Annotated in this window: 56 protein-coding genes (1 of these 56 running past the window's edge); 9 read left to right on the plus strand and 47 right to left on the minus strand. The window is 39.7% G+C overall.

All coding sequences use genetic code 11. The features are described from left to right. The 19 genes from CS562_RS06955 to CS562_RS07050 form a co-directional block, all read right to left on the minus strand. On the minus strand, positions 1-4,144 hold a 4,144-nt coding region (locus tag CS562_RS06955; protein WP_099854650.1), incomplete at its 3' end, for a phage tail tape measure protein. A gap of 66 nt (positions 4,145-4,210) precedes the next feature. Next, on the minus strand, positions 4,211-4,666 hold the full coding sequence (locus CS562_RS06960) for a hypothetical protein (RefSeq protein WP_099854652.1): 456 nt from the start codon (positions 4,664-4,666) through the stop codon (positions 4,211-4,213). Positions 4,667-4,771: 105 nt separating this feature from the next. Further along, positions 4,772-5,032, minus strand: coding sequence for a hypothetical protein (locus CS562_RS06965; protein ID WP_099854654.1), 261 nt, complete (start codon positions 5,030-5,032; stop codon positions 4,772-4,774). A gap of 79 nt (positions 5,033-5,111) precedes the next feature. After that, positions 5,112-5,864: a hypothetical protein gene (locus CS562_RS06970; RefSeq protein ID WP_099854656.1), complete on the minus strand. Its 753-nt coding sequence runs from the start codon at positions 5,862-5,864 to the stop codon at positions 5,112-5,114. 51 nt (positions 5,865-5,915) lie between these two features. Further along, the gene (locus CS562_RS06975) at positions 5,916-6,626 is read right to left on the minus strand and encodes a hypothetical protein (protein ID WP_099854658.1); all 711 of its coding nucleotides are present in this window, start codon (positions 6,624-6,626) and stop codon (positions 5,916-5,918) included. 10 nt (positions 6,627-6,636) lie between these two features. Further along, positions 6,637-7,107, minus strand: coding sequence for a hypothetical protein (locus CS562_RS06980; protein WP_099854660.1), 471 nt, complete (start codon positions 7,105-7,107; stop codon positions 6,637-6,639). Between the two features lie 2 nt (positions 7,108-7,109). Then, positions 7,110-7,619: a hypothetical protein gene (locus tag CS562_RS06985; RefSeq protein ID WP_099854662.1), complete on the minus strand. Its 510-nt coding sequence runs from the start codon at positions 7,617-7,619 to the stop codon at positions 7,110-7,112. Between the two features lie 14 nt (positions 7,620-7,633). Continuing rightward, the gene (locus CS562_RS06990; RefSeq protein WP_099854664.1) at positions 7,634-8,839 is read right to left on the minus strand and encodes an Ig-like domain-containing protein; all 1,206 of its coding nucleotides are present in this window, start codon (positions 8,837-8,839) and stop codon (positions 7,634-7,636) included. A gap of 428 nt (positions 8,840-9,267) precedes the next feature. Then, positions 9,268-9,732 (minus strand): hypothetical protein, encoded by a 465-nt coding sequence (locus tag CS562_RS07000; RefSeq protein WP_099854668.1) that lies wholly within the window; start codon positions 9,730-9,732, stop codon positions 9,268-9,270. 55 nt (positions 9,733-9,787) lie between these two features. Next, positions 9,788-10,774 carry a hypothetical protein gene (locus tag CS562_RS07005; RefSeq protein WP_099854670.1) on the minus strand — a complete coding sequence of 329 codons (987 nt, stop codon included), beginning with the start codon at positions 10,772-10,774 and terminating at the stop codon, positions 9,788-9,790. 31 nt (positions 10,775-10,805) lie between these two features. Continuing rightward, positions 10,806-11,279, minus strand: coding sequence for a hypothetical protein (locus tag CS562_RS07010; RefSeq protein WP_099854672.1), 474 nt, complete (start codon positions 11,277-11,279; stop codon positions 10,806-10,808). Between the two features lie 22 nt (positions 11,280-11,301). Then, positions 11,302-12,699 carry a hypothetical protein gene (locus tag CS562_RS07015; RefSeq protein ID WP_180287061.1) on the minus strand — a complete coding sequence of 466 codons (1,398 nt, stop codon included), beginning with the start codon at positions 12,697-12,699 and terminating at the stop codon, positions 11,302-11,304. Between the two features lie 5 nt (positions 12,700-12,704). Then, a complete protein-coding gene (locus CS562_RS07020; RefSeq protein ID WP_099854676.1) occupies positions 12,705-14,165 on the minus strand; it encodes a hypothetical protein in 1,461 nt (486 codons plus the stop codon). Then, positions 14,162-15,823: a terminase large subunit gene (locus CS562_RS07025; protein ID WP_099854678.1), complete on the minus strand. Its 1,662-nt coding sequence runs from the start codon at positions 15,821-15,823 to the stop codon at positions 14,162-14,164. Before CS562_RS07025 ends, CS562_RS07020 begins: the two co-directional genes overlap by 4 nt. Continuing rightward, positions 15,820-16,713: a hypothetical protein gene (locus CS562_RS07030; RefSeq protein ID WP_099854680.1), complete on the minus strand. Its 894-nt coding sequence runs from the start codon at positions 16,711-16,713 to the stop codon at positions 15,820-15,822. The genes CS562_RS07025 and CS562_RS07030 overlap by 4 nt, the downstream gene beginning before the upstream one ends. A gap of 402 nt (positions 16,714-17,115) precedes the next feature. Further along, a complete protein-coding gene (locus tag CS562_RS07035) occupies positions 17,116-19,680 on the minus strand; it encodes an RNA dependent RNA polymerase (RefSeq protein ID WP_257219415.1) in 2,565 nt (854 codons plus the stop codon). 179 nt (positions 19,681-19,859) lie between these two features. Next, on the minus strand, positions 19,860-20,153 hold the full coding sequence (locus tag CS562_RS07040) for a hypothetical protein (protein ID WP_099854683.1): 294 nt from the start codon (positions 20,151-20,153) through the stop codon (positions 19,860-19,862). A 489-nt stretch (positions 20,154-20,642) separates the two neighbouring features. Continuing rightward, positions 20,643-22,151, minus strand: coding sequence for a DEAD/DEAH box helicase (locus tag CS562_RS07045; protein WP_125477257.1), 1,509 nt, complete (start codon positions 22,149-22,151; stop codon positions 20,643-20,645). An 823-nt stretch (positions 22,152-22,974) separates the two neighbouring features. Further along, a complete protein-coding gene (locus CS562_RS07050) occupies positions 22,975-23,286 on the minus strand; it encodes a hypothetical protein (protein ID WP_099854687.1) in 312 nt (103 codons plus the stop codon). A gap of 437 nt (positions 23,287-23,723) precedes the next feature. Between CS562_RS07050 and CS562_RS32850 the strand changes: the two genes are divergently transcribed. Continuing rightward, a complete protein-coding gene (locus CS562_RS32850; RefSeq protein ID WP_180287062.1) occupies positions 23,724-23,873 on the plus strand; it encodes a hypothetical protein in 150 nt (49 codons plus the stop codon). A 103-nt stretch (positions 23,874-23,976) separates the two neighbouring features. After that, the gene (locus tag CS562_RS07055; RefSeq protein WP_099854688.1) at positions 23,977-24,834 is read left to right on the plus strand and encodes a hypothetical protein; all 858 of its coding nucleotides are present in this window, start codon (positions 23,977-23,979) and stop codon (positions 24,832-24,834) included. A 13-nt stretch (positions 24,835-24,847) separates the two neighbouring features. Here the strand turns inward: CS562_RS07055 and CS562_RS07060 are convergent, their stop codons facing one another. The 6 genes from CS562_RS07060 to CS562_RS07090 all read right to left on the minus strand — a co-directional run bounded on the left by CS562_RS07060 (position 24,848) and on the right by CS562_RS07090 (position 28,274). After that, positions 24,848-25,087, minus strand: coding sequence for a hypothetical protein (locus CS562_RS07060; RefSeq protein ID WP_099854690.1), 240 nt, complete (start codon positions 25,085-25,087; stop codon positions 24,848-24,850). 476 nt (positions 25,088-25,563) lie between these two features. After that, on the minus strand, positions 25,564-25,938 hold the full coding sequence (locus tag CS562_RS07070; RefSeq protein WP_099854694.1) for a hypothetical protein: 375 nt from the start codon (positions 25,936-25,938) through the stop codon (positions 25,564-25,566). A 40-nt stretch (positions 25,939-25,978) separates the two neighbouring features. Further along, positions 25,979-26,260, minus strand: coding sequence for a hypothetical protein (locus tag CS562_RS07075; protein ID WP_099854696.1), 282 nt, complete (start codon positions 26,258-26,260; stop codon positions 25,979-25,981). Further along, positions 26,238-26,444 carry a hypothetical protein gene (locus CS562_RS07080; protein ID WP_099854698.1) on the minus strand — a complete coding sequence of 69 codons (207 nt, stop codon included), beginning with the start codon at positions 26,442-26,444 and terminating at the stop codon, positions 26,238-26,240. Before CS562_RS07080 ends, CS562_RS07075 begins: the two co-directional genes overlap by 23 nt. Before the next feature lie 149 nt (positions 26,445-26,593). Further along, positions 26,594-27,529: a hypothetical protein gene (locus CS562_RS07085; RefSeq protein WP_099854700.1), complete on the minus strand. Its 936-nt coding sequence runs from the start codon at positions 27,527-27,529 to the stop codon at positions 26,594-26,596. 268 nt (positions 27,530-27,797) lie between these two features. Further along, a complete protein-coding gene (locus CS562_RS07090) occupies positions 27,798-28,274 on the minus strand; it encodes a hypothetical protein (protein ID WP_099854702.1) in 477 nt (158 codons plus the stop codon). Between the two features lie 181 nt (positions 28,275-28,455). On the opposite strand from CS562_RS07090, the gene CS562_RS07095 reads away from it, so the two are divergent. From CS562_RS07095 to CS562_RS32855, 4 genes are all read left to right on the plus strand, one after another. Further along, entirely contained in the window at positions 28,456-28,716 is a 261-nt protein-coding gene (locus tag CS562_RS07095) for a helix-turn-helix domain-containing protein (protein ID WP_257219416.1), read from the plus strand. Positions 28,717-28,856: 140 nt separating this feature from the next. Next, positions 28,857-29,399: a helix-turn-helix domain-containing protein gene (locus tag CS562_RS07100; protein WP_180287063.1), complete on the plus strand. Its 543-nt coding sequence runs from the start codon at positions 28,857-28,859 to the stop codon at positions 29,397-29,399. Positions 29,400-29,663: 264 nt separating this feature from the next. Beyond that, the gene (locus CS562_RS07105; protein ID WP_180287064.1) at positions 29,664-30,446 is read left to right on the plus strand and encodes a helix-turn-helix domain-containing protein; all 783 of its coding nucleotides are present in this window, start codon (positions 29,664-29,666) and stop codon (positions 30,444-30,446) included. A 293-nt stretch (positions 30,447-30,739) separates the two neighbouring features. After that, positions 30,740-30,901 carry a hypothetical protein gene (locus CS562_RS32855; RefSeq protein WP_180287065.1) on the plus strand — a complete coding sequence of 54 codons (162 nt, stop codon included), beginning with the start codon at positions 30,740-30,742 and terminating at the stop codon, positions 30,899-30,901. A gap of 66 nt (positions 30,902-30,967) precedes the next feature. Here CS562_RS32855 and CS562_RS07110 read toward each other — a convergent pair whose 3' ends face one another. Both CS562_RS07110 and nrdR read right to left on the minus strand, forming a co-directional pair. Then, positions 30,968-31,231: a hypothetical protein gene (locus CS562_RS07110; RefSeq protein WP_099854708.1), complete on the minus strand. Its 264-nt coding sequence runs from the start codon at positions 31,229-31,231 to the stop codon at positions 30,968-30,970. Positions 31,232-32,055: 824 nt separating this feature from the next. Then, positions 32,056-32,523 carry a transcriptional regulator NrdR gene (nrdR, locus tag CS562_RS07120; protein WP_099854712.1) on the minus strand — a complete coding sequence of 156 codons (468 nt, stop codon included), beginning with the start codon at positions 32,521-32,523 and terminating at the stop codon, positions 32,056-32,058. 115 nt (positions 32,524-32,638) lie between these two features. Here nrdR and CS562_RS07125 point away from each other — a divergent pair, with 115 nt between their 5' ends. After that, positions 32,639-32,860, plus strand: coding sequence for an alpha/beta-type small acid-soluble spore protein (locus CS562_RS07125; protein ID WP_053783555.1), 222 nt, complete (start codon positions 32,639-32,641; stop codon positions 32,858-32,860). Between the two features lie 107 nt (positions 32,861-32,967). Here the strand turns inward: CS562_RS07125 and CS562_RS07130 are convergent, their stop codons facing one another. From CS562_RS07130 to CS562_RS07185, 12 genes are all read right to left on the minus strand, one after another. Next, complete coding sequence (locus tag CS562_RS07130) at positions 32,968-33,531, minus strand: lytic transglycosylase domain-containing protein (RefSeq protein WP_063568107.1); 564 nt, start codon at positions 33,529-33,531, stop codon at positions 32,968-32,970. After that, on the minus strand, positions 33,528-34,124 hold the full coding sequence (coaE, locus tag CS562_RS07135) for a dephospho-CoA kinase (RefSeq protein WP_099854714.1): 597 nt from the start codon (positions 34,122-34,124) through the stop codon (positions 33,528-33,530). The genes CS562_RS07130 and coaE overlap by 4 nt, the downstream gene beginning before the upstream one ends. Positions 34,125-34,133: 9 nt before the next feature. Then, on the minus strand, positions 34,134-34,907 hold the full coding sequence (locus tag CS562_RS07140; protein WP_099854716.1) for a manganese efflux pump: 774 nt from the start codon (positions 34,905-34,907) through the stop codon (positions 34,134-34,136). Between the two features lie 154 nt (positions 34,908-35,061). Beyond that, the gene (mutM, locus tag CS562_RS07145) at positions 35,062-35,892 is read right to left on the minus strand and encodes a DNA-formamidopyrimidine glycosylase (protein WP_099854718.1); all 831 of its coding nucleotides are present in this window, start codon (positions 35,890-35,892) and stop codon (positions 35,062-35,064) included. 116 nt (positions 35,893-36,008) lie between these two features. After that, positions 36,009-38,663 (minus strand): DNA polymerase I, encoded by a 2,655-nt coding sequence (polA, locus tag CS562_RS07150; protein ID WP_099854720.1) that lies wholly within the window; start codon positions 38,661-38,663, stop codon positions 36,009-36,011. 220 nt (positions 38,664-38,883) lie between these two features. Further along, positions 38,884-39,543 carry a phosphate signaling complex protein PhoU gene (phoU, locus tag CS562_RS07155; protein ID WP_076289778.1) on the minus strand — a complete coding sequence of 220 codons (660 nt, stop codon included), beginning with the start codon at positions 39,541-39,543 and terminating at the stop codon, positions 38,884-38,886. A gap of 63 nt (positions 39,544-39,606) precedes the next feature. Continuing rightward, a complete protein-coding gene (gene pstB, locus CS562_RS07160; RefSeq protein WP_063568101.1) occupies positions 39,607-40,362 on the minus strand; it encodes a phosphate ABC transporter ATP-binding protein PstB in 756 nt (251 codons plus the stop codon). A 218-nt stretch (positions 40,363-40,580) separates the two neighbouring features. Next, a complete protein-coding gene (locus CS562_RS07165) occupies positions 40,581-41,774 on the minus strand; it encodes a methyl-accepting chemotaxis protein (RefSeq protein ID WP_099854722.1) in 1,194 nt (397 codons plus the stop codon). A gap of 152 nt (positions 41,775-41,926) precedes the next feature. Then, a complete protein-coding gene (locus CS562_RS07170) occupies positions 41,927-42,655 on the minus strand; it encodes a response regulator transcription factor (protein ID WP_053783546.1) in 729 nt (242 codons plus the stop codon). 115 nt (positions 42,656-42,770) lie between these two features. Continuing rightward, positions 42,771-44,600 (minus strand): two-component system histidine kinase PnpS, encoded by a 1,830-nt coding sequence (gene pnpS / locus CS562_RS07175; protein ID WP_076289780.1) that lies wholly within the window; start codon positions 44,598-44,600, stop codon positions 42,771-42,773. Between the two features lie 30 nt (positions 44,601-44,630). After that, positions 44,631-44,975, minus strand: coding sequence for a cupin domain-containing protein (locus CS562_RS07180; protein WP_076289781.1), 345 nt, complete (start codon positions 44,973-44,975; stop codon positions 44,631-44,633). A 275-nt stretch (positions 44,976-45,250) separates the two neighbouring features. Beyond that, complete coding sequence (locus CS562_RS07185; protein ID WP_076289782.1) at positions 45,251-46,120, minus strand: SDR family oxidoreductase; 870 nt, start codon at positions 46,118-46,120, stop codon at positions 45,251-45,253. Positions 46,121-46,553: 433 nt separating this feature from the next. On the opposite strand from CS562_RS07185, the gene CS562_RS07190 reads away from it, so the two are divergent. Beyond that, the gene (locus CS562_RS07190) at positions 46,554-48,113 is read left to right on the plus strand and encodes a histidine kinase N-terminal 7TM domain-containing diguanylate cyclase (RefSeq protein ID WP_099854724.1); all 1,560 of its coding nucleotides are present in this window, start codon (positions 46,554-46,556) and stop codon (positions 48,111-48,113) included. Positions 48,114-48,339: 226 nt separating this feature from the next. On the opposite strand, the gene CS562_RS07195 is transcribed toward CS562_RS07190, so the two are convergent. From CS562_RS07195 to citZ, 4 genes are all read right to left on the minus strand, one after another. Then, entirely contained in the window at positions 48,340-48,765 is a 426-nt protein-coding gene (locus CS562_RS07195; RefSeq protein ID WP_099854726.1) for a hypothetical protein, read from the minus strand. Positions 48,766-48,903: 138 nt separating this feature from the next. Next, positions 48,904-49,845 (minus strand): malate dehydrogenase, encoded by a 942-nt coding sequence (gene mdh / locus CS562_RS07200; RefSeq protein WP_076289784.1) that lies wholly within the window; start codon positions 49,843-49,845, stop codon positions 48,904-48,906. Between the two features lie 15 nt (positions 49,846-49,860). Next, complete coding sequence (gene icd / locus CS562_RS07205; protein WP_062329572.1) at positions 49,861-51,153, minus strand: NADP-dependent isocitrate dehydrogenase; 1,293 nt, start codon at positions 51,151-51,153, stop codon at positions 49,861-49,863. A 144-nt stretch (positions 51,154-51,297) separates the two neighbouring features. Then, the gene (gene citZ / locus CS562_RS07210; protein WP_076289785.1) at positions 51,298-52,410 is read right to left on the minus strand and encodes a citrate synthase; all 1,113 of its coding nucleotides are present in this window, start codon (positions 52,408-52,410) and stop codon (positions 51,298-51,300) included. 478 nt (positions 52,411-52,888) lie between these two features. On the opposite strand from citZ, the gene ytvI reads away from it, so the two are divergent. Continuing rightward, the gene (gene ytvI / locus CS562_RS07215; protein ID WP_076289786.1) at positions 52,889-54,007 is read left to right on the plus strand and encodes a sporulation integral membrane protein YtvI; all 1,119 of its coding nucleotides are present in this window, start codon (positions 52,889-52,891) and stop codon (positions 54,005-54,007) included. Positions 54,008-54,118: 111 nt separating this feature from the next. Here the strand turns inward: ytvI and CS562_RS07220 are convergent, their stop codons facing one another. From CS562_RS07220 to CS562_RS07235, 4 genes are all read right to left on the minus strand, one after another. After that, positions 54,119-54,520 (minus strand): FxsA family protein, encoded by a 402-nt coding sequence (locus tag CS562_RS07220; protein WP_076289787.1) that lies wholly within the window; start codon positions 54,518-54,520, stop codon positions 54,119-54,121. Positions 54,521-54,526: 6 nt separating this feature from the next. After that, on the minus strand, positions 54,527-55,033 hold the full coding sequence (locus CS562_RS07225; RefSeq protein WP_076289788.1) for an acyl-CoA thioesterase: 507 nt from the start codon (positions 55,031-55,033) through the stop codon (positions 54,527-54,529). A 130-nt stretch (positions 55,034-55,163) separates the two neighbouring features. Further along, positions 55,164-56,591 carry a pyruvate kinase gene (gene pyk / locus CS562_RS07230; RefSeq protein ID WP_063568089.1) on the minus strand — a complete coding sequence of 476 codons (1,428 nt, stop codon included), beginning with the start codon at positions 56,589-56,591 and terminating at the stop codon, positions 55,164-55,166. 105 nt (positions 56,592-56,696) lie between these two features. Next, on the minus strand, positions 56,697-57,671 hold the 3' portion of the coding sequence (locus tag CS562_RS07235) for an acetyl-CoA carboxylase carboxyltransferase subunit alpha (protein WP_099854728.1). The gene runs 57 nt beyond the window's last position; 975 of the gene's 1,032 nt are visible here — the last part of the coding sequence; its start codon lies beyond the right edge, outside the window; it ends in the stop codon at positions 56,697-56,699.

Raw genomic sequence — 57,671 nt, forward strand, 5'->3', positions numbered from 1 at the left:
GAGAAGCATATTTATTGATTATATCTGCATATTTACCAGAGTAACTGCCACTAGATGTTGTTGTAGAAGAAGAGGATGTTGATACTGAAGAGGTTGGTGCTGGTTCACCAGATGCTGTTTTCGTGGTTGTTTTAACCTTAGTCGAAACTAGTTCAGATGGAGTTTGGAGAGCTTTCTTTTGAGTGGAAATAGATTCCTCAAGTAGTTTTTTCTCTTCCTTTAAGCTTGCAATGTACTCTTTTGAACCTTTAACCATTGTGCCACGTTCATTTTGAACTTTCTTGATAGCATCAGCCAGATTGATAAGTTTCTTCTGAGTTTCGGTCAGAATCTCATTGGTATCTGTATATGTATTGTTTAATTTTTCTGTGGTCTTCTTATCTTTATCTTTAGCAGATCCAACATTATCAAGTGAACTGAGCATCGTTTTAAACGAAGTATTCACATCATAGATTCGATCTAGAAGTTCTTTGTATGGTCCAGCAGCAGCTTGTTGAGCCTTTTTAGCTTGATTTATTACTGCTTGGTTCTCAATACCTTTACCTGTTAAATCTTCAACTACGACTTCAGCAGCAATATTCATATCTACTTGAGCTTTTGCAGCGTTCAACTCAGCTAAAGTAGACAGGGCTTCGATCTCAATTCCCCAAATTTTCATCTTCTCTACAAGTGCCTGTTTGTTGCCAATAACCTCTTTTTGCCCAAGAGTGTCAAGAGTTTTAAAGTAGTCAATTTTAGTTTTCTTCAATGCTTCTAGCGCTGACTTTTCAATTGTATATCCGTTTTTTAACTCTTTAACATTCTTGGCTAACACTGGATACTTCGTAGTCAACTTAGTCATCTCATTAGCAGAGAGTACCGTACCTTTAGATAAGTTGTACATAGTGTCGTTTAACTCGCCAATATCATCAATAGTATCACTTACAGCTTCTGCATATTTTTTAGTGTCCTCAGTTGCTTCACTTGCAGATCCACCGAACATATACATTCCATCAGCGGCTTTAGTGGCATTACTAAATATGTCATAAAGGCTTTGAACAACTTCGTTATTCCCATCTAAACTTGAAAACATTGCAATGGAATTTACAGTCTTTTCAAGATTTGATCCATCGAAGTTCTTAATTTCTTTTGATGCTTCTGCAATTACATTTTTGAATTGTTCAGTGGGTAGCTTTGACAGAGATTTGCTTACTGTATTGAACAGTTCTTTTTGTGTATCATTGTAATTCTGTTGAGCCGAAGTATTAGCTTCAATCTCTTTTTTCTTGTCTGCTTCTAATTGATTAATAGTTTCCATCGAAGGCTGAAGATCTTCAATCGTCTTATTGATTGATTCCAATGCTATTTGGAGAGATTCTGCATCTTTAGGTGCTTTAGATAAGCCAGCGAAGGTTATCTTATCAAAATCACTTTTCATAAGATTATCGCGCATATTCAGCAACTCTTGATAATATTGTTCTAGACTCAAGTCTTTGGTTTTTCTTTGACTGAAATCTTCATCAACCTTATAGTTCTTACTAAAAACACCTCCAGAAAGAACGGGAGAAGCGTATTTACGTTCTTGGATGGAATTAACAAGTATTTGATCTTCAGCTATCTTATTTTTTAGTTGAGTTTGAGTTAATTTCTCAAGGATTGCAATTTGCTCTTCGTAGCTACCATTGACTAGATTGATTCCGCTTGCTTCAGACCCGTATGTATCAATTAATCTATTTTGAAGTTCGAACAATTTATTTTTAACATCGGCATTATTTGAGATTTCATTGTAATTCTCTTTGTAATATGATGTTGAATCTTTTAATTCATTTGAAAGTTCTTCATGTTTGCGATTTGTTTTCTCAATTGTATCATTCATTCTTTCAGTCTCATTATTCACCTGAGACATAACAGATACAAGAATTGATGCAGCACTAACAACTAAACCGATTGCTCCCAAAGACCGCTGAAATATAGTCATTTTTGTTGCCGCCTGAGATGCAGAATTGCCAGCACCATCAATAGCAGTCTTAGTTGCAAATAATCCTGTAACAAATTTATATAGGCTTACTGTTGTTTCCACAATTGCCTTTGACCTGAAAGCAACAAACAAACCTCCTGCGATTGCTAGAGTTCTTCCTGCATTACCAAGAGTCTTTACAAGAGTTGTTCCAGCGTCAATCATGGAATTTAAGAAATCTCTGCTTGAACTATTTCCCCAATAATCCGAAACGGCATTCTTAAACTTTGCAATGTGTCCCTGCATCGACTCCAAGAAGGCAGCATTTTCCTTGGCAGCAGATCCAAAACTATTCAACCCTGCTTGCAAAGCTCCTTCAGCATCATTCCAGTTCTCAATCATGGAAGATGCAATATTGCCTTGCATTTTTCCTGCTACAAGTTCCAAAACGTCCGCTCGTTGAATATCACTCAATCTATCCCATACACTGTGCAAATCACTAAAAATTTCATAAGTGTTTTTGAATGTCTTTTCGTCTTTCTTGAGAGTAAGTCCGATTGATTGGAATTTTTCTTCTAATGATGGAAGCAAACCATCAACAGCAGCACCATCCTCGTCAACACCACGTAAACGCATTGATAAAGTTTTTAGTGCGTTACCTACTTTTGCTGGATCTTGAACGGTTGTATTTGCAGCAGTAATTAATGCTACAGATTCTTCAATAGTGTTACCCGCAGTGTACAACGATGATGCTGAGCGTTGTACTGCTTGACCGATGCCATCAGTTGAAATGGCAAACTTGTTACCAACTTCATTATAGATATCTACAACTTTGGCAACATTCTTAGCTTCTCTGTCTACTTCAATATCGAAACCTTTAATAGATGAAATCAATTGTTTAGATGCATCTTCTGGTGTTTTAATGTCACCAACGTTTTGATAGACTAATGTTTGCTTTGCCATATTCTGCGCTGTCTGAATATCATAGCCCAATCTCGACCATTCCGATCCAGACTTAACAACGTTCAAAGTTGTATTACCTATAGAGTCAGCTAACGTTGATGAGGTTTTAACGAATTTTTGATAAGTAGAGTCTGTCTCATCTGTGACTTTCATTAAATCGGTCATTGCTTTATCCATATTATAGATATCTTCAAGCCCACTTCTTAACATACGAATTGGAGCAAAGACTCCCGTAGTTGCGCCCAACCAAAGGGCTACCTTTTGAGTCGCGCTTGTGAATTGATTACCGAGACTGTTTATTGATTGTCCACTAACCTTTGCATTAGTAGTAATCTTATTAAATTCACTGTTAAGTTGCTGAAGCATGGCCTTGTAACCAGCTACACCTTTTGTATCAGTAAATTGGTTTAGCCTATTCTGAAGCTCTCTAACTCCGTCTGCGGCTTCTTTGTTACCCTTACGCTCATAGTTACTCATGCTGATAGCTAGTTTGTTGCTCATATTCTCAAGAGATGTCTTATAGCTATCGTTAACTTTCTTGTTTATATCTTGTGCTTGCTTATGGAGTTTATCCATTGAGATTTGATCATTAATAGCCTTTTGTTCTTGAGCCGCGATTGCTTTTCTTATCTTACTTTCTTCATTTGCTACACGAGTCATTTCCTGTTGTTGCTTTATGTAATCTGTTAATTGACTGTAATTCTTAACATTGCCGTCAAGATCGGTATTAACCGTAACTTTTTGTCCAGCAGTGTTCTGATATGTGTTCTTATACCCTGTGATTTCTCCGGCCTTGTTATTGTTTACTTTCGTGCTTGTTCTTCCGTAACCCTGTAATTCTTTTTCTAGTTGCTTGAGTGTTTTTGCCTGATCATTAAACGCTTTAGTTTCGTCTTGAACACGTTTAATATTTTCGTCAATTTTCTTGTTTGTCTTAGTGATTACTTCGCCATTCGCCAAATGTCGTTCAGTAACCTTTTCAATGCTACCGTCCAGATGTTTAATAGTTTTTGTAGTTTCATTAACAACTTGTTGTTGTTGTACAAGTGCCTTATTTAATTGCTGTGTGGCTTTAATGAAGCCATCTATGGATTTCACAAAACTAGGATCTATATTAACTTTTAAGCTCAATGTTTGAAGTGATTTCGAATTGGAGATGGCTTTAATTCCATCATTAATATTCTTTATTGAATTACTCTCACTTATTCCCGCATCAATGAGAATTCGAAGATCGCTGTTAGACATATATACACTTCCTTATAATTTGAGATAAAAAAAATAGGGATGACTATTGTCACCCCCAGAAATTATTTATTTATTTGTCAACACAAGTGCCAATTGACCAGCAGCATTCATTACTTGCTGATTAACATCCTTGTTGTTTTCAATCTTTCTTAATTCTTTTTTGGGAAGCTCTTTATGTACTGCTTCCAAAATTCCACCATCACTAAGTTTAATAACGATCCCAACTAATTCGATGAAAGATAGTTTCTCTGGGATGGGAACGTCCGTAAACTCTCGGATTGTCAATAAAGGCAACAACTTTAAAATTTGCATTGCCTCTTTCTCAGAGATATCTGTTTGCTGATGAATTTCTGCAATAATTTCCAGTATCTCTTTGTGTATTTTTTCAATCTTAGATGTAACAAACACATTATCAATTTCAACTTCATATTCTTTATCAAAGACATCTTTAATGGTGACTAACTTCCGTTCAACTTGATGTTGGTATTGTTCAATTGTTTCCAGTGTAATTTTATTTGCCATTTATATTCACTCCCGTTTAAGTTATCTTCGAATCGTTGCTCCTGATTAAACACAAAAAAGAAGCACCCATTACAAGGTAACTTCTGTCTGAATCAAATTTAGATTTTATCTAGACTTTACATCGTATAGACGATACATCAATTCCGTAAACGATTGATTCGTTTCTCTTGCATATTCAATCAATGCCTTGAGACATTTGTCATATAGACTGTTGCTGGTGTAACCTTGCTCGAAACCTTCTATCTCTTTCACTGTAAGTGAAGACAGCCTGCTAACATCAATAATGGTTGCCCCAAGTTCATTTCTAATCCAAGTTGTAAGCATTCCTTGGTTTTCATAGAAGTGATCCATATTAACATATCTCATATTGTGTAGTCGCTCCTAAAAAGATAGGACAGAGACTAGCCCTGTCCATCATTTAATCTAAATTAAATCTTATGTATTATTAGTCTTGGTCATCGTAAACGATCAAGTCAATCAAAGTATCTACGCCCTCTACTTTTGCAGGGAAGAGGTCAAATACAAGAGTGAGTGTACTTGGATCTCCTTCAGCACTATTAGAGATAGTAAAGTTTGGTTGAATTTTGGCTTTATAGAACACCATTTGTGATCCAACTTCCTCTGTGCTGGTTTCATCGATCCAAATAGTGTCGCCAACCAATTTCACGTATTTAGGGAACCCTTTAGCGGTGAAGGATAGTTTGCTTGCCTGCGCAACTTCAGTTTGATAGTAAACCTCAACTTCATCACCCGGCTGTACTGTTGCACCAGCTCCAATTGTGATTGTTTTATCGGAAACAGTATGAGTCTGATTTTCTTTTACAGAAAGACCGTTCACGAATGGGAAGACTACTACATCGCCAACTGGAACCTTCTTCAGTGTTACAGTGTTACCCACGCCTACTTGCAAGATTTCTGTCTTGTAGACATTTTGTTTGCCACGTTTAATTTCTTCGCCAGCCAAGATTGCCAAATGCTCCAGCGAGAAGATTTGTGTTTCAACTGTCAGAGTGGCTGTTTTTTCACCATCCCATGCAATACGCCGAGTACCTGCACCCATTGCATAAACACGACTTGATGCCATTTCAAGAGACGAAGTATTAGCATAGTCCATTTTCATCAATGGGGTGCTACTTACGAAGTCAATAATCTGCAAATCTAGAATGTCACGATTACCGTAACGACCATCTGTAAACATTAATAAATTCCTCCTAATATAAATAATCTCCGACCCTTAGTAGAGTGGAGATTAAAGTTTTGTTCTTTTTATCCATTCAGGTAGCTTGTTACTTTCCCCTAAATGTCCATTTGCCCAAACAGGCAGCAACCTACTAAAGCTTTCTTTGACGTTCAATCTTTCAAATTCCTCATACATCTGATAAATGCTAAGTGTGCCAACATTAAATATATTGATTCCATTTATACCTGCATTACACAGTATAGAGAGGATATCTTTAATTTCAAGCACGTCTTCTTTTTTTTGTGCTTTCTTTTTGAAGAAGTTGATACGATCCTGAAATGACTTTGCTTTAGCTGTCTTTCTTCGACCATTGTCTGAGTTAGACTCAACTACGTTTAACTGCTTAATAATATCCACATATGCTAAGTAGGTGTTTTCGTTGATGAACTCAATTCCATTTATCAAAAATGAACCTGTATCAGAATCAAAAGAAACTTTACTCTTTGTGAAAAATTCAATTGAATCGATGATATGTTCTCTTAGTTGAGGATGGTCAGTTAAAATATGATAGTCAGGAGAAGATTCAATTGAGTCATACTCGTTCTCATCCATTCCAAACATATCAAGAAGGATTTTTTCTTTATCAAATAAAGAGAAATTAAGTTTAATCATATATTCCATGTATCCCATAATTGCAATTTCATCTAAGTTGGGTGAGTGAATATATGATTCATTGAACTTAGTTGGATGGCCTAAGAAAGCTTGCATTCTATCAATCATAGACATCACCTCAATTGAAATCGCATAGTTTATATGTAATATACATCCCATGATAGTCAGTGTTTAAACTGATCTCATCAGAGTTGCTGAACTCAACCTTGCCAATTCCCATTCCTCTAGTCTGATTGATCAATTCATCAATCTTTTGAATGATAAAGTCAACCCTCATACATCCATAATCGGTTCGATACAAGTCTTGATGAGTGATCACATTAAACGTAACAAATCCACTTTTGAATGCTGTTCCTACAGGACGAAACTTACCGAATGATATGGTTATATAAGTTTTCTTCTCATCTGCCGTTTTGGGAATGAAACGATGAGGATAGATATGTTTATACACTACATCGTCTACATTCGGAATTTCCTTATCCAAAAAACTTGTATCGTTATGTACAACAGCCTTTAGGATATTCGTGTCAGAAAGTAACCTATCTAATACCTCAAGCCGATCTTTAGATAATCCTGAGAATCTAGACATGGCTACTCCACAATATAGTCATGAACAATTTGATAACTCAAAAATCCGCTTGTTCCAACATCCCTTGTGTCATCAAAAGTTGAAATAACTTTATCAACCTTATCGAGCGTCATCGGTGTTGTACGATGGATTTCCTCACCAAGACTATTGCGAACAATAACCTTGTAGTAGTTACCGTTAGGCTTAAGATTGCCTAAAGCATATGTAATAGCTACACATTTCAACGCTTCAACTACACTTGACTTGTCGGTGTGTTTAGACTTATCAAATGAAAGTTTTAGCTTATTATCAGTTGAAATTGAATAAACGTAATCATATTGTGAATCAATGGTCACATCCAAATCAGCATCTACAATCTCTTTGGTGTTCAATCCATTAATGATAACCAGATCATCGATACCGGAAGAATGTTGTTTTGCATATGGGAGTGGACTATAAACAATCCAGTTGTTATTTACTCCTTGAATAAATTGTTCGGCCTTCATTTCACCGAATCGCAAAATAGTGTTCAAATGACATCTCCTTTCTAGATTAGTGATTTAACTTTTATGTCTTTTTTACCTGTCGATAGTCCATTTGAATTCTCAACATGTAAAGTAAAGCTTCCAAGTTTACGATTGTTATTACTCTTAACTACACAAGTCCTATTGGAAGGATTTTGACTTTCAATTATGGCTAAATCAGTAGTAGATATACCATCTAAAGCAGTAATCCAAAACCTAGAAGTGTCTGCTATTTCAGATCCATTGTTTCTAAATATGGCTGTATAAGTAGAGGTTCTATTGAGGTAAATACTGTCTTCTCCAATAATTTCAGCGGTGTAATTCGGGGTCAATTCTTCAATGATATTCAATTCAATACTTGTTGAAACACCCTTGCCTGAAGCTTGGATGCTACAACTGCCTTTTTGAATACCAGAAACAAGCCCTGTATCAGATACAGAAGCTACGGAATCATCTGAAGAAGTGAATAAAAGAGGTATTTCAACCGGAGTTCCATTTTTCGTAGTTTTAACATTGAGCTGTAATGTGTCACCTACCTTAATAGCAAGCATCTCGCCATTCGAAATTGAAATTTCATACTTGGCTAATTTATTGTAATTAGCAATTTCAAGCTCAAGATTGTCTGTAGCTGTATTAAATTGATCTTCTTTGAGGACAATGTAGATTAGATTAGAATTCAATCTATCAATATAGTGGATATCCCAAGATCTCCTATCAAAGATAAACCTTTGACCCTTGTCGAACTTGTTAGTGTAATCATTGTTTTGGATAATCAACCTTCTTGTTTCATCTGGAAGGGAAAATATGTTTCCCTCTTTTATGCCCAGACTCCCCATATCATTAGAGTAATATGTGAACCAAGTATTCTGAATTGCTCCTTCATCATCAATCCACTTTAATTGATGCAAACACTGATACATTCGACCACGTTTGTAAACATCGCCCATGTTCTTGTCAAAATGAACTACAATCCAATATTCATCATTCCAACTAATCGTTTCTCCCAATGAAATAAGAGAATCAATGCTCGTGGTTAATGATTTTTGGTCTTTCAGATCAGATGAATCGTTAATCTGCATTTCATAAAATAAATCATTATTGGCAGATTTAACTTTAAAATATGAAGGAGTATCCTTGTAATGAGTTTTAAACAACCTTTTAGTATCAGAAACTCTTAATTCTCTCAAACTGCTAGGTTTGTTACGAGTATATTTATCTAAGTAGCTCATCGTAATTTACTCAATTTCATATTGTTATATGTATATCGAATAACTAAATTTTCCACTTCACTATTGGTTTCACGCTTGATATCCATAAGTTGTTTGAGGTGAGCTGCTTGGGAGGTCATTGAGAAGTCTCTTGTGCTCATCATTTGCTCAAGATTCTTGTATGAAATGATCTTAGGTGACAGATATTCAATAACCATAAACTTTCCTAGGATCATGATTTCTTGGTCGGAAAGTTCTGAAAGGAATTCTATTGAGTTGCGCTCTTTTAGATTCGACTTACATTTATCGAACTTAGTAATACTATTCAACAAATAACGAAACTTGAGTTGATTGTCCATATCAGATTCAATAAATTCAAAATCATTTATTTGACTCAGAAACACATCGTAGATTTCTTCAAACTGTGTATTTATAACTAGCCCTCCCTTTTAAGAGTTCGGGTCTAGTTGTTTTCCCAAACCTTTTTCAATAGCTTTAATCACGAAATGATCACGTAGACGACCATTCACATATTCATTCTGTGCATATCTGAAAGCGTTCTGTCTAGATTGATCGTTTTCAAGTTTGCTCAAAATTTCTTCAATAAGCTCTGGACCCTCTTTGAACAGCTCTACGCAATCTTCTTTAGTAATGATTTTCTTAGCGTGCTTCTCAAGTTTAAGATGCTGGACAACTTCATCATCCTCAACTTTCAGCCAACCATCTTTGAAAAATCTTTGATGTTGTGCTGACATAGTTCTCAACTGGGCAACGGTCATACTATCTGAAGTACCAAATTCATTAAACAGAAACCTTTCACTCGTCTTTGGACATTTATAAACCAAAACTCCATCGTATTCACTTACAACTCTAACAGCCGTGCTATCTTCAATCGTTTTTTTTCTTGTAGCCATCTTAACCTCCTAAAAGTTTAGGGGAACAACGAGAGTTCCCCATGGAATAATCTAATTATGATAGTTTATAAACTCCAAACTTAGCTGAAGTAAGAACGCCCACTCCAAACTTCTTGCCAGCGAAGTATTCTTTTGACATATCAGCATTCAAACTGCCATCATTATCTTCAATGATTGTTTCTCCTTCAAAGATCAGTTTGATAATTTTCTCTTCACCATTAGGAATAATCAACAAGAAATCGTCATCATACATTAGTTCTGTACTTCCAGCTTTGTGTCTTTGAGGTAAGATAGCGAAGCTAACTCCATCAATTGTATCGAAATACCCCGCTTGGTTACGATTATTCATCATTTCATTTGAAACATAGGATGGAATAGCTTTACGTACTGCTTTTCGAGTTCCCAATACCAACTGTGATAGTCCCGTAGCAGCTTCCAGATGTGTGATGATATCATTGAATTCCTCAATATCCCAAGTTCCAGCATAACTGTATGGAGCAGAAACACTATCGTATGCTTCATTCAGTGCAGAGAAGATTTTCTCTTTTACCTTGTTCCCAAATGACCGCTCAATTAGACTAATTAGTTTCATCCAATCAATGTATCCAGCCAGAAACCGTTCAAGCTCTTCATAAATTTTCACACCCTCCCAGCCAGTTTTGACTTGGTAAGGTCTGCCCGGAGTAAGTCGTTGTCTACTCAGATTATTTGTACCACCTGCTATTTCTGAAACATGAAAAAGTTCATCTGATTCCGGCAGGAAGGATAGCTTGTCACCGAATTTTACAGATCGAACATCTACAAAACGGTCAAGCTCATCTTTAATCCCTTCCTCCACTCTAGCATCAATCACTTCTTCAATAATCTCAAAGATTTCAATCTTATTTTTACGGAATTTCTTTGGATCAAATTCGCCATTTTCAGAACCCGTCAATTTATTTAATGCTTCACGATATTTCTGGTTAGATTCCTCAACGGAATATTTTCCAACCTCTCCATTTGCCAATGCTACGCCTACGCTAATAATATCTGTTGTACTCATTTATTTTCCCCAATCAATTTGTATTTTTTAATTAGTGTTTTTCTACTTTATATCGAGTTGCAGGCTCTCCATAGATACGTACTTTTTCGAGTACTTTTGCAGCGAATCGTGTGTTATCAGAAAGATCGGCAACAGCCTTCAATTTGCTAGATCCATTAACTGGAATCAAATACTGTCCTTTTACCGATGTTCCATCAATTAGATTGTCTGTTACGGTCACTGTGTTTCCAACTGCATGGTGATAAAGTCGAATCTTCTCACCCTTTTTATTCACAAAGTCTAGAATGTTATGCTTCTCTTTTTCATAGACAATTTCTGGTGAAGCAGCCAAAAGAATTTTATCAAGGGTAACATCAGTTGGTGTAGCAGCGATGACCGCTTCACGATGTCCATCAACTAGACCACCAATAGTTAATACCTCTCCGTTCTCCACGTCAAAGTTTGCGATTCCAATTTCAATATTTCCACTGTATGATGCTTGCATTTTATCCAAACGTACTGCCATTTTTATTCCTCCGATATTTTAGTTAAATTTGACCATTCATGAGTTTATCAATCGGGTCTTCTTTTTTATTGGTGTTGCTATTTGTATTGACTGAAATAAATTTTGGTTTATTGGTCTCAAAGCTAAATTTAGCTTTCTTCTTACCAACCAACGTATACAATTTACTTTCAATATCATCGAGCGACAGGTTTGCTTTGTCGTCTTTTACTGCCTTCATCTCATCTTCTGTAAGTTCGGATGAAAAATGTTCAAACAATTCAACTTCAGCTTGTTCACGTTCAGCAACAAGTTTCTCAGAATACTTTGAATTCACATCATCATATTCTTGTTGAAGTAGTTCAAATTTGTTTTCGATTTCTACAACTTTACTTTCATAATCAGATTTCACTCTGCTTTCTGTGTTTTCTTTGACTTGTTTTGCAAAGTCAGAGAATTCAGTCAAAGAGAAATTACTTTCAACATCAATATCCATTGGTGTGTAATCTACTTTGAATCTCTTAATGGATTCGGCATCAATGGTAAATTTATCACCATCAATACTAAAGGTTGCCCCAACAAGTTGATGTTTCTGATTATCAAAGGCAATCACATTAGAATTGGTAGAATCAATATCAACCAAGTAATATTTTTGAATTTCCATTTCCCAATATGGATCAGTATATGTACCCAAACCTTTAATTTCTTTTTCAGCTTCTGCAAACATTTGAGTTGCAGTTAGTGCAAATTTATTCTTCAAATTACCTTCTCCTTTCAACGAATATTTAATTTCCTGAACCATATTCTTAAATTCTTTTTTAAACTCTGTATCAATCAAGGAGTACCCCACAATTGAAGCACTCTCGAAACAAGGTTCGACATGTCCATATGGATCAGTCTCCTTATTGATGCCAAGAATACAGAAGCCTAAGAACATAAATTTCTTAACTTCATATACCTTTTTGCCATCGATCATTGAGAAGTTACCTTCAATGTTTTTAATCTCCATAGATTGATTGAATTCATTTTTTAGTAGTTCAGCAGCTTCCTGAAATCTATCAGTCCACAAATACGCACCATCAATGACAAAGTACTTATTCACTTTACCGTCATCTTCAGTTACTTCTTCCCAATATAGTTCTGCCGTTTCGGGCACAAACCCATAGGGAATGGTTGTTTCAATGTACTCTGGCTTTTCGCCTGTTACATCAATCTTCCCACCATGACCTTCAAAATTCTCAGAGCGTGAATCGTACTCACCAACAATAGGCATATTGAAAGCACTTGAAGCAGCTTCGTTAACTACTTTTTCAGAAATGTATGTATTGTTTCTGTTCAATCCAGCATACAGAACACGAATTTTACACTTTGAAAATCTTGAATCTACTTGTTCAACATTTTCCATTTGAACATTAAATCTAATCACCTTACTTATTTTTTTCACCTCCTTTACACTTCTTCGTTGGACTCATTTTCTCTAGTTTTCACACCGCTTTCAGAAAGTTTTTCAACTGGCTTTTCAGGTTGCCCTTTACTGGAATCAGAACTAGATGTATGAGCTGAAGATAAAGGAATAAGTTTATCTGGAAGATTTAAGATTTCATTTTCGAGGAAGGAATTCATTGTTGCAGCATTTGGAGAGTAACCACGTAGAGCCATAATTTCATTCTTTGTGGAGAATCCACTATTGGCAGCTTTCAAAGCAGACTCTAGAAGTTCATTGCGATTATGTTTTGTTGCGGGGAGAATATCTAATTTGAATGGATACTTAGTTTTGAGAGTTGAAATCAAGTAAGCATTACACCAAACTTCGATGCTCTTAATCAATCTAAAGGCTGAAGCTTCGTCTGTTGTTAAAGAGTACTTTAAAGCAGTTGTAGTATTGCTACTGGTATTAAAGAGTAAACCTGAAACCCCAGACTCTTCCCATAGTTGTTCGGTTGCTTGACCAACTTTGTTTTTATCAAATGAATCTTTCTCAAACTTTATAGCTGTGATATCCATTGGGCCAGTTACAGAGCTTACTTGATCTGGGGTATTTTCTCTTAGAGCTTCATCCATTTCAAATACTGTATCAGCATTTAACATATACTTGTCTGCTTCATCCGACTTCATTGGGATCTTCTGAAGAAGTAGCATAAAGTTATCTATCTCTTCTTTAGTTTTTGCTAGACTCTTAAAATCAGCAATGTCTAAGATGCCTTCAAACACACTTGCAAACGCTGGTGTAGGATTATAATCAATAGATGTCTTAATGCAGAGTGCAAATGGTGAATCAATAACTTCCCATTTATCCGTTCTCTGCTTATTACTTGAAACTCTTGTCTGTATTGTTTTGAATTCATCAGGAAAGGAACTAATTTGAGATGGATTTATATCGAAGTAAGAAAAATCGAAGGAATACACTAACAAACCATTGTTTGAGTTGATACCGCTTATTTTACAGTAATCAGGATCAAGTTTTTGAATGTAAAAACCATCCTTACTTACTCTAGTGTATCCATAAAAGACACCCTCCATATATGCAGTCATTCTGGCTTCAGAAAATGAGTTTGCTATATCCATTTGCTCAATCGCTCTACAATATTCCTCATATTCTTTCCTATACTTTTTTACGTTGACACTATTAATGTCCACGGAAAGAGGTTCAACAATATGATCCATTGTATGTAAAGTTGAAAAGTAATTAATTAAACTCTTATAATGACCAGATGCTTCATATAGGTTTTTACTGATAATTCGTAATTTTTGCTGACTTTTTCTATTTTCCCTTGTTTTTAATAAATCTTTAACCTCAACTTTGGTATACGTATTAACAACAGATGTTCTTCTATTATTGTTATCGATACCAATGAGTTTCATTTGCTTGAAAATTTCTAAATATTTCGAAGCGGGAATTTCTTCACTCAAAATCTTCCCTCCTTACCATATAGATTAGCTTTCTTAAACAAGAACATTCTCTTTGGATCAACTTTAACTTGTTCAACTGTTTTGTTTAGAAATGTATCAATATACCAAAGACCCATCATTAAAGATGAGTATCTATCCTTATTTATCTTCCTTACTACTTGCTCCACAGATAATTTATTGTTTTGTACCTCTTTAAACTTTAAATTTGAAACTTCTTCAATCAATCGATCTGTTTGAATGAATGGATATTCCTTTGCAGCATAATCAGCATCATCAAGCTTATTTTTCGTATCTTTTTCTAAAAGCTCAAGCTTCTTGGACTCAACCATATCCATGAAAGTTACTATGCCGTTACTATTAGAAGTTTGTCCCATAAAATTGTATATGTATTTTGGTGATCCGCTTATTTCTGGTTCTCTGTTGTCGTTTATAGTATCCCAACATTCTAAAGTTTCATTTGTTTCAGGATCAATAACTTCTCTCATCAATTCATCTATTAGACCAGTACCTAGTCCATTACCATCTATTACAACTACACTAGCATTATATTTCTTTCTTAATCGCTTTACTTGAATACCCTGCTCTTTAAAATTTAAACCATTCTTGAAGTTGATCAGATTAACCAATGGAATCTTTTTTAGTTTTCCATTACTATTTCTAATCAACTTTAAAACAGATATTGAAGTTTCATTATTATTGTTTTGAATGGATCTCGCCACGTCCACAGAAAGAATATATTCATGTTTGCCGTCCGATGCTAACTCAGCAGTGCTTAATGTTCTAAGTTCCAACAGTTTGCGTATGTCTACTAAAGCACCAGTTCCGCTTCCAACCCACTTGCTTTCATAGTTTTGTGCGAAAAATGTAGGATTACTACTTTCTTTTTTATTTAAAATTGTTGATCTTGGTTCACCACGACCATAATTGACTGCCAATTTCCAATCAGATCCCAAAACGATTTTGCCTTTGAGCTCAACCATTTCTTTGACCATGCTAACATTTCTTTCAAACTCGTCCGTTCCTCTAAATCCAGCAGTCGTATAAAAATTGATTTGACCATGCATTTCGATTGGGCTTATTAGGGATTTTTTTCCTATAGTTCTTCTTGGTACGTTAGGAATAGGCTCCAAGACATCTTCATATAGTTTATTATTCAATAAAGCAGATTCTTCAATACTTAATCTTCTTCGACGTTTACCTTTACTTGACTGTGCATTGGCTAAAACATCAATTCTTCCACCCGATTTAAACAATATTTCAGCGCTATCTTTTACGAAGGACGGCGTTTTTGTTATTTCGTTTTTTAGTAAAGGATAGAACTCAACAAGTTCGTTCCATTTGTCCTTCAATAAATCACTCGCGTTACTTTGAGTCTGTGCAGTCATTGAAATTTTTGTATCTGGATAGAAAATAGCACAGTGAATCATACCCATTACTTCTATGACGGTTTTACCGTATCCACGAGGAAACACTCCATAAGTACTAACAAATCTTGTGATACATCTAAGGAATACTCGTTGATCCAAATCAAGCCTAATGGCTCCCGTATCTGGTGTAATTAAGTCGTACCACAAATCAGGATTCCATCTACACCAACTTATAAAGTCGGTGTAATTATCAATATTCTCTTCTATGTTATTTCTATATTCTACATTCAAATAGCATCACCAAATTCATCTGTCTCTAACTTTTCATTGTAGGCATTTTTTCTTTCTTCAATAAAATTATAAATATCACTGTGCTTAACTAATGGCAAGCCTTGTAGTTCTCTCTCATAATTCACATAGCACCAAATAGTAAAATCAACTTTATCATTAGGACGTTCAATAAATCTTGGAAGAATATCAACGACATCAACGGCTTTTTCAACAGCTCTACTAACCTCACCAAAGCTATCTATACCATCTGTTAAATCTGCCTTTGTAAATTGTTTTGGATTAATTTTTGCATCATCAGCAGCTTTAGTTGCTAACTTAGACCACATCTCTACTTCTTTAAATTCATTATTTGCTAGAGCAAATTCTTCTTTTACTGCATAGCGACAGTATTTCTTTAAAGCTTCGATGTGCATAGTATTCTTTAGAGGATAGTCTTTCTTTAGAAATTCAAATTTTCTCTCAAAAGCTTCGTATTCTGATAAAGAATATCCATTCCCCCATTTATCAATAAGATCACCGTTCGTTACTGATGTGTTTTGGGTTTCGTTTTTTTCTTCATTCTCACTGAATTCACTATCTAAAAAAGTTTTAGAACCATTAAGGGATGCAATATGCTTTATATATTTACCCCAATCTTTTTCAAAGAAGGCCCACATATCTGCAATCCAAGGTCGATTTAATTGTTGTAAAATTGTTTTAACTCGTTCTTGCTTTGAATCCTCATCACCATTTAAAAAATTATTGATACACTTCTTGCAGAGTGGATAATATTTAGTTCCAACCATTGGATTATTGTGCTCATAATACGTTTTTGTGCTTACTGTCCATGGCTTCCTGCAACTGATGCATGTCATTTTTATAGGATTTAATTTATCTTCTTGTTCGCTCATTTTAGAATCACCTTTCTAATGTAATGATTCTATTGTTAGTTCAGTATTCAAATCAAAAATATTCAACTAACAATAGAAAATAGGATGAGCCAACTATTCTTGGAGGAGAGATAGTTGGCTCGATGTTTGAGTAAATCTAAAGCAATTATTAATTCATGTCTAAAATTAATAAAAGATCCGCTATGCTAGGCGGGATACTGCTAATTGCAAATTTGATCAATGAAAAAGGTAGGGAGAAATACTCATGCTTTGTTTGTTTGTAAAGTAGCCTTTCTTCCTCCTTAAAACACCATTAAGGAAAACAAAGAAAACCCTTGATACATAAGGGTTTTGTATTATTTTTGCGTAATAAACCTCTAAAAATGAGCCACAAACCTTTATGTATCAGGCGTTACAGAGTTTTTAAGAAGCGTTCATATTTTTATTCTCAAATCGTTCTTTTCTTGCTTTGGCCTTTTCTTTCTTCACGATATCTGCACAATCTACACAATATAGATTCTTTTTACCTCTTGGTTCTGTTCGCTCACCACAGCGCTCACACTGTACTGAACTGTCCTTAATGTTGTTTTTGATGTTCTCTAAAATCTCAGCGCCGAAACATGACCACAATGTTGTTTTAAAATCACTTTTCTTATACTCATACAAATACTCAACTAAAATATCTACTATGTATTCTAAATCTAGGCCAATATCAATAATCTCATTTCTGATAATTTGGTAAATAGGAAGGTTGTCACCAGTCCATTCGCCTTTTACTTGCTTACTCTCAATTTTATATTTTTGCAAGTCTCTAGAAGTATATGCTTCAATGATAGTACCTTTTAAACTATTATCTTTATGTTTCTTTCCGCTCATTAACACTTTATAATTTAAGTTTCCCAAATCCGTAGCATTAAAATTTAGCCGCGTTGTTGGTATAACATGATCTAACATATTAACAACACTATCATTCTTCGGCTGAACCTTATCCAGTTCCAAGTCTTTAGCATATTTAAAAAAGTAAGGAAGTTTAAGATTTGCTATTTTTTTTATCCTTGTGTCTATATGCTCTGGTCGGATCGGCCTGTAAAGTGTCTTAGCGTAGTCAATGACAAAATTGTTTTCACAGACTAGCAACTTTATTAAATCTAAATCAAAATCTTTGCTATTCCAAACCTTAGATATATCGTTGCTTATAATTCCTATATTGCTATGTTTGTATGCTTCTTCTAATCCTCTGTAAATACTATCATTACTCAATCTCTCAGGTTCAGCCTTTTTCATCTCATAATAAAGAGGTACTATCCCCTTCATATTTCTCTCTGCTATTGGCAAGATATCTTTATCTCTACAGACTAATGACTGATCACCGTCCACATCGAATTGAAGAATTTTACTGATTGGATCGTGGCAGCTAGTGTAAAGACTCTTAGCAATAAACCAGCGCTTCATCTCTTTCTCAATCTTATTTGTTCTGATTGCGTGTTCTCTGTATAGATGGGGACTTCTTAAACAATCCAATTTCTCTTTATCATCATATAGTGAACAATAGACTTCTCCGTTTTTAAGTAATCCTTTTGGATTCTTATCCCCTAAAATTAACCATTGAGAGAAAGCGTATAAATCAGGTGAGAAGAAGATAAACTTTCCATCTATAAACAGTTTTCCACCACGAGCATTCTTCGTTAAACTACTTTTTATTTTCTTTAGTGATTCTTTACTATGTGCATCTTTTAATAGTTCTGGATAAATTTCCAACGCCTTTTGATAATGATTTTTATTCGTGTTTGAATCATTTACGCCCATAACACTAAGCATCGTTTTCTTATCTGAACCAATTGCTCTTATTTTATCAACTGTCTTTTGGCTAATCTTTCTTAATTCCTCTTCTGTCATATCGGTCAGTGTTTGCAGCATTTGATAGTTAATTTTGGCGTTTTTAGGTCGATCAGGTTCTATGTTGCATGTTCCTACCTGACAACTATACTTTTTAAACTTCTCTTTATAGTCATCCCACGAATCATAGTACTTCCAATTCTTAAACTGGCTCTTGGTTAAAATGATTTCGATCCTATCTTTAATGAGATGATACTCCTTACCGTAAATATCCTTAACTGTTCCATATAGTCCTGAGCCAACATCCCTATTCCTTTCTCTGATAAATTTATCAAATGGGAAAGGCATAAGTAATCCTTTCACCCATGGAGCACGAACCATAAACGGCTTCCTGCTTACTTTGGGCAGCATCATGCCACAACCATCAGTGTGTTCGATTGGAACATCCATAATTTTGCGAGTAATATCAAATGATTCATGATCAATAAAATCCACTTCACAATTTACATTAGATTTAAAATCATCCACAACAATTACTCTATCAATGTCAAATCCTACCCACTCATCTGTTGCAGAATTAGACAGTGCAAGATACGCAAGATATTTGTTAACATTGATCCCGTCACGTTTATTTATTTCTTCCCATGTCAGTCCACACATCAGACTGTTTTGGAATTGATCGTACAAGTTCTTCTTTATAAAAACAGACTTTTTGTTTCTGATCTGTCCAGCAGATGCTGTGTAAAATATATATTTATTGTTCTCATATAGGAATCCATTATTAATTAAACTTTCCAGAACCTCATAGTAGTATGTTTCAATAACAAATATATCTTTTGAAATTTCTTTTGAGTTCAGGCTGATAGTTCGAGTCAAAACAGAATCAAACACACTAATCAGATTAGAATTCTTAAAGGAATCAACCCTTAGTTCACGAGTTCCCATGTTGGCAGCAAGTTTGTTTTTAAAATGATTTTTCATATCATTGTATGCTTTGTTGTATTTCGTAATTCGTTTTAATATCCTTTTGTAACGGGACTCGTTTATAATGTAATCTTTAACAAAAACCTTTGGCTTTCTACCCTTTCTGATGACTTTGTCGTTTTCCTTTGTCAACTTAGCCAAAAATTCCTTCTTTTTTTTCTCGGACATTGTATAGAACTTCTTCTTCAACTTGAGTCTATTATTTATGCCGTTTAGTTTACGTAATTTGGACTCGGCGTCCTTTTCTTCTTCAGTGTAAAAATCTGTTGTGTCAAAAGAGTAAATCATGAACTGTTTATCTAGGCTAATATTTAAAACCTCCAGTATTATTTTATTATTTTTTAGAATTAATTTACACTGTATTTAGCCATTAACCAGTAACCTTTTTTATAGTTTGGATTAACAGATCCATCACTCAATGTTTCTCTTTTGTCGAAGTAAATCCCATTAATAGTGAATGGCAGATTGTTATCATTAAAGTATTCATTGATCAACTTGTACCCCTTCTGTAGCTTGTGTCCGGCATCGGTCAAGTAAATCATTTTCGCTAATTCAACTTGATCTTTCTTATATAGTCTCTTGTTGATACGTTTGTCTAAAAACTCCTCCAAAGCAGACTTTTCAAATTTATTGTTTTTCATTTATAATTCTCCCTTACTATTTATTATTTATTGTTATTGATACTCATTAAAAAGAAGTAAACCAAATGACAGACACAACGGTTTTTGTTGTGGATGAAGGTGAACGACAGCCATGGAGTGAAACGGAATGGATCTCGTCACCTATTATTATTGATGTGTTAGTGATAGTAATCAGGAGGAAACTCTATCACCATCCTAATTAAATCACTTCGCTACGCTCGTAAACGAATTAATCAGCCTGCCGCCGTTTCCTCCTCTTGCCATTGGCAATTCACCTCCTTTGCGGCTCCATTTGGTACATTTGTGTTGCATAATAATGCGACAAAGAAATTACATAAACGTTGATATCAATAGGTTTTTATGTACTATTACATCACATTTGAAGTAACACTATAATAGGTTATTGCATAATAATGCGACAAATTATGATTAAAATCGTTGATAATACAGGCAATTTTGAAATATGTATATTTCTTCCTTATTCCATTTTCAACAAATATGTTTGGCTAGAGTCCAATATGTCTTGTTAAATTTGGGATTGGGGCTACCATCTACTAACTTACGATTACCATCCCTATTTTTGTCTCTGAGGTGATAGGGCATCTTATTGTTCCTAAAATATGAATTTAAGGAGTCACAACTTTTCTGTATTCTATTATAATTGTCTCTTAAACCTATTTTAGAGATTAGCTCTTTCTGTTCTTCTTTATATAGACGCTGCCCAACAATATTATCTAAGTAATCATACAATCCTGTTATCTTACAATGATCATCAATAACTGAAACTGAAAATTGCTGTAGTTTGTCTTGCAGATAGTTCATAAATCCATTCTCCTCTGAAAGCATTTTATCGTAAATTTTGATATCATAAAGAACCTTGTAGAGTTTAATTTCATTAACAACTTTTTCGTACTCCAATGAATCACCTATGTTTCTGTCATAAATCAGCCTATTGGAGGATGCTTCGTCATTCTTGGAATATTTTCTTATGTACATGGCGGTGTCATTATTTTTCAAATAGAGAGCTGGTTCAATTAACTCTTCTGCCAACTTTTTCTTTCTGTATATCTCCTTATTTGTAATACTTTTTACTATTATGTTCACCTTGTCGTGACCGTTCAAACTTCTCTTTCTTCCGATACACTGTATGAGTATATCTATATCTTCAATATCACAGATTATGTATTTGATACTCTTATCCTTAAAATTTATTCCATTGTCCAAAGTCGATGTTGTGAACAAAAACTGCTCTTTAAACATTTCAGAATTCAGCATTTCTTCAACCTTATCTTTCTTGACATACCTTTTGTACGCCGAATTTCCAGTTTCAGAACAAACAAAAACCGAATCGCTGAATTTTTTATGTAATTCATATGCTCTAGTTGCACTTTTAGTGAATACAATTGCTTTGTTCTCTTTTTTAATACTGCTTAGGAACTCTTCGAGGACTTCTTCACTTCTATAAAAACTTAAACTTCTGATATTCGTTGCACTATTTTCTATTTTATACATTCGGTGATCAATACCAATCTTCTGAAAGTATTCAATTGTTGCATCCGCTGTTGCAGACATAAATATTCGAATTCTATTGTTATCTTCAATTATGTTCTTAAATGAGTCTTCAGTAAATTTATTGAATTTAGATTCAGTAAGAAAATAGTGAAACTCATCAGATACAATGTATTTGTAGCTCTCATATATATATGTCTCATTTCTACGTAAAACACTTTCAATTGACTGGTAAAGGACTATATCTATCGTATCCTCTTTGTTATCCTGTTTAATTTCGTTTGTAAATTGATCCTTGAGTCGTGTTCGGTTAAGGAGAAACAGTATCTTAGTTCCTTCACGCTTAGCCTTCTCATATAGAGTGTTCTTGATGAAGTATGACTTGCCTACACCAGTTCCAGCTTCAATTGTGATAATCTCGCCTTGCTGCCATTGTTCATACTCGTTTCCTATGATATCTGTTACTGTACGTCTCTTTTTGGGAGTCAGTCCATTGTCCTCCTTTTTGTATTCGGTATGATCACCGTAATCTCATTATAAGTGATAAAATAACATGTGTCAATCTGTATCTTTATTCTTTACTTAAAAGGAAGGGAAAATTCCAGTCGTAAATTGAGGGAACAAGTGTAAGAAACCAAGCCAATAAAGGATATATGGTTAAAATGAGGTAAGTAGAGTCGCGAAAAGGCTGTAATATCAATGTTTTTGAGCTGTTTTAGTGTAATTTTGGGTGAAATTGAGTGAAAATTGATGATAATTAGAGTGGAAAAACGTTGATATATAAGGAGTTTAGCGACTGGAATAGCGACTGGAGTGGGTGAAAAACAGGGCAAATTTGAGGTGATAAATAATTCAGAGTCTCGGAGTGGAAGTGCTAGAGGATATTTTGGAAATTTTGCCACCTTTTTGAATTTTTAATACCCCCCTACCCTGTTTCTAGGTACTACACAAGGTATATTGTGTGGTATCTATCAGGTATATAAGGTATATTATGTACCTGATAGGAATTGGATAGAGATGACATATTATTGAACCAGATTCATTTTAAAATTGGAAAAAAATTGGGAGAAAATCAGTTTTTTCAGGCTGTTTTTTACTGTTATAGTACAGTGGACTCAGCCAAAGGGTAACAGTAAAATCGGAGGGGAAGTATTCAATTGTACACAACTTGGTTTACATAAATGTATTATCTCATCTACTCGCCTGTACTAAATAACTATTACTCACTGTATTACTCCTATTCTCATGGCTTAACTCTAATCATCAATACTAACCAGCTTGGCTATCACTCCACTGATCTATCCTATCTGCATCATAGCCAGTCCAGTATGCTGCTTATATACTCTGCCAGATCCAAATTACCATCTGCTCTCTCTAAAGTTGCAAGTGACAATATCGATTCTTGAATACAGATTCTCATTTCCGATTCCACATATTCAGGTTCCAACTTCTCATCCCGAATTATAATTTCATTTTCTTCAAATCCATTTTCAATTGCTGTATATGTATTCTGGGACTTGTCTATTCGTACTTCCACATCGTATCTTAGCTTGCTCTTTGTCTTAATGTGCATGTGCATAACAAGTGTATCACCATCAGTATAGTAGCTATCTAGCCTAGCCATCTCATCACTTCCTTTTAAAATCTAAATTGCAGATAACAATTTAATATCACACCTTTAAGAATAAATATATATCTTTACATTATAAAATAACATGTGGTATAATAGATATAGGTTAAGGGAAGGAGTTGAGAACATGGACCCTTGGCAAAAGATAGCAATCATCGTATCTATCCTAACATTCTTACGGCTAGTGTATCACGACATCAAAGAATACATAGCTAAACGTAAGAAAGCCAAACAAAAAAAGCGCAAACGTTTTTCTCAGAAACGTAAGCGCAAATGATGGACAGGCTCACCCAAGCCTGATGACTATGACGGAGAGGAAACAAACACCTCTCCACTTTCCCTTAACCTATAAAGTAATTGAGTAAAGTATATAATAGTTGTTGACTATAGTCAATGTGTGTAGGTAATTCTAATGTGAGGAGTGTTAACAAATGAATAAGGAAGCATCATTGAGACTGTCTATTGCTGCCATCTTCTTAGGTACTTCAGTATTCTTAACCAATACTATTGCAACTGTTATTGTATCATTGGTTGGGCTGTATGCTTTAGTTTCTGGCTTTATATATGCTAAACGAAAATAGAATCTCAAGTATACATAACCTTCGGCTCACTTCATGTGGGCTTATTTCTTTATGGTAGTGTGTGGTATACTGTAATATACGAATAAACTAAGGAAGGTGTTACATGACGAATAATGATTATGAGAAATTAAAAGCACTTAGTAAAAGTATGTCTGTTCTACGTGGCGAACAAATAAGCGCACTTTCAAGGGTCGCAAAAGCTCTAAATCAATCTTCTGTAACTAAGATGGTGGGACAGATTAGTATGGTTAATAATTCTCATCGTCTAAGGGCTTTGGATAGATTATCAAATTCTGTGTTGGCTGTTTCTTCAATAGGATTAGATATGTCTAAGTATGAGCCACTCTCTAAATCATTAATGGAACTTTCTAAAGTAACATCCTCACCTTCTTACTTAAGCACAATACACGAGCTACAAAAACTTGGAGACATTTTAAAATATACAACTCAAACTTTCTATGATTCACCTTCATATAAGGCAATGATTAACGCATTTTCAAACATTGATTATAATTCCATACAAACATTTATAGATACCATCCCTGAAGATATTTCCTCAGATATCAAAAATATCGAAAACGAAATAGAGAATGACCCAGAAACTAAGGCTCACTTTCAACCAATACTAGACAGTATGGAGGAAGTATTATCTTCTCAGGTTGGAGCAGAAATTGATTTTAGTAAAACAGGTTTCAATAAAACTAGTATAAATATATTCATGTATATTCTCGTACTATTATTTCAAATCTATGTACCTAATTGGTTAATACCAGATCCAACCGATGATCTAGTGGACGAAACCAAGCGACATAATGCCGTTATAGAGCAACACAGCAAGGAACAGGTTGAGATAAGTAGAGAGATGTTAGAGGTACAAAAAGAACAGCTCAGGATTAGCAAAGAAAAATCGGATTCAGATAAGTCTAAACATAAAACACAAACAAAAAAGGACTCTAAATGAGTCCTCTTATTTATTATCCAATCAATTTTACTATCTGTGCTGCAATCTTATCTGTTACTTCACTATGTGGTTCATTCGTGTACTTCCTCATGGCATCAGTCAGATAGACCGCCATCTCATATTTCTCCTTGTGTCCATGCTTCTCGTACAGCCTTCCACTATGTACCGTGTTATCACCATGCAATGTAAAATCGGCATCGAATCCGTTTGTAAATGTACTTGTTACTGTTGCGCTTGTTACTTTAATAATCATCATTGCACCTCTTTCTTTTATGATTATAATATTATTATTTTATAATTACAATCCATATATTTATTGTTGTTTAACTATAGTCCACTTATTTCATTCATCAATTGATTGAAGTCAACTTCATAATCTTTACTGGAGTCCAACTCCCTCAACCTCTTTTTGAATCTTCGAATCTTTTTCAACTCGTCCATAGCGATTGATCTGTCATCAATAAACTGATTTCTATCTGTTAAGATAAATGTAACTTCCTTACACTTCCTATCTAGTTTACACTTGGCTGCTTTCAAACGATCTTGAAACCTGATTCTGTCACCTTTAAATCTTCTTGTTGTATTCTTAGTCTTGTATGTTCGATAAGGTACAACAATAAGTTTTAGTTCCATAATCTCATCAAATAGTGTAACCATCACCTTATGATTCCTAAGCAGAAGTGATAAGAGAGTCCAACAACCATCACTACATAAATAACGCCCATCCAATTATTCTTTATTTTTGTCATTGATGATGTTCTCCACAAGATCATTGATCATTCCAAGCCTATCATCTACCTTGTACACATCAAGTAGTATGCTGTCGAATATGTTTTTCATAGCTACATCATTTTTATTACTACGATCAATACCAATAGATTCAGACAATGCGGAGTTGATTGGCTTATACCGATCTGATGTTAACCTTGTTTTATCCACTTGAATTGCGAGAATCAGATTTGACAATGGTTCTTTGCAATACTTATCTACAAATTCACGCATTGCAAAGTATCTCTTTTCTGTCCAATACTTCTTATCCTCTACTGACAACTCTTCATAATCGGCAATATACTTGCTGTTGTTCGAATTGAACGTGTATTCCATTGATATCATCCTTTCATATTAGGTGTAGGCAATTGTTTGTTCACAGATTTAACTCACCATTGGAGAATATTTCGACAAATACATTAAAATCAGTAATTTTAAATTTGGAAACCTCAACTTGATTATCAAAATCGATTTCCCATTCAAAACATCTGATCACCACAAGATAGTCCTGATCCCTCATGTACTTGACCAATACCTTACCCTGTTCCAGTTCATATTCTGTAGCATACAGGTACTCTACATCAGGATTTTTTAACTCATAACTATACATCGCAATTTTCACACGTTCATGGGCTTCATAGTACTCTTTCTCTTCCATATTCGACCTCCTTTTCAACGCTGCCTTTATTGATTACTATTAACAATTTTTCAGCTAGTGCAACAAGCGAATCAGTGAAGATAATTAATATAGTCGTGTTGTGTATGAATGGTGGCAAATACTTAATCACTAGTTCAAGGGTGGACAGGACAATGTTGTTAAGCAGGATTAAAAGTTTGTTCATGATTACCTCCTCTTTCCCAACTTAATGGGAATGTATATATTAGTTGTTAGGTGAATTGTCCGAATACAATGTTTCTCATTACAATACACTGTTGCATTGTTCAAATATCTGGTTCTTCGCAATAAGTTGCGAATGAAAGTGTCATTTCATCAAGTATGTGAGATAGATTTAAAATGCTCGTATTCTCTTAACTTTTTAATCGCTAACCTCGCTAGATTCTCCTTTTTATCCATGAAGATTAATTCAATATTGGAGTTTTCCAGACGTTGGTGTAGGTTTAAGATGTCGGCCTTACTTTGTTGTGCAATTTTACCCACACTTTTTAATTGATTTATGAACGCCATATCTGAAAGATACAGCCATACCTTAGCAAGATTTTTACTCTCTATGTAATCTAATGCAAGATTAACAGAAGCAATTTGAAGGTATTGAGGTTTACTAGAATGATTCTTCTGTTCCTCAGTTAATTCAATAACATGATCTACTTTACCCACATCTTTGTGTTGCACTATATAGGAAAGATATCCATGGTATCCAGAACAATAAATCTCTATGGCTTCTATTGCTGGTATTCTGTATTGATCCTTTGCCGATTTAAAATCAACATGGTAAATGAAATTTTTAACATCATCATTTTTTATGGATTTAATCTTGTCCCATTCTTTTTGAATATCATGAAAAGAGACATTGTTTTTAATGATGTACTTAATCGGGTTATGATAATCAAACACCAACTTAACGTTATTTAATGCTAGAAGCATCTGTCTCACTCGATGGATAAGATTTTTGTACTTAACTGAAAATCTAGTGTAATCAATATCCATGTTTAAAGCTTCACAGTTTAACTTGCTATCAATGGTAATAAGTGCATCTTCAATGTTTAATAATTGAAGTTTACTAAGGCATCCAATCAATGCATAAAGACTAGCCAAATGTCTTCTTTCGTATAAAAGCTTTGGTGCATGACTTGGATTGAGACTTGAAGCCAAGACGGTTTTATTATCAGGAGATGCAATTACATATGAGTATGTATTGTTGTCAGCACCTACAAAAGCCTTGTACATGTACTTATCATTTAAATTCATTCAACTTCCTCCAATTTGTAATTAAAATAGCGATAAATAGCAAGATCAAATATGTTATACTATCATTCATATATATTGCTCTTTCTTCATCTGGGGAGATGGTATTTACAGAGAGAGCAATATATATGATTTAAAACGTTGTTACATGAATTTTTACATTACTATGTTGCTTGTTCGAGTACGATGTTTATGTATTAAGTAAATCTTTGGTGAACTATTCTCCTCGAAGAGATCTAACTTGTGCCTGTCACGTCGTGCTTGCACGACTTTATTTAAAATAAAGTATTTGCATAGCTCTGTTCAAATGAATAGTGCTATCATTTTGTTTTAACTTGACCAGTTCTCTAATGTCGATGTTCCATTCTCTGATACGCTCCAAATGTACAAGAACAACGCTATGCTTAAAGTATTCTTTCAATGCTTGAAGTGGATTAAGTAAGTACATGTCAAGGAATGATTCATCAGACATTGGATTGAAAAGAAGTTGCTCTTCTCTCATTCTATGAACAAGGTCGAATACCTCAAGTGCAGATGGGTCATAGTTAATACGCATCATAAATTGGGTGCGGAGCTCCTCAGTGACCAAGATTGATTTAATATCGGCAATCAATTGAATAGCCTTTTTGTTTACATTGCAATCTGTGAAGAGTTCTTCAAACGTCCAAGTAAATTGGGAAGAAGTTGTCATTGTAGTTTGCTCCTCTGCTTGTGGATTTGTGGATGGTTTGTTGTTCATGAGTGTCATATGTATTGTCTCCTTTTGATTTGGATTGAGTTGTGCTTAACTTGATAATCTTATTATATATCGAATTTCGTTAAATGTAAATAGTTAATCTAAATTAATTTATCATTTTTCGATAATCTATATTTAATAAGTAACGTGTGTTACAATGGTAACTATAGTAACTACATAATGAGGTGTTGAGTTGGCAAAGATCGAAATCAATTTAGATACAATTCTCGATGAGTTAAATATAAGCAAGAACAAACTCGCCGTTGAAGCCAAGTTACGACCGAATCTTATTACTGAAATGTCAGATGGTAAGACCAAAGCGATTAAACTTGAGACTCTTGGAACATTACTTGATACAATTAATCGAATTTCATTTGAGCAAGATGGACGAAGATATGATGTTGCAGACTTATTCAACTATACTCCAGATGTAATAAGAGTTCGTTTCAAGTGATTCTCTTGCATATCCACCAATACTCTGTTAAATTAAAAGTATCCATTTTGGATATCTAATTAAAACTAACTATGCAATTCGGATACTTTTAATCAGTATATATCCGTTTTGTTTATTTTTCAATAGGTGGAGGAATCATTTTGGATATTTTTTCTGCAAGACTGAAATTTACTAGAGAAAAATCAAAATTAAGTCAAAAAGAAGTGGCTGAAATGGTAGGTATGTCACCCCAAGGCTATGGTAAACTGGAGCTAGGAACCAGAGAACCAAAACTTGAAGTTTTAGCGATGTTTCCAAGCATTCTTAATGAAAGTACAGATTTTCTTTTAGGTGTGAGAGATTTTGATACAAAGGCTACCAGATATTATGATGAATACATTCATCTTGTTACCAAAATACAAATGACTATTAATCGTATCAACGAACTTAAAGAGGAAAAACTTTCTGCTGATCCAAACAGCGGAACTACTGGCATGTTCTTTGCATCGAATGATCACATTGTAAGAATCTATCTTGATGGTGTTAGTTCCGATGAAGACCGCAAAGAAAAAATAAAAAAAAGAATGCTTAGTTACTTGGAAACAATACCATATATATCTACTGAAACTTTTGACTATATAAACAAAAGAGCCAACGAAACGGTTGAAGCACTAATCAACGAACATAAGAAATTCAAAAGATAATTACGTACTTAACAACTTCATTCTCAAATCGTATAAGGCAAGTATAGTCCCTTCTCTGTTCTATGGAGTTGGGATTTTGTCGATTAATGAGATAAAATATGTCGAATCGTGATGAATTATGTATTAAAACTCTGGATGTAAACTGTTGTAAATTCAAATTTACAAAGCTATAATGATAATATATCTCCAGCAAGATTCAGTGTCAATCATTTTTGTAAATTTGAATTTACAACTTTACAATTTCAATTTACAGGAGGTGCCGTATTGCAAACTTTCTCTTTAAATAATCAACTTGGGAACCTTCTTAAAGAACTAAGAACGCAAAAAAAGTGGTCACTACGAAAAGCTGCTGAAGTATCAGGAGTTAGCCACACATATATAAATAATCTTGAAAAAGGAATTGCTGCTAATGTGTCTCCAGAGCAAATAAAAAAGTTGGCTAACGCTTACGGACACTCATACAATGTTTTAATGATATTAGCTGGATATAAAGATGAAACCGAACCAGTAAAATACAGTGAGTTGAGCAATGAAATGCAAGAAATCTTTGGAGAGGACTATTTTAGTACAGAGGAGTATTACGAATCTCTGAAGCATGTTGTAATTCACGAACCAGTTGAAGAATGGATAATACCTTCTGAACTTAATGTAAAAACATTTGGTGATCGGTTAAAGTTTTTAAGAGTGAAGGCCAATTTATCAATTAATCAGCTATCTAAGATTATTGTTGGTGAGCATATTAAAGCAGGATTCACTGTATTTAAAAAATATCCACCCTTTCTAATTGAATCAATAGAAAATGACGAAGAAGAACCAACTCTGTCTTTCATCATTGCGGTTAGCGATTATTTTGACGTTTCTGCCAATTGGTTGGTTGATGGAGAAGAAGATAAATTAAATGAGGATAAAAAAAGCTTAGATATAAATGAATACCGAATAGAGATGGAGAAACTCGCTAAAGAGATTATTCTCGATGAAACAATCAACAGATTACTTGATAAAAAAATTAATGAATCGAAAGTAAGTCTGAATGGTGAAAACTACTAAAAAAATAAGACCCTTTTGGGGTCTTTTTCCATTTACCATGGCAGGATAAATATCTTAAAATATAATACAGCGATTGCTGCAATAACAATTAAGCTGTTAATCAATATAGTTCGTATTTTTACTCTTTTCATCTTGTCATCCCCTGTTGTCCAACATAATACTACATGTGGTTCCTCAAAAATTGAGGAGCCATTTTCTATGTATACATTCTGTTACCCAAAGGGTAACAACTAACTCTAGCATACATAATCTAAGATAACATTACAATACATGTAATAAATTGGAGTTGTAACATGAAAAAGGGATCGTATGTTCTAATTATTGGTGACTCGTTAGCCTTGATAGGATTCGTTATGGAGAGGTTTGGAGTGGATTTGAAGTATGTTTACTCTGTACTTGTTACGGCTCTTATACTGTTGATTACGGCTGTATGGATGGCTGCTAAAGGTAAATGAGGGTTCTTCATATTGTAAAAAGCCTGTATTTATAGCAAACTTCTTCAATATGCAGAACCCAAATACCTATTCAATTGAATCCCTATCCCTTTTCAACCGTCTAATTTCGGTTAATTCCTTCCTAATCGCTAATACACGCTCAAGTGGTATTGCGGGGTTCTCAGCTTCTTTTACTAAGCGGGAGTATCGTAGGTTCAGTTCGATTAATTCCTTTTCAGCTACTCCCTTTGGGATAATTGGTTTGTGTACTACTTTGGGCTCCCTACCCTTTATTGCACGAGTACGTTTCAACTTCATTATCTGCTCAAACATGCTGTCTTCAGAGTGCATTGATTTCATTCCTTATTTCAGTGATGAGCTATATTATAACATAAACATTGTCAACGGATAGATTTGTCCAACGAGTAGCCCCCAAACTGAGGGTAACTGAGTTAGGTACGTGTTGTACCTAAGTTGACCCGTCAACCTTGGCGGTCGATATGGTTGACAGCGATCATATACAATTACTCGGACATATGATCATGTGTTTATTTAGTTTTCGGTTTCGGTGAAACGCCGAATCCGATACCTGAAAATTAAGGATTCCTCACAAACAAAATAAAAAGCCCTCTAAGGGGCTGTATTTGAGAAGTCAGGTTTCATATATCCAAATTGAGTCATCAAGTATCTCCAAACTGATTCCACCAGATCGGCTAGTCCATTCCACATTGTTTGATTGATTTCGCTGAAACTTGGGATGTACTTATAGAGTAAAATTGCTAATGCTGCGGTTCCAAGAATGAAGAGGTATTTAATTGCATCCAATCTAATTGCGTGTATTGTATTCATCTCCTTGATATTTATAGGGATATTATACCATGAGAAGACTGGAAAAAAAAGCCACGCTTTAGGCGTAGTTTCTAAATTGCTTTGTTATGTACTTTGGTAGTGTTTCTAGTAAGCGGGGTCTCCCAGCTGAGCTAAGGCCCCAAATTATGAATATAACAAGTTGTCCAAATCTGCAATGCTCCGCAGGCGACTCCTATATCATATAAAATACAGCTTTTGCTGTCAACAACTTTTTCTTGAAGCTAAAGTGATTGGAGAAGAACAACCTTTTTACTGGAACACACAGATGGTAACCCCAGAATGCTCTTCCCCTTTTACCCGTTTCACTAATCCGCGTTGTCATCTTTGGACAATAGGGATTTGAGTTCTTTCATAAACATATTGATGTCTTTGAATTGACGGTACACCGAAGCGAAGCGCACATAGGCTACTTCATCCACTGGAAATAGCTGTTCCATCAGTAGTTCGCCAATCTGACGGCTCTCTACTTCAGCATCGGCTGTATTTCGCAGAGACTTCTCTACCTCAGATACCATCATTTCAAGTGTCTCCACAGAGACCGGACGTTTCTCACAAGCCCGGATCAGGCCACGAAGAATCTTGTCACGGCTAAATTCCTCACGACTGCCGTCCTTCTTGATGACGATCAGCGGTGTTTCTTCCACCATTTCAAAAGTTGTAAATCGACGGCTACATTGCTCACACTCACGACGACGACGAATCGATTTCGATTCATTGGCCGGCCTTGAATCAAGCACCTTTGTGCCCAGATAGGCGCAATAAGGACATTTCAAATCAGATCACTTCCCATGTTTTACTTTTTACCAGAAATTGCCTACATGCATTTAGTTATGAAAATCGTATTGCCGACACATAATACTTTTACCAACCGCGAGGAGGTGAACAGCAATGGCACAAAGCAATGGTAACTCCAACAACCTGGTGGTAACTAAAGCTTCCGCAGCTCTCGAACAACTGAAATATGAAGTTGCTCAAGAACTCGGAATCAGCATCCCACAAGACGGATACCAAGGTAACATGACTTCTTACGAGAACGGTTCGATCGGTGGATACATCACGAAGCGTCTGGTAACAATTGCAGAACAGCAATTGGCAGGTCAATACCAATAATATCTGCATCGTAATACGGTACACAGAGGAGCATGGAGCGGCCGGTGAACAACCGGCCTGCTCGGTGCTTCTACTTATTTTAGACCATGAATCCAGATTGTATTAACTTAGAACGTATTATAGATCTTTACATACTGATTATAATAATAAATGACGCGTTGTACATAGTGCCGGGTTTCACCAAACGGAATATCTTTGACCGTCTCGAATGAACCATCCCATACGCCATCCCTTAGCCATGAGTTCACTTTACCTGGACCTGCATTGTAAGCAGCAATCATAGCCGCTTCATTCCCGTCAAATTGATCTGACAGGTTGCGTAGATACCAGGTACCCAGCTGAATATTCCTTTCAGGCTCGTGCTTCAATTCTTCCAGTGAGGTGCCCGGAATTTTGGCCTGCTCCATAATCCAGTTAGCAGTGTCAGGCATTAGCTGCATTAACCCGATGGCACCTCTCTTGGATTCCTTGCTTGTCTTGAAATTGGTCTCCACCTTGATGATGGAAGCGATGAGAAACGGATCAACCTCATAACTCTGAGACTGGGCACGAATCTCTTCCTTATAATGAATCGGATAGAACCATGACATCCAATTGGTATTCAGGAACAGCACCAATACAAAAGACACAAACATCAACAACAATACCCGTTTCTTACGCAGCAATCTCATATTAGGCCCTTACGATGCAAAAAAGAAATGAGTTGCTGCTCCGTCTCTGACCACAAGCCGCTGTTATCAATAACCACGTCAGCACGCTGCTTCTTATCTTCAATATCCATCTGCACGTCGATACGGGCGTCTGCCTGTTCCGCCGTCATTCCATCCCTGCTCATCAGTCGTTCCCGCTGCACTGATCTCGGAACGTAAACAACCATCACTTCTTCGAAGCCATCCTCCAGCCCTGACTCGTACAATAACGGAATATCCGATACGACCAGCTTGTCCGGATGTTCAAGCTCATACAGTGCAGCGCGCTCGCGCATCTCCTTGCGGATCGCAGGATGTGTAATCGCCTCAAGTGCCTTACGTTCCTCTGGATTCTGAAACACAATACTGCCAAGCTTTTTCCGATCCAGTGTTCCGTCCTCATTCAATATGGCTTGTCCGAAACGCTGTACAGCCGCAGCCAAAACGGGATGCCCGGGCAGCATTACTTCCCGGGCAATAACATCTGCATCAATGAGCAACGCTCCCTTACTGGCGAGAAAGGCGGACACGCTGCTTTTGCCTGTCGCGATCCCGCCGGTTAAGCCAATATTCATTATTTCACCTCACAACAACTTCATTATTCCCATAAACATTAATAAAAGCGCAGGTAATACAGATAATCTTCGCATCCACCGCAAAGCAGCAAAGCGTAATCCAACTTTCATGCCCAGAGACAGAAATGCCCCGCTGAACAACGCAATAACTAATGCTGTCCACAAAGTTGGGAATCCCAATAACGCTGCCCCTAACCCTGCACCGAAAGCATCCAGAGAAAGGGCTATACCAAGCCACATCGCTTCTTGGACGGATATACTGCCCGAGTTATCCATATCTGCCTTCGAGGGACTCCGCAGAATTTGTATAACTACACCCAGCTTCCGCAGCTCAAGTGTAAAGACCATTCGTTCCAGAGATCCTCCAGAAGCAGATGGCTCAAGTTCAAGCGCGAGCACCTGATTTCTGCCCTTCGGCTGAGCTTCTGGTGAGGCTTGCGTACTACTGCGGATTGTTCCTGCTCCTGTTCCCTCACCCACTCCATTGTCCGTTTCCAGCTGTTCCTTGCCCCGTTTTCGAATGAGTTGCAGCAACGACCATGCGCCAATACCGATCAGAATAACCGCTCCAACAATTGAAGCCACGTCCGGAGATACGACATGAGACAGCAGCACACCTACTTGCATCGATAATGCAATAACCAGACCCGAACAGATGGAAATGACGACAATGGATAACAGCGGAATTTTAGTCCTCCGCAGCCCATATGTAATCCCGACCCCAAAACCATCTAAACTAAGCGCCAAAGCAAGCGCCATTAATGAAATAAAATGATGCAGCACCCCGGATTCCTCCCCTGTGCGGAACTCGTTCCAACTGGCGGCTGCCAGTATGGGTATACGCCCGCTTATTTCTGCCATATCAGTATATGGAGGGAGGAATCCAAGGGTGCTACAATTTGACGATTTCGTTCATGCTACCAAACCCATCAACGATTTAGGGCAGCGGTTGACAGTTTGGACAGTAATGCGTTCCCCTACCGCCTACTACACTCTTCTCGATTAATGTGCCACACGTTGCACAGGGTTCAGACTTGCGTCCATATATTTTCAACTGATGCTGGAACATTCCCATCTCGCCCTGTCCATTGACATAGGACTTAATGGAGGAACCTCCTGCATCCACCGCATCCTGCAGCGTAACTACGATCGCTTCATGCAGCACGGTTAACTGGGCTTCGGTCAATGTCTTGGCAATGGTCTCGGGATGAATACCTGCGCGGAACAATGCCTCGTCCACATAAATATTCCCGATGCCGACCACATATGCCTGATTTAACAAGACGGCTTTGATTTTGGTCGTTCGTTTGCCAACAGCATCACGGAATGCAGCTACAGTAAACGCAGGATCAAGCGGCTCCAGCCCCAGTTTTAACAAAGGTTTGGATACCAGTTCCTCCCCTGCATTGAAGAGATGCATTGTACCGAATTGACGGACATCCTTGTAACGTAATTCTGTACCATCGGTAAAGTGAAAGATAACATGGGTATGCTTCTCCACTTCCTCATGCTGTTGGTACACCCCGTACCTGCCTTCCATCCGCAGATGGGAGACAAGCACCAGCCCGTCCAGCAAAATACGCAAAAACTTGCCTCTGCGCTCCACACCGATCACGGTATGTCCCTTAAGTTCCATTGCAAATGCATCTATGTCGTCCGGCCGCTGAATAATCCGCGGCAAGCTAACGGTAACGGAGTCAATGGTCTTGCCAACAATAAGTTGATTCAATGTTCTTCTGACTGTTTCGACTTCCGGTAATTCCGGCATGATGTTCTCACCTCCCCTATATTATAACGGAAGATGGCGCTCAGCGGGACCCCTTCTTGTGTCGAAAACAGTTGAAAAATATTTTGTAAAATAACGGAAAACCCGCTTGGGATCTATTATTTAGCCTCGTACCAGTTCTCTCCGTAGCTGACTTCTGCTTTTAGCGGTACTGACAGCTCCAATGCTTTTTCCATCACAGAAGGAACCAGCTCTTTCATCAGTTCCAGCTCATCCGCAGGCACTTCGAATACAAGTTCATCGTGCACCTGTAGCAGCATGCGACTCTTCAGCTTGCGTTCACGCAGCGCTTCATCCATCTGTACCATGGCAAGCTTGATGATATCTGCCGCAGTTCCCTGAATCGGTGTATTCATCGCTGTCCGTTCCGCGAAGGAACGCAGGTTAAAGTTGCTTGCATTGATTTCTGGCAGATAACGACGGCGTTCCAGCAACGTTTTGACATAACCATCCTGACGGGCTTCCTTCACAATATCATCCATATATCGGCGAACACCCTGGAATACTTCAAAGTATTGATCGATAAACTGTGCTGCCTCTTTCCGCGTGATGTGCAGGTTCTGCGAAAGGCCGTAATCACTGATGCCATATACAATCCCGAAGTTAACCGCCTTGGCAGAACGACGCATGTCTCCATCCACCTCTTCTGGCTTCACACCAAACACATCGGAGGCCGTCTTCGTATGGATATCCATGTCCTGAACAAAAGCTTCCTTCAGCCGCTCATCATCTGAAATATGTGCAAGGACGCGCAGTTCAATCTGCGAATAGTCTGCTGCCAAAATGGACCATCCCGGCTCGGAAGGAACAAATACCTTCCTGATTTTACGACCTTCCTCCATCCGAATCGGAATGTTCTGCAAGTTCGGGAACTGGCTGCTCAGACGCCCAGTAGCCGCGATCGTCTGACGGTAAAACGTATGCACCTTGCCATCCTTATCTGAAATCTCTTTGAGCAGTCCTTCTACATATGTGGACTGTAACTTGGCAAGTTGACGATATTGCAGAATATGTTTGACCACATCATTATATGGAGCCAGCTTCTCTAATACTTCGGCATCCGTAGAGTATCCTGTTTTTGTTTTCTTCACCACAGGCAGACCTAGTTTATCGAATAAAATCTCACCCAGCTGTTTCGGTGAATTCAGATTGAATTCCGTGCCGGAAAGCTTGTAGATTTCCGCCATCAACCTGCTGATATTTTCTTCGAACTCACTACCCAAAGCCTGCAAATCTGCCGTATTAGCCTTAATGCCCTGTTTCTCCATATCTGCAAGAATACGTGACAACGGCATCTCGAGTTCATGGAAAAGTGCGTTCATCTCATTGCTCTCCAGTGCCTGCTCCTGGAGTGGAATAATGGCTGCTACTGCGGCCGCTTTGCGACATAGAAAATCGCCCAGTATATCCGCCTCAGGCACCCGGTATTTTGCACCTTTGCCCATAACCGTATCATCCTCCACAAGGGAAGGCAGACCATACTTCGTGGTCAGGCCACTGATCGTCTGATTCGATTCGGTTGGATCAAGCAAATAGGCAGCCAGCTGCACATCAAATGACGCTCCAGCAAACTCAATGCCATGCGCATGCAATGCCAGATCAACACGGTGCAGATCATAACCACGCTTGGGTTGATCTGCATTGCCAAGCCACTCTCTTACCGGGGCCGCTGCCTCAGACTGAAGCAATTCAGGAGACAGGAATGTATAGGTTCCGGCTGAACCAACAGCAAGTCCAATTAGTTTCGCCTGATGCGGGTTATCGCCATGTGTCTCCACATGCAGCACATCAATGGATTCGAGTGAACCGAACAGTTCACTAATCGTTTCTTCTGTTGCAATGGAGGATTCCACTGCGGCAGCCGGAACGGCTTCCTGTTCAGAAACTACACTTGCACGGAATGACAGGCGCTCAAGCAAAGACTTGAATTCGAGCTTGGCCAAAGCCGGACCTGCCAGTTCCTCTTTTAAGCCAGCAAACTGCATATCTTCCCATGTTTGTTCCAATGGAACTTCACGGTGGATCGTGGCAAGCTGTTTGCTCATACGTGCATCTTCGGCGTGAGCCTCAATCTTTTCTTTCATTTTGCCCTTTAGCTCACCTGTACCGTTAAGAACTTCTTCAACCGAACCGAACTGGTGCAGCAGTTTCAGAGCCGTTTTCTCTCCGACGCCAGGAATGCCCGGAATATTGTCGGACGCATCGCCCATCAGACCTTTGAGGTCAATGATTTGCAGCGGGGTCAGACCATAGCGCTCCTTAATATGAGCGGGATCGTATAGCTCAATCTCGGTTACCCCTTTACGCGTAAGCCCGATATGCACATGTTCAGAGGCAAGCTGCAACATATCTTTGTCACCCGACACAACGAGAACCTGTCTTCCAGCTTCGTCCGCACGTTTCGTTAATGTTCCGATAATGTCATCCGCTTCAAACCCTGCAAGCTCAAACTGGGCAATACCGAAGCCCTGAAGCAGCTCTTTCAGCAGCGGAAATTGCTCGGACAACTCCGGTGGTGTTTTCTCACGACCACCCTTATATTCCTGGTAACCTTCGTGCCGGAACGTAACTTTGCCTGCATCAAATGCCACCATCACATGTGTCGGTTTATGCTCTTCCAGCAAGCGCAGCAGCATCGTGGTGAAGCCGTACACCGCATTGGTGTGCAAGCCTTTCGAGTTAGTTAGCGGTGGCATTGCAAAAAACGCCCTGTAAATAATGCTATTTCCATCTATAAGAATAAACTTGTCCATTCCAGCACCTCGCGTATCGTATGGTCAATCCTTCAATTACATCTACTCTCATGATACCATACACACCAGTTACAACAAAAAAATTAGTCATCTTTATAGGTCATGATTTGGCCTGCAAAAAAAGGAACTCCCTCAGCGGGTGACCTGTTCACAGGCCGACCGAGAGAAAGTCCCTTCATTTCGCTACGAATAATACCCCAATTCCACTATAAGCGGTTACCTATTGATTCAAATCAGGGCGTTTTCCTGTTACCAGATACACCGTGCTCTCACCAATATTTGTTGCGTGGTCACCAATCCGTTCGATATAACGTCCTACCAACATTAAAAGCATCGCTTGGGAAGCCTTATTTGGATGGTCTGTCATAAACGAGTAGAGATCACTGATCATATGACTGTACAATTGGTCAACCTGATCATCGGTCTGAGCCATTTTGTAGGCCAGATCCGTATTTTCTTTCAGGAAGGATTCAATGGATTCCTCAATCATGGACTTCACGATTTCCGCCATTCTTGGAATATCCACAAGCGGTTTAATGAGCTCCTGCCCATCCATACGAAGGGTCACTTTGGCCACATCCAGCGCAAGGTCACCCATACGCTCCAAGTCACTTGAGATTTTGAAGGCAACAATAATGCGTCGCAAATCCTTCGCTACCGGCTGTTGTGTAATGATGAGCTTGGAACCCAGTTCCATAATCTTGTCTTCCAGGGCATTCAGATTCGCATCATTCTTGATGATGACCTGAGCTTTCTCGGCATCCATCGTCTGTAAACTTTCAATAGCACCATCCAAAGCTGTGCCTACATGCTCACCCATTTGCCGAAGCAGTGTGCGCAGTTCCTCAAGCTCCTGATCAAATTCTTTTCTGCGAATCATAGATTCCATGTCCTCCTTATCCATCATCTCCGGACACGCCGGGATCGTTCGAACTCAGCTTGCTTATCCGAACCGTCCGGATATATAATCCTCGGTTCTGGAATCCTGCGGTGTGGAGAACAACGTTTCTGTATCTGCTGCCTCCACCACTTCTCCGTTCAGGAAAAATACTGTACGACCCGATACACGTGCAGCTTGGTGCATGTTGTGGGTTACCATTACAATCGTGTATTTGTGGTGCAATTCCTTGACCAGTTCCTCAATTTTAAGCGTTGAGATTGGATCAAGTGCAGATGTTGCTTCATCCATCAACAGTACGTCAGGCTGCACGGCCAGAGCACGCGCAATACAGAGGCGCTGCTGTTGTCCACCAGAGAGACTGAGTGCTGATTTTTTGAGCACATCCTTTACTTCATCCCACAGTGCAGCATGAACAAGACTCTGCTCAACCAAACGATCCAGTTCGGCTTTTTGCGTCACCCCGTGAAGTCGTGGTCCATAGGCCACGTTATCGTAAATGGATTTTGGAAAAGGGTTAGGTTGCTGAAATACCATTCCGACCCGCTTGCGCAGCGTCTCTACTTCAATCTCATTGCTATAAATGTCAGAACCGTCCAACATAACTTGTCCTTCCACACGTACGCCTGGAATCATGTCATTCATCCGATTCAATGTACGAAGCAAGGTCGATTTACCACAGCCCGACGGACCAATAAATGCGGTAACCGTCTTCTCCGGCAGGTCCATCGATATATTTTTAAGCGCGTGATGCGTATCATAGTATAAATTAAGTCCTTCAATGTGAATGAGGTCCTTCATGGATGTTCACTTCTCCTTCGCGGCAGGGACAACCAGATTCCCTTACGTAGACCGATGCCAATGATTGAACTTGGCTCTCGGTCATCTATAATATCCTACCCTCTCATTGTAAAAACAGTATCACTTTCATGTTAACGGAATGTAAAAAGAGACTTCTTTCACACCCACGACCCTCCTATCCGATCATTGTGTATGAATGATGTCCATCCTACCTTCGTTTAGTCATCCGCCTGGACCATATCTTGCAGTCTCTCCCGAATGTGCCCAGCCAATTCTCCCGCCGTATTGCCTTCCATCGCGATATCCGCTGCAATATGGGACATGCCTGCTACAGCCGTGTTCAACTGTTTGAACGCAGCCCCACCTTCGTTTACATGAACAGAGCTGTTATCAATCTCTGCCGAGCTTGCTCTCACCAGTTCTACAGTCTGTCTGGTCAATCCCCCGATATCATCCAGTAAAGAGGACATATTACCCGCAACCTCACGGGTCTGCTTGGCTAGTGCGCGAATCTCACCAGCGACGACCTGGAAACCCCGTCCATACTCCCCCGCATGTGCCGCTTCAATGGAAGCATTCATGGCGAGTAGCCCGCTTTGGTCAGCCAATGAACGAATGGAACGCGCCATCCCGGAACCCATGTCGATGGAGCGAAGCATGTCATCCGCGTGCTTCTGCTGACCCTCCATATGCTGATATACACGGTTATAGGAAGCATCAACCTGATTGAGACTGCTTGCTCCCCGTTCGGATAACTGCATGATCTGAGACGCTTCTTGCCCCGCCTTTCGAGCTGCTTGAACCAGTTTGGTGACAGAGTCGTTAATTCTCGTTATTTCCTGCCTGCTCTGTGTAATAATATGTACACGTTCTTCCGAAGCCACATGCTGCAGCTTACGGGAAAGGGACATGACATCCCTCATCGTCAGCACACCCAGCAATCGGTCTTCTTCCGTAACGATCAAACAATCGTAGAAATATTGCTCACTGCGCGCCAGAGCAATGTCAATAATCGCAGTCGCTTCTGCATGCACATCGACAATAACAGGAGAAGAGTCCGCTACATGTACAACCGGCTTCCGATAGAAGAGATCTGCCGCGAAGCGTCCATTCAACATCCGGTATAACGTCTCTCGCATCAACAAACCTAATGGCTGCATGTGATCATCACATAATACAATACAAGGGTACTCCTGATCCTGATTGAGCAGGCTTGCCGCTTCCCCACAGGTAGTGTGAACGTCAATTACAGGTATTTGACGGCAATAATCCCTTAATGAGATTACATTCTCTTTGGTGCCCCCAACTTTATCATCATCTTTTTGCTCTCCCATGGGAGCTATAACTTGATCCTGTTGCGTATCTATTATTTCTTCGGGCTGGTCGGGCTTCACTTCGAGCAACATGGGCATAAATGCGCAATCTCCTTTACGTATGAGCTCCGTCCTGAGGTGGGATATGTAGGTACAAAGTATCACTCAGACAGCTTCATCCTACTCCCTATACGTAAAGGAAAATAATTGTTTGTGTTAACGGAATGTAAAATAAAACTCCCCGATCATTGTTAACTTGAATGATGGGGAGTTTTTCTTTTTACAACTAATTTATAACCTACACCGCGAATTGAATCAATGTGAACCGATTCCGGATCAAGCTCCAACTTTTTCCGTAATGAACTGACATGAACGTCCACCGTGCGCTGTCCTCCGATATAATCGAAGCCCCAGACCGCATTCATCAGATCATCCCGAGTAAGCACAACACCCGGCTTCTTGGCCAGATAAAGCAGTACCTCGAATTCCTTGGGACGAAGACTGATGGATTGTCCACCCAGTGTCACTTCATACTTCAAAGGATAAATCTCAAGCTCTCCCAGAATAATACGTGAACCGTCCTTATCCTCTGGCTGCGGCAAATCTTCACCGTTCGAATAACGTCTTAATACTGCATCTACACGTGCAAGCAATTCAGATACACCAAATGGCTTCGTAATATAATCATCGGCACCTGATTTTAAGCCTTGTACAACTTCGGCTTCACCGTTTTTGGCTGTGAGAATAATGACCGGTGTGCTGACACCCTGAATTCGTAACTTGTTCAGAATATCCAGACCATTCATTCCAGGAAGCATCAGATCCAGCAGAATCAGATCAAATTCCTGGGACAACGCCCGATCATAACCTGAAGATCCGTGATCCTCAGCAATAACATCATAGCCCTCTTGTGTCAGGTTGTACGTAAGCAATCTTGATAATGTTGGTTCATCTTCAATAACGAGCAAACGCTGCGCCATGATACCCCTTCTCTCCTATAGGTTGTCTGTTGCCACAACACTTTGTTTATCATAGCACCTAATTGTTAACTCTGTGTAAAACAGCGCATTCCTTTTACATTTCACTTCCATTGCACTAGATTTCTTCATCCTGAATTAATGGAAGGATAACACGAAACGTAGTCCCCATGCCAAGTTCACTCTCTACAGACAGTTTGCCATGGTGCAATTCTACCAGATGTTTCACAATTGAAAGTCCAAGTCCAGTTCCTCCCGAATTACGGGATCTGCCCTTGTCTACCCGATAGAAGCGTTCAAAAATCCGCGGCAAATCTTTCTTCGGAATACCAATTCCTGTGTCGGATACTGCAAATACAACTTCTTCTTCGTCCTCATTATGTTCAACCGACACTTGTAGTTTTACCCGCCCACCCTCAGGAGTGTAATTAATGCCGTTGGATAACAGATTAATAAAGATCTGCTTCATTTTATCCTCATCAGCTTCAATATACAATTCTTCGGGAACATTCATCTCCAGCCGAATCTCTTTCTTCTCCGCCACCTTGGACAAGGTACCCAGAACCATCTCGAAGAACGAATGCACATGCACAGGTGAACACTGCAGCGGAGCCCGTTTGGACTCAATTTTGGACAATTCCAGAATATCTCCGATCAATCGGTTCAGTCTGTCACCTTCATCATATATGATTTGCAAGAATGAACGCTCTGTCTCTTTATCCTGTACGCCACCGCTAAGAAGCGTTTCGGCAAAACCTTTGACTGCAGCTACCGGCGTCTTAAGTTCATGAGATACATTTGCTACGAACTCACTGCGCATCGATTCCAGCCTGCGGATTGCTGTTACATCCTGAAGGAGGAAGAGCATTCCCCGATAAGCGCCGTCATCTTCAGACATCGGTACTCCATCAATACGAATCAATTTTTCCACCGGATTGAACACACTTACTTCTTCATGCATTGGTTCTCGCAATGCAACACTTTCTTCAATCGTGCGCGTCAGCTCATAATGCCGCTTCAATTCAATATAAGGTTTCCCGGTAACCCGCTCCGCCTGAATGCCAAGCATACGCTCCGCTTCCCGGTTAACCAGCGCAATGGATTGACCTGCATCAATCATGATAATGCCGCCTGTCATGTTGGCAAGCACGCTTTGCAGCAGCGCTTCATTATCTCTAATCGTTTTTAGCTGCATCTGAAGGCTGTCTGCCATTCCATTAATGGCAAGTCCCAGTTGACCGATCTCATCATTTCGAGTTACATCCACTCTCGCATCATAATCCAGCTTGGTGATCCGGTGAGCCACCTTCGTAATATGCTCAATGGGTGATGTCAGTCCCCGCGCAACCCGGTAACTTACCAGAGCCACAATCAGAAACAGAAGGCCCAGGGTGAAGAACATCAAAATCCATCCCTGCTGAAGGCCCTGATCTACAGCTTCAAGGCTCATGGATAGTCGAATGTAACCGTCAAATTTCCCATTGGGTAACTCAATCATGTCGCTTTGATCCGAATTCACAGGAAGCGCAACATACAGCATGTCCTGTCCTAATGTTGCACTATAACGAATTGACTGACCATAGTTTTGTCCAACCGCTTCTTTAATCTCCTGACGGTTCAAGTGGTTGTCCATTGAATTGGGATCGCTCTCCGAGTCGCCAATGACCGTTCCGTCTTTATTGATAAAGGTTACCCGTGAATCCGTCAGTCGATCCAGCTCGACAGCACGTTCAGAGTAATATTTCTGTGTCTCTGCATTGTTTGGATCAGTTGCATCATGAAACGGGAACGTTGCTTTGAGCAAGTTGATCTCACGCACCATCGTTTGCTCCAGTGCGGTAATGTGAGTAGTCTTAAAAACTCTGCCCATCGTATAACCCGCAACAATGACGGAAATACCGATCAGCACCATCATAATGATGGCAAGGCGAATTCGGAACGGTCTCATCTATCTCTTCCTTTGTTATAAAATTAATAATTACGTATCCATTTCTATTCGATCACCACGAGTGGTGGGCTGTGAAATAACAAGAAACTCCACATCTGCTTCTCCACGATTCTGCATCTGATGTGGCATCTTCGGCGCAATTTCTATCCCTTCATGGGGTCCGAGCATGAACTCTTCCCCGTTAAGTTCCATACAGGCCTCACCACTAAGGATGAAAAAGAACTGACGACTTATCGAATGATAATGCCGGGTTTCAGATGTTCCTGCAGGCATACGTTCATGAATAACGCTCAGTGCTTCATTTTGGACGAGATGCCAGCCATCACATTGTCCACCCCATATATAGTGTGCTGCATTTTGTTTGCTAATCTTCATATGACCGCCCCCGAAGCTTACTTGTTCGGTCTATATCATATCACAGATAGCATGGAGACCCTGCCATTTTTGATAAGCAGCAGAGCGGCAGCTGTTCTAGAACTATCCACTGGCAAGCCTAATGATAAAATATCATGATTGTATCAACGCCGATCACGACTTTTGTAAACAGGATCAAAATTAAATCCATTTCGCAATATACTCATAAAAAAAGACGTATCGACCAGTCGTGCTGGTAAACGATACGCCTTCATTCGAATTACGCCGTCAATGGATTATCCGTTGACCACTTCGCCGCCATTAACGTGCATCACCTGACCGCTCACGTAGGAAGAATCGTCCGAAGCGAGATACACGTAAGCTGGAGCCAGTTCATCCGGTTGCCCTGGACGTTTCATCGGCTGAGTTGCACCAAATTCGCTCACTTTTTTCTCATCAAATGTGGATGGAATGAGCGGGGTCCAAATCGGCCCTGGAGCGACAGCATTCACACGAATTCCCTTCTCCACAACGTTCATCGACAAGGAGCGTGTAAATGAAGTGATAGCTCCTTTCGTAGATGAATAATCAATTAACGTCGGATTTCCGCGATATGCGGTAATGGAGGTTGTATTAATGATTGTACTGCCTTTCTTAAGATGTGGCAGAGCAGCCTGTGTAATATAAAACATGCCAAAAATATTTGTGCGGAACGTACGCTCCAACTGTTCTGGAGTAATATCCTCCAGCTGCTGCTGGGGATGCTGCTCCGCTGCATTATTCACGACAATATCCAGCTTGCCCAGCTGATCTACTGTCTGTTGCACGGATTTCTTGGCAAAGGCATTGTCACCAATGTCACCGGCAATCAAAATACATTTGCGTCCTTCCTGCTCGACCTGACGTTTGGTCTCTTCTGCATCCTCATGTTCACTCAGGTATACAATCGCTACATCTGCGCCTTCCTTCGCATATGTAACGGCAACAGCACGTCCAATTCCGCTGTCTCCACCCGTGATCAGAGCAACCTTATCCAACAATTTACCGGCTGCTTTATATTCAGGTTTCTCAAACTCTGGCTTAGGGTGCATCTCCGATTCAATACCCGGGCGCTGATTCTGATGTTGGGCTGGCATCGTCTTTTTGTTTTGTGTGTTGGTTGACATCTGGCATTTCTCCTCTCAAAATGGAATATCTGATCTAGTCTCATTCTGTAGGATGGCATGAACATTACAGATTATTCCCTTTTTCAACAGTCATGCTTCAAAGTCCCTGATCTATTGCCTCGATACATACTTACCACTCGCTTTTGGCAGTTAAACAACAAATTCCCTATACTAAAATGGTTGTTTCTTTATCTTCTCTCGTAAACATGCTGTAACTGAGGTAAAGCCGCATTGAATTCGATCTATATTTCCATACATTCGAAATTTTTTCGAAATTGACCGATTCACCACCCAAATTGTATTCCTATGCCGTAGGGGCTGATGTACAATGTACAGTATACAGATAAGCTTTAAACAGCATTAATTCAGTTTGAATGAGACTGTCGTACTTCCAACTTAGCAAATATTCTGATCTAATATGGAGACCTAACCCATGGAATCGCACATTAATTCTTATATAACACTTGTAACTACTTCAGCTGTGCTGAATGTTTTTCTGTGTTTATATACTTATGTTAGAAGAGCAGAAATCCCAAGTTCGAAGATATTCATTCTCTATACAGCAGCTCTGTCTGTTTACACCTTCGGATACGCGATTGAACTCGCCAGCAATACACTGGAGCAGATGAAATTCTGGACGGTCGTCGAATACATCGGCATGCCTTTCTCCGCCTCTCTTGGACTGATGCTCATGATGCAATACACAGGTAAGAAGTTATCCAAAAAAGCTTCTGCGGCGCTGTTTGTAATCCCTTCCATTACCTTGTTCATGGTCGCAACAAATGATTTTCATCATCTTTTCTATAAAAGAGTATGGCTAAGAGAAGACAGTCCCGTCCCTCTAATGGATATTGCCATAGGGCAATGGTACGTTGTTCATGGTGCATTCACCTTTTCCTGTCTGCTATGTGCCTGCCTTATTCTCGTCGGACAATGGAAACATACCAAAAAGATGTATCGTCGTCAGTTACTCACACTGATCACTTCACAACTTATTCCTATGGTAGCGGCCTTTGTGTATTTGCTTGGTCTGACCCCAGGTGGTATGGACCCGGTTCCGGTTCTCATGTGCATTACATCCGCAATGTACATCTGGGCCATTCTATCATCCCGACTGCTAACCATCGTACCTATTGCCAAAGATAGTATCTTTGAGAGCATGCGTGAAGGCGTTATTGTGCTGGATAGTTCCAATCGTCTCGTCGATTACAACAAATCTCTGCGTGATATGCTTCCAGAGCTTGATTTCAGCATGGTGGGTCAACATTTGAACGATATATGGCTGTCCCTTGCCGGCGAGACCTTTCCAGTAGAATATGGCCGAGAAGGTCTGCAAACCGATTTGTACTGGCAATTGAGCGGAGATACCGTCTGTTATCAAGTAAGGACCTCTTATGTTTATAACAAAGAAGGACAGGCCGTTGGCACTCTGATTATGCTGATTGATATTACAGAGCAACGTTTCCTTCAGGAACAACTGAAACAAATGGCTTACTTTGATGGTCTCACCAAAATTTATAACCGTACGCAGTTCCTACTTAGAGGTCGAGAGATACTGAGCGAAGCCCAGCTTAATCTGCGGCCTGCAGCCTTTATATTATTTGACATTGATTTTTTCAAACGAATTAACGACACCTATGGACATGACGTTGGCGATCAGGCGATCATTCATGTGGTCTCTGTATGTAATCGTTATCTGAATTCGGAGATGTTGTTTGCACGTTATGGAGGAGAAGAGTTTGTTATCGCGGTACCCAATGCCTCCCTCCAAGACGGTGAGCAGCTTGCTGAGAAGTTACGCGTGGCTTTGTTGAATGACCCGCTGGAGGTACAAGGTACTCGTATTCCACTGACTTCAAGCTTTGGAGTGGCGCAATATAATGGAGGGTCCGATTCTCTGGAATCCTTACTGCGTGATGCCGATACAGCACTATATGAATCCAAGCGTAACGGTCGTAACACCGTATTTGCCCACGCTGTGAGCCTGAGTTAACTAAATGTAGAGTAAACAAAGTGAACCCATAAATGCCGCAGTTCAACACCACACACCTTGCTTTTTGTCAGACATTTTGCCAAACCAAGCGAACAAAAATAGACAGCCTCTGGGCTGTCTATTTCACTACGATTCAAGATTTCACTTTCTTATTCAGCTTGTCCCAACGTTAGAAGTGCAAACGTTTTAAGTTAAACTCGCCAATAAAACTTGTTCGCAGCAGTTATTAGATTACCTGGTTGTTCACCATCAGATATACCATAATGAGCAGGAATACGGCCAGTAATGTGCTGAACGTACGAATCTTGCTCTGCTCTGCACTGACGTCACGATTGCTTTTCACAGCCTCTGCTGCCAACCGTAGCGGTTTCCCCATAATGCCACCAATTGCTGCGATAGCCAGCAACAATACCACTACTACGCCCATCCACACATAGGAATAGTCACCCTTGGTCATCAAGTAACCACCCGTAAGAAGCTGAATCACAAGTCCGTACTGTGCGATACGGTTCAATGAACGGAGCGATGCAAATGCTCCCTCTTGAGCGGCGACACTCAAGGTCCGGATTTTGCCAACTACGAATGGCAAGATCAGATAGAAGCCCATCGCCAGTGCTCCAATAATATGGAGCAAATACATAATCATTGTCAAAATGTCCATCCTCCTCAAAAATTTCATTCAGTGTGCTATACATCACATCTCATTATACTGGGGAACTTATCCAAAGAAAAGAAAACCTCCGGATGATCCGGAGGTTTTCTGTCTGTTCCTGTCAAAAAAATTTCAAACTTACAGGTTTACTACTGAAATGACGTTACGAACCGAATCCGCAGATTTGTCTAGTCCCGCTTTTTCTTCAGCAGTCAGTTCCAGTTCAAATATTTTTTCGATTCCGTTACCACCCAGAACGGTTGGCACACCAAGGAACAAGTCGTTGTAGCCATATTCCCCTTCAAGGTAAGCAATAACCGGAATGATTCGTTTTTTGTCTTTCAAAATGGCTTCAGTCATTTGCACCAATGAAGCTGCTGGTGCATAATATGCGCTGCCATTTCCAAGCAGGTTCACGATCTCACCGCCGCCAACACGTGTGCGTTGTACGATGGCTTCAATGCGATCTGCCGGGATGAGGGTATCGATTGGAATCCCGCCAACGCTGGAATAACGAACGAGTGGTACCATATCGTCTCCGTGCCCGCCAAGAACGAATCCACGGACGTCTTCAACCGATACATTCAGCTCTTGTGCAATGAATGTACAATAACGTGCAGTATCCAGTACACCGGACTGACCGATTACGCGGTTTTTAGGAAAACCAAGCGTCTGATAAGCTGCATATGTCATTGCATCTACCGGGTTGCTTAGAATAATGACGATGGAATCAGGGCAATATTTTTTCACATTTTCACAAACAGACTTCACGATTCCTGCATTCGTGTTGACCAAATCATCACGGCTCATACCCGGTTTACGGGCAATACCTGCCGTAATAATAACAATCTCCGAACCTGCAGTATCCTCGTAGTTGGAAGTACCGACGATATTGCTGTCGAAGCCCTGAACAGGACTAGCTTCCCACATGTCGAGCGCTTTACCTTTAGTCGGGTTTTCCAATTGTGGAATATCAACCAGAATTACATCCCCGAGTTCTTTTTGGGCAAGCATCAAAGCCGTTGTAGCTCCGGTAAATCCGGCGCCGACTACTGTGATTTTTTTGCGCTGAATAGTCACGATTCACATCTCCCCTTACAGGTTTTTAATGATTTGATCAGCAAATTCAGAACATTTCACTTCAGTAGCGCCGTCCATCAGACGTGCAAAGTCATAAGTTACTGTTTTGTTGTTGATGGAAGTTTCCATACCTTTGTAGATCAGGTTAGCTGCTTCTTGCCATCCCAGGTGCTCAAGCAACATAACGCCGGACAGAATAACGGAACCAGGGTTCACGACATCTTTGTCTGCATATTTAGGTGCAGTACCATGAGTAGCTTCGAAGATAGCATGTCCTGTTACATAGTTGATGTTCGCTCCTGGAGCGATACCAATTCCGCCAACTTGTGCAGCAAGTGCATCGGACAGATAGTCACCATTCAGGTTCAACGTTGCGATTACATCGAACTCACCTGGACGAGTCAATACTTGTTGCAGAGCGATATCGGCAATAGCATCTTTCACGATGATTTTGCCAGCATCTTCAGCTGCTTTTTGAGCTGCATTAGCTGCATCCGTACCGTCTTTTTCTTTAATGATATCGTATTGTGCCCAAGTGAACACTTTATCAGCGAACTCTTCTTCAGCAACTTCATAACCCCAGTTTTTGAAGGCACCTTCTGTAAATTTCATGATATTACCTTTGTGTACCAATGTAACGCTCTTACGGTTGTGATCGATGGCATATTGTACTGCTGCACGTACCAAACGTTTGGAACCTTCAGAGGATACTGGCTTGATACCAATACCGGAAGTTTCAGGGAAGCGGATTTTGTTTGCTCCCATCTCCTGTTGCAGGAATTGGATTACTTTTTTCACTTCTTCGGAACCTTCTGCGTATTCAATACCCGCATAGATATCTTCCGTATTCTCACGGAAAATGACCATGTCTACCAGCTCAGGACGTTTAACCGGAGAAGGTACACCATCAAAATAACGAACAGGACGCAAGCAAGTGTACAGATCCAGTTCTTGACGAAGCGCTACGTTTAGGGAACGAATTCCGCCGCCGATAGGTGTAGTCAGTGGTCCTTTAATCGCTACGATATACTCGCGAATGGCTTCAAGCGTATCGTTTGGCAGCCACTCCCCGTATGTATTGAATGCTTTCTCGCCAGCAAACACTTCGTACCATGCGATTTTTTTGTTGCCGTCATATGCTTTTTCAACAGCTGCATCCAATACACGTTTGGAAGCTTTCCAGATGTCACGGCCTGTACCGTCACCTTCGATAAATGGAATGATCGGGTTATTAGGTACTTGCAGTGTACCGTTATCAATTTGAATTTTTTCGCCTTCAGTTGGGTGAGCAAATTTTTCTAATTTCATTAGTATAATTCCTCCTTGGGTTTCGTAGATGCAGTATGATGACATACCGCTTGTCTTGTTGGAGGAAGGGTTATGAACAGGCTGACCGTATTAGCCAACAGGTTATACCCTTCATCCTTTTTTATTATACTGGTTTTGATGCCATTAGCGAAGTTCGATTGAAACGTACTTCTGATCTGTTGGGCCTGTGTACTCGGCGCGCGGACGAATAATACGGTTATCCGCAAGTTGTTCCAGAATATGAGCAGTCCAACCTGATACACGGCTAATCGCAAAGATTGGTGTAAACAGTACCTCTTCAATACCCAATTGGGTGTATACGGAAGCGGAATAGAAATCTACATTTGGTTTCAGACCTTTTTGTCCTGTTACCAGTTCTTCGATCTTCACCGACATTTCGTACAGGCGTGTATCGTTGTTCATTTCTCCCAGTTCCTTGGACATCTTTTGCAGATGTTTTGCACGTGGGTCTCCATTTTTGTATACACGGTGTCCAAAGCCCATGATCTTCTCACGGTTGTTCAATTTTTCTTGAATAGCCGCCTCCAGACGATCAGGTGTACCAATCTCATTCAGCATTTTCATAACGGCTTCATTTGCACCGCCATGCAATGGTCCCTTCAATGCGCCAATCGCAGAAGTTACTCCCGAATAGATGTCGGACAGCGTAGCTACTGTTACACGTGCTGCAAATGTAGAAGCGTTCAACTCGTGATCCGCATGCAGGACAAGCGCTTGATCAAGGGCTTTAACAGCGGTCTCGGCTGGTTGTTCTCCAGTCATCATATATAAAAAGTTTTCTGCGATGGAAGCGCCTTCTTTTGGGGCCACAGGTTCTTTGCCCTGACGGATACGGGCTATGGCTGCCACAATGGTTGGCAACTGCGCTTGCAGCTTAACCGCTTTGTTCTCATTCGCTTCCGCTGTCATCTCGTCAGCCTGCTCATCGTACAGAGCCAGTGCGGATACTGCGGAACGCAGTGCTGCCATGGTACTCATGTTTTTCGGATACAATTGGATTTGTGCAATCAACTCGCTCGGAATCGGCGCGTAATCGCTCAGGCTTTTGCGAAGGGATTTCAGTTCATCCGTAGTTGGCAATTTACCAAACCACAGTAAATAGGCAACTTCTTCAAAGCTTGCATGTTCTGCCAGATCGTCAATATCGTAACCACGGTATGTAAGCACACCGTCTACAATGGAGCTGATCGAAGAGGTTGTTGCAACGATGCCTTCCAGACCTTTGGTAGCTGTCATATTACATCTCTCCTTTAATAAACGAAATCAAGAACCCATCCAGAGTGTCATCTACGTGCTTAAACGCACTCGTCCTTCTTTTGTAACCATTTACATTTTAAAATTAATAAATACCTCAATATCCGGTTTTCATATCTGTCAATCGGTATTTCCTTATCTCATCATACTGGATTTTGTCGTTTATGTGAACATGATGCGAGGTCATCCGCACATCAAACTTCTTTATCAGACCGATAAAGCATTTTTGAAAACCTTTACAAAAACAAGGTTGACATTTTATTCTTTTTATATAAATCCGTGCTATAAATCAAGTTTTTATTGCTATATTTTGTGAACATGAGGCATACTCTAGGCAAAAGAAAAGATATAATTCGACGACATCCTGGCGTTTCAAATCAGTGTATTTGCTCTATATTAACTAGATAGCTTCCTGTGCTTCCCTCATGGTAGCTTGAAATGGAATAAGGAGAGTTGATGCTTGGATAGAATCATAATGAAACGCCTGTTGCGCGGCTTATGGGTGATTATCGCGACCATACTCATTGCCGTTGCCATATACCTGCTGTTCCCGCTGTTATATCCTTTTGCCATCGCCTGGATTATCGCCTATGCGATGAATCCTCTGGTGAAGTTGCTTCAATACAAGGCCCGATTTCCCCGCTGGCTGGCTGTAACCTTATCACTAATCATTTATTTCGGGGCCATTGTCGTCGTATTATCTGCCGCGGTAACCCGTATGGTCAAGGAAGTTATTTCACTAACGACGAGCTTCGACCTTCATGTCGATGAGATAAAAGCTACGTTCGTCCGCTGGACTCAGAATGATACGATTCAGAGTTTAATTGGACAGATTAATGAATTTTACAAAGAAAATCCCAATTATCAGGAGACCATTAACAGCAATATTAGCAAAACAACCGAAACGGTAGGTACAGCAGTAACGGATCTGGTCACCGGATTTTTCAACATGATCCTGAACCTGCTCACTTCTCTACCCAATATGGGAGCCGTATTAATCGTGGTCCTGCTGTCAACTTTCTTTATTAGCAAAAGTTGGACCAGACATAGCATTACCGTATCGGGCTGGGTGCCCTCTTCCATTCGCAAACCGATTACTGACATATGGAATGATCTCAAAAAAGCACTGTTCGGTTATGCACGAGCCCAGTTGATCATGATCTCCATCACCGCATTATTTGTCATGATCGGATTGCTTGTGCTCCAGGTTAAGTCTGCCTTCACAATTGCTTTACTCATCGGTCTGGTGGATCTGCTTCCTTATCTCGGCGTCGGCTTGGTGATGGTTCCCTGGGCCGCATACCTGCTTATGAATGGAGATCTCTACCTGGGGATCGGCATCAGTATTGTATATCTTATTGTGCTGATTGCCCGCCAAATCATTGAACCCAAAGTGCTTGCCAGCAGTGTTGGGTTGGACCCTCTCGCCACATTGGTTGGCATGTTCGTCGGATTGAAGCTATTTGGTGTACTCGGTTTGATCATCGGTCCTGTCAGCCTCGTTATCCTTGATGCATTCAATCGAGCGAACGTATTCCGTGATCTCCGAACATACATTATTAACGGACGTGTCCGATGAATTCATGATTTCTGTTTTCTGTTATCCGCATATCATCAAAATTAAAAAAGGCACCGCTCATCAGAACGAATCTGGTGGTGGGTGCCTTTCTTTAACTCGTGCTGGTATATCCTATTTTTTCGGACCACGATAAAACTTAATACTTCCGTTTCTCATTTTTTTCTCCAGCCAGCCCAGGAAGAATAGACGGTATACTGAACGTGTTACTGGAAACAACAGTGTAAAACCGATCAGATCTGTGATAAATCCCGGAATCAACAGTAGGAAACCACCGACAAAAATAAATAGTCCATCTACCATTTTCCTTCCGGGCACCTTACCGCGCTCCATCTCGGATTTGGCATCAATAAGTACTTTTCGTCCTTCAAACTGCAACATTGCTATACCGATCAAGGACGTGAGAATCATGAGAAGCAGTGTCTTTCCGGCTCCAATCCAGTCACTCATAAGAATGAAACCAAACAGTTCAATCACCGGAATGATTAATAGCAGGGCCCACATCCATTTTCGCATTACGTATTACCCCTTTCCTGAAAGCCACACTTTCTCAAGCGCGCTGTAGAGCTCAGAAGCTGCCTTATCCAGCCTGACTGGCTTCCAGTCCCCATTGACCCATACATGCTGGGTAGAGCCTGTAACCAACCGTTCACCAGGAAGGGACTCCTCAGATGACCATACTCGTTGCCCAACGTCTATCTGCTCATTAAGGTCTGGAGTCATGCGCCTTATGTCATACTCATAGTTCAGTCGCAGACCACTAAATGCAGCAATACGGGTGAAAATGACAATGTCATCATCATACCGGGCAGGTTTATGATATTTCACATCAAGTCCGGTTACCGGAAGCAGTAACCCCTGTTCCTCCATTTTACGATATGTATACCCCATTTGGCGAATCATCTCAGTTCGACCGATTTCAAACCAATTCAAATAGTTAGCGTGATAGACAACACCCATCTGATCACTTTCTTGATAACGCACGCGAAGGCGTGCCGTGTACCAACTGCCATTGCTTTGTTGTTGCATGTTACCGGCCTCCTTCGATATACCAATGCTTACGTATCTAGCGGCGTTAAAGTCTCATAAAGATGGAAAAAAAGCAACGGGACGCAAACGCCCCATTGCTTCATTCCTGTTGCTTCTCGTCCAAACACAATTATGCGTTGTTTGGAATTTGGCTTACTTTGATCAGGTTAGTGGAACCCGAACGACCCAAAGGTACACCCGCTGTAATAACAACAAGGTCTCCTTCTTTTACAAGTCCGGATTTCACGCCGCCTTCAATTGCATTTTCAAACAAAGCGTCAGTGGAATCCACAAGTCTTCCTTTGACGGGTGTTACACCCCAAGCCAATGCAAGACGACGGGAAGTTCTGTCTTCCGTTGTCACCGCGATGATTGGAGATTCTGGACGATATTTAGAAATCATGCGTGCTGTATGACCGGATTCAGTCGAAGTAATGATCGCTTTAGCGTTCAGATCTTGAGCTGACAGGGCAACAGATTGGCTGATTGCTTCAGTAACCGTTGTTTGTTGAGCAACACGTTGTTTCAGATACAGCTCTTGGTAAGGCAGAGCGGATTCTGCTTTCTCGGCAATACGGGACATTGTCAGAACGGATTCAACTGGGTATTTACCCGCAGCTGTTTCACCAGACAACATGATTGCATCTGTACCGTCAAAGATCGCATTAGCCACGTCACTTGCTTCTGCACGTGTTGGACGCGGGTTGCGTTGCATGGAATCCAACATTTGTGTAGCTGTGATAACCGGTTTGCCTGCAACGTTACATTTTTCGATCATGCGTTTTTGTACCAATGGTACTTCTTCCGCAGGAATCTCTACACCCAGGTCTCCACGAGCAACCATCAGGCCATCGGACACTTCAAGGATTTCATCCAAGTTGTCCACACCTTGTTGGTTCTCAATTTTGGAGATGATTTGGATATGTCCGGCATTGTGTTTTTCAAGCAATTCACGAATCTCAAGGACGTCGCTTGCTTTACGAACAAAAGAAGCCGCGATGAAATCGACACCTTGTTCGATACCGAATACGATATCGTTGGCATCTTTTTCAGTGATACCCGGCAGAGAAATAGCAACTCCCGGAACGTTAACACCTTTTTTGCTTTTGATCGTACCACCGTTAACGATACGGCATTTGATCTCGGTGCCTTGCACTTCCACCACAGTCAGTCCGATCAGACCGTCGTCGATCAGAATTGTAGATCCCGGTTCAACATCACTAGGAAGATCTGCATACGTAATGGAAAGACGTTCTTTGGTGCCCAGAATTTCTTCTGTTGTCAAAGTGATGTACTCGTCTTGAACCAATTCGATAGGCTCCACTTCGAGTTTACCTGTCCGAATTTCCGGTCCTTTGGTGTCCAGCAAGATCGCTACTGTCTTGTTCAGCTCTTCGCACGCTTGGCGAATTGCTGTGATCCGTCCGCCGTGCTCATCGAAATCACCGTGGGAGAAGTTCAAACGGGCCACGTTCATACCGGCCATAATCAATTTTTTGGTATTTTCCAATGATTCACTGGATGGACCAATCGTACATACAATCTTTGTTTTGCGCATTTTGGGTTTCCTCCGATTTTAAAGGTCTATCTTTTTATCTCTTTTTCTTTTTCCAACTATTAAATTTACTATACTTTTGCTCATTTGTATAGGAAATTCGTCACATCATTCTGCATTTCCCGACAAATTACCTGATGTATCGACTTCAACAGGCACTTGGGGAACTTCTATCTGCACTTCAGGTTCAAACGTGACTGATCCAATTTTACGGAATTTCTCATACCGATCCTGTTTCAATTGGTCACCACTCCATCCTTTCATCTCGTCCAGATGACGAACCAAAGCCTCGCTTATCGCAGCCGCAGATTCTTCATAATCCCGATGAGCACCGCCGCGTGGCTCAGGAATTATTTCTTCAATGACCTCCATCTCCAGAAGGTCTTTGGCCGTTATTTTCATCGCTTCGGCCGCCTGATCTGCCTTGGATGCATCTTTCCAAAGAATGGACGCAGCACCGTTCGGAGAGATCGCAGAGTAAATCGCATGCTCCAGCATCAACACACGATTACCCACAGCCATAGCTAGAGCCCCGCCGCTTCCGCCTTCGCCGATGACCACTATGATAACGGGCACCGAGAGCTTCGCCATTTCAAGCAGGTTACGGGCAATAGCTTCCGATTGACCTCTCTCTTCAGCAGTATTACCCGGATACGCCCCTTTAGTATCAACGAATGTAATAATTGGACGACCAAATTTGTTCGCTTGCTTCATCAGACGCAGCCCTTTTCGGAATCCTTCCGGATGTGCGCTCCCAAAAAAACGGGCGATATTATCTTTTGTATCTTTCCCCCGCTGTTGGCCGATAACCGTTACTGTTTTTCCGTTCAGCTTCGCCAGTCCGCCAACGACCGCAAGATCATCTCCGAACATGCGATCACCGTGCAACTCCATGAAATCGGTAAATATCAATTGGATCAGATCCAGTGCCGTTGGACGCTGCTGATGCCGCGCCAAATGCATTTTCTGGGCAGCCGTTATGCCGGAATAAATCTCTTCTTCGAGTCTATGATAACGTTCTTCCAGGCGGGCAATTTCGTCGGTAAAGTCGATGCCTTTTTCCTGTCCAAACTGTACGAGCTC

Origin of the sequence: Paenibacillus sp. LK1, assembly GCF_002750415.1 — a bacterium.
Lineage (GTDB): Bacteria > Bacillota > Bacilli > Paenibacillales > Paenibacillaceae > Paenibacillus > Paenibacillus taichungensis.

What these genes read in the sequence shown, in the direction of transcription:
- CS562_RS06960 (WP_099854652.1), bottom strand. Translation starts at nt 4,666, where the DNA reads ATGGCAAATAAAATTACACTGGAAACAATTGAACAATACCAACATCAA.
- CS562_RS06965 (WP_099854654.1), bottom strand. Translation starts at nt 5,032, where the DNA reads ATGAGATATGTTAATATGGATCACTTCTATGAAAACCAAGGAATGCTT.
- CS562_RS06970 (WP_099854656.1), bottom strand. Translation starts at nt 5,864, where the DNA reads ATGTTTACAGATGGTCGTTACGGTAATCGTGACATTCTAGATTTGCAG.
- CS562_RS06975 (WP_099854658.1), bottom strand. Translation starts at nt 6,626, where the DNA reads ATGATTGATAGAATGCAAGCTTTCTTAGGCCATCCAACTAAGTTCAAT.
- CS562_RS06980 (WP_099854660.1), bottom strand. Translation starts at nt 7,107, where the DNA reads ATGTCTAGATTCTCAGGATTATCTAAAGATCGGCTTGAGGTATTAGAT.
- CS562_RS06990 (WP_099854664.1), bottom strand. Translation starts at nt 8,839, where the DNA reads ATGAGCTACTTAGATAAATATACTCGTAACAAACCTAGCAGTTTGAGA.
- CS562_RS07000 (WP_099854668.1), bottom strand. Translation starts at nt 9,732, where the DNA reads ATGGCTACAAGAAAAAAAACGATTGAAGATAGCACGGCTGTTAGAGTT.
- CS562_RS07005 (WP_099854670.1), bottom strand. Translation starts at nt 10,774, where the DNA reads ATGAGTACAACAGATATTATTAGCGTAGGCGTAGCATTGGCAAATGGA.
- CS562_RS07010 (WP_099854672.1), bottom strand. Translation starts at nt 11,279, where the DNA reads ATGGCAGTACGTTTGGATAAAATGCAAGCATCATACAGTGGAAATATT.
- CS562_RS07030 (WP_099854680.1), bottom strand. Translation starts at nt 16,713, where the DNA reads ATGAGCGAACAAGAAGATAAATTAAATCCTATAAAAATGACATGCATC.
- CS562_RS07035 (WP_257219415.1), bottom strand. Translation starts at nt 19,680, where the DNA reads ATGTCCGAGAAAAAAAAGAAGGAATTTTTGGCTAAGTTGACAAAGGAA.
- CS562_RS07040 (WP_099854683.1), bottom strand. Translation starts at nt 20,153, where the DNA reads ATGAAAAACAATAAATTTGAAAAGTCTGCTTTGGAGGAGTTTTTAGAC.
- CS562_RS07050 (WP_099854687.1), bottom strand. Translation starts at nt 23,286, where the DNA reads ATGGCTAGGCTAGATAGCTACTATACTGATGGTGATACACTTGTTATG.
- CS562_RS32850 (WP_180287062.1), top strand. Translation starts at nt 23,724, where the DNA reads ATGAATAAGGAAGCATCATTGAGACTGTCTATTGCTGCCATCTTCTTA.
- CS562_RS07055 (WP_099854688.1), top strand. Translation starts at nt 23,977, where the DNA reads ATGACGAATAATGATTATGAGAAATTAAAAGCACTTAGTAAAAGTATG.
- CS562_RS07060 (WP_099854690.1), bottom strand. Translation starts at nt 25,087, where the DNA reads ATGATTATTAAAGTAACAAGCGCAACAGTAACAAGTACATTTACAAAC.
- CS562_RS07070 (WP_099854694.1), bottom strand. Translation starts at nt 25,938, where the DNA reads ATGGAATACACGTTCAATTCGAACAACAGCAAGTATATTGCCGATTAT.
- CS562_RS07075 (WP_099854696.1), bottom strand. Translation starts at nt 26,260, where the DNA reads ATGGAAGAGAAAGAGTACTATGAAGCCCATGAACGTGTGAAAATTGCG.
- CS562_RS07080 (WP_099854698.1), bottom strand. Translation starts at nt 26,444, where the DNA reads ATGAACAAACTTTTAATCCTGCTTAACAACATTGTCCTGTCCACCCTT.
- CS562_RS07085 (WP_099854700.1), bottom strand. Translation starts at nt 27,529, where the DNA reads ATGAATTTAAATGATAAGTACATGTACAAGGCTTTTGTAGGTGCTGAC.
- CS562_RS07090 (WP_099854702.1), bottom strand. Translation starts at nt 28,274, where the DNA reads ATGACACTCATGAACAACAAACCATCCACAAATCCACAAGCAGAGGAG.
- CS562_RS32855 (WP_180287065.1), top strand. Translation starts at nt 30,740, where the DNA reads ATGAAAAAGGGATCGTATGTTCTAATTATTGGTGACTCGTTAGCCTTG.
- CS562_RS07110 (WP_099854708.1), bottom strand. Translation starts at nt 31,231, where the DNA reads ATGCACTCTGAAGACAGCATGTTTGAGCAGATAATGAAGTTGAAACGT.
- CS562_RS07125 (WP_053783555.1), top strand. Translation starts at nt 32,639, where the DNA reads ATGGCACAAAGCAATGGTAACTCCAACAACCTGGTGGTAACTAAAGCT.
- CS562_RS07130 (WP_063568107.1), bottom strand. Translation starts at nt 33,531, where the DNA reads ATGAGATTGCTGCGTAAGAAACGGGTATTGTTGTTGATGTTTGTGTCT.
- coaE (WP_099854714.1), bottom strand. Translation starts at nt 34,124, where the DNA reads ATGAATATTGGCTTAACCGGCGGGATCGCGACAGGCAAAAGCAGCGTG.
- mutM (WP_099854718.1), bottom strand. Translation starts at nt 35,892, where the DNA reads ATGCCGGAATTACCGGAAGTCGAAACAGTCAGAAGAACATTGAATCAA.
- polA (WP_099854720.1), bottom strand. Translation starts at nt 38,663, where the DNA reads ATGGACAAGTTTATTCTTATAGATGGAAATAGCATTATTTACAGGGCG.
- phoU (WP_076289778.1), bottom strand. Translation starts at nt 39,543, where the DNA reads ATGATTCGCAGAAAAGAATTTGATCAGGAGCTTGAGGAACTGCGCACA.
- pstB (WP_063568101.1), bottom strand. Translation starts at nt 40,362, where the DNA reads ATGAAGGACCTCATTCACATTGAAGGACTTAATTTATACTATGATACG.
- CS562_RS07165 (WP_099854722.1), bottom strand. Translation starts at nt 41,774, where the DNA reads ATGCCCATGTTGCTCGAAGTGAAGCCCGACCAGCCCGAAGAAATAATA.
- CS562_RS07170 (WP_053783546.1), bottom strand. Translation starts at nt 42,655, where the DNA reads ATGGCGCAGCGTTTGCTCGTTATTGAAGATGAACCAACATTATCAAGA.
- pnpS (WP_076289780.1), bottom strand. Translation starts at nt 44,600, where the DNA reads ATGAGACCGTTCCGAATTCGCCTTGCCATCATTATGATGGTGCTGATC.
- CS562_RS07180 (WP_076289781.1), bottom strand. Translation starts at nt 44,975, where the DNA reads ATGAAGATTAGCAAACAAAATGCAGCACACTATATATGGGGTGGACAA.
- CS562_RS07185 (WP_076289782.1), bottom strand. Translation starts at nt 46,120, where the DNA reads ATGTCAACCAACACACAAAACAAAAAGACGATGCCAGCCCAACATCAG.
- CS562_RS07190 (WP_099854724.1), top strand. Translation starts at nt 46,554, where the DNA reads ATGGAATCGCACATTAATTCTTATATAACACTTGTAACTACTTCAGCT.
- icd (WP_062329572.1), bottom strand. Translation starts at nt 51,153, where the DNA reads ATGAAATTAGAAAAATTTGCTCACCCAACTGAAGGCGAAAAAATTCAA.
- citZ (WP_076289785.1), bottom strand. Translation starts at nt 52,410, where the DNA reads ATGACAGCTACCAAAGGTCTGGAAGGCATCGTTGCAACAACCTCTTCG.
- CS562_RS07220 (WP_076289787.1), bottom strand. Translation starts at nt 54,520, where the DNA reads ATGCGAAAATGGATGTGGGCCCTGCTATTAATCATTCCGGTGATTGAA.
- CS562_RS07225 (WP_076289788.1), bottom strand. Translation starts at nt 55,033, where the DNA reads ATGCAACAACAAAGCAATGGCAGTTGGTACACGGCACGCCTTCGCGTG.
- pyk (WP_063568089.1), bottom strand. Translation starts at nt 56,591, where the DNA reads ATGCGCAAAACAAAGATTGTATGTACGATTGGTCCATCCAGTGAATCA.